Below are 54869 nucleotides of genomic sequence, written 5' to 3' on the forward strand. Positions count from 1 at the left end.
GCATCTACACCCCATATGGCCACAAACCCTCTTGGTCGGATCAGGATCGATATGGAGGAAGCCTACCGCGCCTCGTCGGTTCGCACCATTATTCTGAGGGCCGGAGACTTCATCGACACCACAGCATCGGGAAACTGGTTCGATCAGGTCACGATCAAGCAGCTTGCACGTGGCCGGTTTGTGTATCCCGGTAACCCCGAAATCCCTCATGCCTGGGCCTACCTGCCTGATCTTGCACGTGCGGCTGTTGTGCTGGCTGAGATGAGGGCGGAACTGCCACGGTTCAGTGACGTTCCATTTGCGGGTTACACACTGACAGGGAACGACTTGATGCGTGGGCTTTCACGGGCAACCGGTAATGAGCTGACATTGAAGCGCATGCAATGGTGGCCGCTTCGGCTTGCCCGCCCATTCTGGCGACTAGCTCCGCATCTGCTTGAGATGCGCTATCTTTGGGATGTTCCGAATCGACTGGACGGGAGTTTTTTCGACGAGCTGGTTGGCGATTTTCAATCAACGGATCTGGAGGTCGCTTTGTCGACCTCAATCCCCCCAATGCTGCAACCAGCAGATGGTTTGTCACCGGACAGGCCCCTGAAAGCCGGGGTGGTGACGCAGGCGCACTAGTTTTGTCGGATTGATAGGTCGACCCAGATCAGGCGATGTCTGCTTGCGGTGGCGGCAGCCTCGACCTGTTTCCCTGTCTCATCAGTCCAGTAGATCCCCGAACGCTCCACCTGCCAATCGGCTGAAGGCAGTACATAGTCAACGCGCATTTCGCCCACGCCTTTCCAGGCCACCGTTGTCGCGGATCCGGTTGAATCTCGGGGTTCTGGATCCTGCAGTTGTGGATCGGCCAAGAGATTCCGGATTGCGCCTTTGTGACCATCACCTTGGTTGGGGTCGAGATTCGCATCCCCGGCGATCACAAACCGGCCGGTTGGGGCCGTACCAATATCGCCATCAAGCAAAAGCGACCAAAACCGGATCTCATCCCGGTTGCGCAAGCCGTTTCTATCCTCAGGTCCGTCAAAGACCGGTGGGCTGGCGTGAAAGGTCATCAAGTCAAACCTGCCCCCGGGCGCATCAATTGGTATTACCCAATGCGCTGTTGATGAGAGCCGTTGGATTGATTGCGCCTGTTCAGATGGAAACGGCAAATCGTCTGAGACCGGCAGTCGGGCGCCAGGCACATCCCTCCAAAGGGTCGTTGAATAATCAGCGATATCGTCTGTCAGGATTGGGAAGCGCGAGAGTACAGCCAAACCGCCTTGGCCGGTAAACCGTCCCCAACCCTGCGCGTCACCTGGACCCTCGGATTTGCTATCACCATCCAGATCAACGCCTGTGACTGATCCCGAATTTGGCTGCGCTGAAAAGCTGTAGGCATAATCCAGTCCCGCAGCTTTGAGTTTTGCAGTTAGTGCTGCGAGGGCGAGATTGTTGTAGTCCCAGTCCATACCCTGCAACGCGACTACATCCGGCTGCATTGCTGCAAGGACACCGATAACAGCTATGACCTGCGGATCATCACGTTCAATATCGCGCAGTAGTACACCAGGCCCATTGCGGCTGAGTTCAGTGTTAAAGCTTGCTACGCGCAGGGGGTCCGCCTGTGCCGCCAGGGGCAGCAGCAACAGGATCAGGTACCGGATCATGCAGTCTGAGTTGTCTCGGCAGTAGAATAGGCGCGGCGTTTTTCGACGATCAAACCCGCAATACGGAGCGTTGCCATTCCGCGCATGATCATGCTGGCGGGCAGAAAGGCCCAGGCGCTTAATGTCCAGATCAGTGTTTGTGGATTACTGAGCGACAGGGGGTCTACATAGTCGGTTGTAATCTTGATCAGCGCCGGAATCAGGAAAGGCAGCAGAACGCCAAGCGAAATGTTCAGTTTTCCATCCCTGCGCAGACGCGTGACAACGTCTCCACCTTTGGTTGGGTCGAAAAGCGGCAGATTGGTCCAGACATTGAACGCGCCATTTCCAACCGGCCATCCGCGCATTTTTACCGCGTATGCAAAGCTGGCGATCGTCACCAAAGCAGCCACATAAGCGACGCTGGCAGAAATCCGGACCAATTCAATCAACGGCTGACTTGCACCTGCGGGCAACATCAATACCACCAATCGAACGGGTGAATACGGAAAGTCGACCACGGCAGCGACGGCCAGGCCAACGGAATAAATCGAACTGGTCAATTCTGTCGGAGCGTAGGCGTTTTTACAGATCAGTGTCAGGAACGACACCATCGACATCAGTCCGACAAAACGCAGGCGATTCACCGGGGGCGCATCACGGAATTCAATAAAGCTGGGGAAGGCCGAATTGTATTCAGCAAAAGTCAGGATAAACGCGAGGATGGCGAGAAAGACAACAATCTCGGTCCCATTCGACGTCGATGTCGGGAGATACAACGCAGGGGTGAGCACAAGAAGTGCCACCAATAATCCGCGTATCGCCGCCCCCGTGGTGCGTGCAATCACTATCCGAACCCTTTCAAACTGGACTAGTCGATTCTTCGCCGACTTCGTTCCAACTTGTGCCCATCATTTCGACGGTTGCCAATTTAGCGCCAACACTGGCGGTTATCCGCTCAAACCTCAAGCCAAGCGGCAGGAAACACCTGATTTCGGGCAAAATGATGGCAAAACTGGTGCGGCTTTGCATCATTGATGACGCATAGATGACGTGTATTCAGAATGCACCGCTACATGTTGTGGTTGCTTAGATTTTACACCCAAGAATAAGAAAAGGGCCGCCTAAGCGACCCTCTTAAGTTGTATATGCCAAGAATCAAACCCAGGGGCGGGCCTGACTTGCATGATCTTCAAACTTGTCGATGTGGTGATCTTTTTCCATCGTCAGGCCGATATCATCCAGACCATTCAGCAGGCAATGTTTGCGATGGGGATCAATTTCAAACTCGATTACCACGCCGTCTGATGTAGTGATCTGCTGATCTTCCAGATGCACGGTCATGCGGGCGTTCTCGCCCTTGTGGGCGTCTTCCATCAGGATCACATGATGCTCTTCTTCGACCACGATGGGTAGGATGCCGTTCTTGAAGCAGTTGTTGAAGAAGATGTCAGCAAAGCTGGTCGAGATTACGACCTTGATGCCGAAATCCTTGATTGCCCAAGGGGCGTGTTCCCGTGACGAACCACACCCAAAATTGTCGCCGGCCACCAGAATCTCGGTATTGCGATAAGCGGGTTTGTTCAGAACAAACTCCTCATTTTCGCCGCCATGATCGTGATAGCGCATCTCGTCAAACAGCACGACACCAAGGCCGGACCGTTTGATCGTTTTCAGGTGTACTTTCGGAATGATCATATCTGTGTCGATATTGATCAGCGGCATTGGGGCGGCCACCCCGTGGACTTTGTCAAACTTTTCCATGTCTACACTCCTGCGGGAGAGGGCCGCGCCCATGCCCCGCGTTTAAGCTTCTTTCGCTTCTGTCGTTTCGTTAGGTGCGTTTTTGACGAAGAACGCCATGAAGACCAAACCGAACCCGTTGAACAGCATCTCGATGCCCAGCAAAATACCAAGAAGCTGGAACAGTACCGCAGGTTCTTCTGCGGCATAACTCCAGATGATACCTGCGAGGATGATCGACAAGATGCCCGAGATCAGTGTGGGCCAGAAAAAAGACGTTCCGCGCATCTGAAATGAGAGGAAGATCCGGGCAATACCGCCTGCCATGAACAGGATCAGAACCACCGTCGCCAGCGTCAGCGTGCCTTCCAACGGGTTATCGAGGAACGACCACCCGAGAAACAGCATTACGGCACCCATGATGAAGGACAGGATCTTATTTCCCGTACCTTCAACGGTGAAGCCGCCAACAACCTGCAGCACGCCTGATATCAGCAGCAGCACGCCGGTCACCACTGTTACTGCAATGGATGCAACAACAGGTGCGCCCAGCACAAAGATGCCAAACGCTATGGATAGTAGCCCCAGCAGGAGCCATTTGACCCAATCACTCATTTCAGTCTCTCCCTCAAATATCTAGATATGAGGGTAGCTTACGTTAGATTTGATGTTTCTGCCAACCATCCTTAACTCTCTCTTGTATCGTCTCGTGCCATCACGAGGGCTGCAATATCGATCGGAGTGACTTAGCACATCTTCACCTGAGCCAATTGCGCACTCGGGTCACAAATCCCGGAGGGTTCGGGTCGGGTTTTTGCACGACAAAAACATCCCGAAACTCCCCCAGTACGCCGATGCTGGCGTCGTTCAACCTGACCTGACGCACTGATGCACCCGGCGCCCAGTTCAGGATCAGGCTGGACAGGTCGTTGCCAAAGTGGAACGTCACCGCGGCGCCTTCATTGTCGATCGGATTGCCGTGGTACTCTGGCTCGAACAGATGCTCCACACCATCTTCCCTGATCCAGGCGCGCCTCTCTGTCGTGGCTTTGGTTTCATAAACCGGGGTGGTGAAAATGATGAACCCTCCTGGCTTCAGCGTTCGCATCATTTCGGTAAAACATGCACCGGGATCATTCACATGCTCCAAAACGTCCAAATGGCAGTGAATGTCGATCGAGTTGTCCTCAAACGTCAGTTGCTCAAGATTTTCCGACTGGTACGGACCATTCTTCTGACCGCGCGGCACATCCGAATAATAGTGCGAGCCGATATAGCCGGGGGCTTCTTTCATCATCCGAACTGAAATGCCTCGTTCGGCAGGTGAGCATTCATGGATCACCATGGAACGCCAGTCCGGAATGAAGTGGTGAAGGCACCAGGCCAGCGCACGTTCTCTCGGCAAGGATCCGCAATTCGAGCACAGAAGAAAATCGCGCAGCCAATCGTGTTCTGAGCGAAATTTTGACGGTTGCTCGCAGATCGGGCACGTCCCTGCAAACACGTGCGTCATATCAGAGTCCGTACGTCTGTCAGCCGTCCTGTGATTGCCGCAGCGGCAGCCATTGCGGGGCTCAGCAGATGGGTGCGTCCGCCCCGGCCCTGACGGCCTTCGAAGTTGCGGTTCGAGGTCGCGGCACAGCGCTCGCCCGGTTGCAACTGATCGGGGTTCATCGCCAGACACATCGAGCATCCCGCCAGACGCCATTCGAATCCGGCCTCTTTGAAGATTTCGGCAAGGCCTTCTTCTTCGGCCTGAGCGCGAACAAGACCCGAGCCCGGCACGACCATAGCGCGCAGACCGTCCTTGATCTTTTTGCCCTTAAGGATTTCAGCCGCGGCGCGCAGGTCTTCGATACGACCGTTGGTGCACGAGCCGATGAAGACGGTGTCGATTTCCACATCGCTCAGCTTCTGACCGGCTTCCAGACCCATGTATTCGATCGAACGGCGGGCCGCGTCGACCTTGCCGCCTTCGAAATCATCTGGATGAGGCACGGTTGCGGTGATCGGCAGTACGTCCTCGGGGCTGGTACCCCAGGTCACGACCGGCGCAATGTCTTCGCCGCGCAGGGTGATGACCTTGTCGAAATGCGCGTCTTCGTCGGTATAAAGCGTTTTCCACCAATCCATCGCCGCTTCCCACTGGGCACCTTTCGGTGCATGGGGACGGCCTTTGACATATTCAAAGGTGGTCTCGTCAGGGGCGATAAGGCCCGCGCGTGCGCCGCCTTCGATCGCCATGTTGCAGACGGTCATGCGGCCTTCCATCGACAGATCGCGGATCGCTTCGCCGCAATATTCGATGACGTAGCCGGTGCCGCCAGCAGTACCGGTCTCGCCGATAACGGCCAGAGTGATGTCCTTGGCGGTCACGCCCGGCTGCAGTTTGCCGGTGATTTCCACCTTCATGTTTTTGGACTTCTTCTGGATCAGAGTCTGCGTGGCCAGAACGTGTTCAACCTCGGACGTACCGATACCATGGGCCAGCGCACCAAACGCGCCGTGGGTGGCGGTGTGGCTGTCGCCGCACACAACGGTCATGCCGGGCAGGGTCCAGCCTTGCTCGGGGCCGACGATGTGGACGATGCCCTGACGCACATCATGCACAGGGTAGTAGTGAATGCCAAAATCCTTGGCGTTCTTGTCCAGCGCTTCGACCTGAATGCGCGATTCCGGGTTTTCGATCCCGTTCACCCGGTCAGGTGTGGTGGGCACGTTGTGATCTGGGACGGCGATGGTCTTTTCCGGTGCGCGTACCTTGCGGCCTGCCATGCGCAGGCCTTCGAACGCCTGCGGGCTGGTGACTTCGTGTACCAGGTGGCGGTCGATATAAAGCAGGCAGGTGCCATCATCGGCTTCGTGCGCGACATGGGCATCCCAGATCTTGTCATAGAGCGTTTTGGGGGACATAGGTCCTCTCCCGTATGTAATGAGAAATAGCTGGCGAGGTGGCTCAGGCCGCCGATAGGCGGGCCAGGACCGTGCGGGCAGCCCCAAAGAACCGTTCACGCAACCGCGCGCGGTCTTCCAGATTCTGGAGTTGGGCCACATTGAGTCTCATGCGCCTCAGATATATCGCAGCTTCGCGTCAATCAAGGATCAATCCCGCATACGTGTAGACCGGTAGCTTGGGCTTGCATCAGGGCGCATCGGTCTCCAAGCTAACCAGCAGGAGATGCGCATGAACCAGGATCTGTTGCCGGAATCGCTGTCTGATCTTTATGAAAACATGGCTTTGGCCTTTTCCTCGCAGTTTGAGAACCTGATTGAACTGGTCGTGACACCGGGGTGGCGACAGTACCAGTTGATCATCATCCTGTTCCTATGGGCGCTGGCCTTTGTCCTGCGACTGCTGACGCAAAAGCGCTGGGAGGCGTGGGCGCGCGCACGCACGGGCTGGCCGAAATGGCGGTTGCGGACACTGGTCCAACTGATGCGTCGCCTGACACTTGTCTATTTCGTGATCCTGTCCTGGGGGCTGTATCTGGTGATGCAGCAAGTCACCTGGCCGTCACGCAGCTATCTGATCGGCGTGTTCGCGACCTTGGCGGTGGCCTGGCTTGTCATTGCAATGGTGGCCCGGCTGGTGCGCAACCGAACACTCAGACGGATATTCAAGTGGTCGATGTGGATCTATGCAACGCTGGTTGCGTTGAATCTGACGGACGATGTGGCCGACTTTTTGGATGGAGTGGCGATTTCGGTTGGCGACCTGCACATTTCAGCGCTCGGCATCATCAAGGCAGTACTGCTGATCGGAATACTGCTGACGCTTGCCCGGCTGGGCACGCGCGCTGCAGAACGTGGATTGAAGGGCAATGACGACATCACCCCATCCATGCAGGTTTTGCTGGCCAAGGGCATTCAGGTGCTTCTGTATGGCGCGGTTTTTCTGGCGGCGATCCGCACCCTTGGGTTTGACCTGACCGGTATTGCGTTGTTGTCCGGCGCGATCGGTGTGGGCATCGGTTTTGGCTTGCAAAAAGTGGTGTCGAACCTGATTTCCGGGATCATCATCCTGATGGACCGGTCGATCAAACCGGGCGACGTGATCTCGCTGGGCGACACGTTTGGCTGGATAAATGCGCTGGGCGCGCGTTATGTCTCAGTGGTGACGCGGGACGGGCGGGAGTATCTGATCCCGAACGAGGATCTGATTACAAATCAGGTTGTGAACTGGTCGCATTCGGACCGTTTTGTGCGGCTCGATCTGGATTTCGGGACCAGCTATGACGACGATCCGCATCAGGTGCGTGCTACTGCGATCCGGTCGGTAAAAGCCGTCACGCGCGTGCTGAGCGGTGGAACGCATGAGCCGGTCTGCCACATCACTGGATTTGGCGACAGCAGCGTGGACTATGTTTTGCGGTTCTGGATCAGCGATCCAACCAAAGGGCTGACCAATATCCGCGGCAATGTCTATCTCGCCCTCTGGGACGCTTTCAAAGAAGAAGGTATCTCTATCCCCTTCCCGCAGCGAGAGGTTCGGCTGTTGTCGGACGACGCAGTCGCGCAACAGATCGCCAAAGAGTGACTGCGCGTGCGGACCCAGAAGCGTCCGTTCATTGAAATGTTGCATTCCCCTTGTTACCTTATTAGTACCCCGGCGCCGGGGTTTCATGGCGCGCAGCAAAGGAGGACTATGTCCTGTCTCTACATACACAGGCGGGTTTGCCCGCCGAAGATGGGGCCGGTGTAATGGCCCACTCTCAGTCAATCAGCGACAAGCTGCTTGAACGCATCCTTTCCTCACTTTCCGATGACAAGGCCGAAGACGTCGTGCAGATCAACCTGCAAGGTAAGTCTTCTGTTGCGGATCACATGGTGATTGCCTCGGGTCGGTCGACCCGTCAGGTCTCGGCCATGGCGGAAAAGCTGACGGATCGCATCAAGCAGGAATTCGGTTTCACCTCGAAGGTCGAAGGCAAGGATGCCGGCGACTGGGTGTTGATCGATACGGGCGACGTGATCGTCCATATCTTCCGCCCCGAAGTGCGTGAATTCTACCAGCTGGAAAAGATGTGGCTGCCTCAGGGCGGCAGCGCCTCGGCGAACTGAGGCGTCATCCCGGCCTGAATTAACAGGCCGGCGGCGAGAGAAATATGCGTATCAGCATTTGTGCGGTCGGGCGATTGCGTGCCGGACCGGAGAAGACCCTGCTTGATGATTATCTGACCCGATTTGACCGGACCGGCCGTGCGCTGGGCCTTGGTCCTGCGCGGGTGATCGAGGTTGAAGACAAGAAAAATGCAGGTATGGGTGCCGAGGCCGCGTTGCTGCGCAAGGCGCTGCCCAAGGGTGCAGTGATTTGTACGTTGGATGAACGGGGGCGGGTGATGTCCTCGCCGGATTTTGCCAAGAAACTGGGTGGCTGGCGTGATGCCGGGCGTCAGGATTTGGCGCTGATCATCGGTGGCGCGGACGGAATAGACCCTAGTCTACGGGCCGAGGCTGATTTTTCCATCTCATTTGGGTCCATGGTCTGGCCCCACATGTTGGTCCGTGTGATGCTGGCCGAGCAACTTTACCGGGCCGCAACCATCCTTTCCGGCGGTCCCTACCACCGGGTCTGACATGCCGCAGCTTTTGATTGTTTATCACTCACGTACGGGCGGCAGTCGGCAAATGGCCGAAGCAGCGGCCAAAGCTGCGCAAGAAGAAGCGGATACTGTTCTAAAGCCTGCGGATCAGGCCGGACCAGAAGATTTGCTGTTGGCGGATGGGTACATCTTTTGTGCACCCGAAAATCTTGCTGCCATTTCCGGTTTGATGAAGGAATTCTTTGACCGCAGCTACTATCCAGTGTTGGGCAAGATCGAAGGCAAACCCTACGCGCAAATGGTCTGCGCAGGTTCTGACGGCGAGAATGCGGCCAGTCAGATTGCGCGGATTGCGACAGGCTGGCGGTTGAAAGAAGTACAGCCACCGCTGATCATTTGCACACATGCGCAAACGCCCGAGGCGATTCTGGCGGAAAAGAAAATCCGGGACGACGAGCTTGAGAAATGCGCAGAGATCGGAGCAGCCTTGGCCGCTGGTCTCAGTCTGGGCGTGTTTTGAAGATCAGTTCAGCTGCACCAGCGTTGTTTCGGTATCCCATCCGTCGACACTGCAACGAGCCTGAATCTGTACCTGAGTTATGCCGTCCGGAATGGTGACCCCACCCAACGAACGTGTAAAGGGCTGCTCATTCTCATGCGGATGATGCAGGACACGCATGCCCAGTTCGTTCCCATCCATGTCCAGAACCCGCCAGCCGTCGGCATAGTGATCCCAGCCCGTATCGGGATGGCGGATCGTGACATCGAAACGCCAGGTGTCTCCACTACGGCTGGCTGAGACGTTTTCGATCACGGAAGGATCGGCAAAGGCGGGAGTCGCAAGCAAGGCGCTGAGAATCAGATATCGCATAGTCTGCAACCTACGGATTCAGGTGCGAAATGGCGATCACGTGTCTGTGTTCGGAGGCATGCTCATCAGAATACCGCGGGAATGAGAGGCAAATTCGCGCCGATAAAGCACACCAAGTGTGATGAGTGTCGTGAGTATCAAAGCCAGGGGCCCCAAAATCCAAGCGATGGCGGCAAGGGCAAAATAAGTGACGCGCAGGGCGCGGTTAAAGCTGCGGGCAGCTGTCACACAGATTTCGGCTGCCTGTGCTGCACGGGGATAGGCCTGCGGATCTTCGGGATCATTTGGAACAGCAGCCATAATTACTGCGCAATAGCCGAACAGCCGGTGCGCCCATACGTATTTGAGAAATGCGTTGGACAGAAACAGCACCACAATCAGGATCTTTATTTCCCAGACCATTGCCGGGGCACTGCCAATTGCAAGATCTTGTGCAACCCCGGCGAGGCGCTCGGTATTGCCCAGCAGGGCGAGGCCACCACCAATCGCAATCATAGTGGTTGAAGCAAAGAACGTGCTACCCTGACGCATTGCCGCAACAACCTGGGCATCAAACATCCGCGGTTGCCGGGTGACCATCTCTTGCATCCAGCCCCTGCGGAAGTCGTCCATCATCATGGAAACCGAGGGTTTTTGCGCGGACGGGTTCTCGATACGCCAGCCAATTCCCTGCCATGCCAGCAAAAGCAGCAGGATGGCCAGATAATCGAGTGGTGAAAACAACAGGGCGCGGTCGATCCAGGTCATGAGCGCGACAGTACGTCCTGATGTGAGAACTTGCCAGATGAAGAAATTGGTAATATTATTTTACCAAATGGAGGATCAGCCATGGAAATGCCGCAGCCAAATCCTGACGTGATCTCGCGTAAAAGCGGGGTGATCGCGCGTCTGCAACAGGTTTTACCAGTTGGTGCGGTGATCCATGACGAGGCCGAGACGCGGGCTTATGAATGTGATGCGCTGACAGCTTACAAATGCGCGCCAATGATCGCGGTTTTGCCTTCGACCACGCAGGAAGTCTCGGATGTGCTGCGCATTTGCCACGAAGAGGGGGTGCCAGTCGTACCGCGAGGTGCGGGTACTTCTTTGGCCGGCGGTGCTTTGCCAACGGCAGATTGCGTGATTTTGGGCGTCGCTCGCATGAATGACGTGCTGGAAGTGGACTATGACAATCGCTTCATCCGGGTTCAAACAGGGCGCACCAACCTCAGCGTGACCGGGGCGGTCGAAGAAGAAGATTTCTTTTATGCGCCTGATCCGTCATCGCAGCTTGCCTGCGCGATTGCGGGGAACATCGCCATGAACTCAGGTGGAGCGCATTGCCTGAAGTATGGTGTGACGACCAACAACCTGATGGGTGTCACCATGGTCATGATGGATGGCAGTGTAGTCGAAATCGGCGGCGCACATCTGGAAGCGGGTGGGTTGGATCTGCTGGGGGTGATTTGCGGGTCTGAAGGACAGTTGGGCGTGGTTACCGAAGCAACGCTGCGCATTCTGCGTAAACCCGAAGGGGCCAGACCTGTCCTGATGGGTTTCGATGACAATGAGGTGGCAGGGCAATGTGTCTCCGACATCATCAAATCGGGTATCCTGCCTGTGGCAATCGAGTTTATGGACCGTTTGTGTATCCAGTCCTGCGAGAATTTTGCGCATGCCGGCTATCCGGATTGCGAGGCATTGCTGATTGTAGAGGTCGAAGGGTCAGAGGCTGAGATTGACAGCCAGCTGGCAAAAATCGTCGAGATCGCTAGGCGGCACAATCCTGTCGAGCTGCGGGAAAGCCAATCGGCCGAGGAAAGTGCACGCATCTGGTTAGGCCGGAAGTCCGCCTTTGGCGCGATGGGGCAGATCAATGATTACATGTGCCTCGACGGCACGATCCCGGTGTCCTCGTTGCCAGCAGTCCTGCGCCGTATCGGTGAGTTGAGCAAAGAGTATGGCCTTGCAGTGGGTAACGTGTTCCACGCAGGTGACGGCAATATGCATCCACTGATCCTGTTTGATGCCAACAAGCCTGGCGATCTGGAAAAATGCGAAGCCTTTGGCGCCGAAATCCTCAAGCTTTGCGTTGATGAGGGCGGATGCCTCACGGGTGAGCATGGCGTCGGCATCGAAAAGCGGGATCTGATGTCCCACCAGTACACTCAGCAGGACCTTGAGGCTCAAATGGCAGTCAAGGACGTGTTTGATCCGAAGTGGTTGTTGAACCCGGCCAAGGTGTTTCCGCTGGATGCATCTGAGACGCGCCGCGTTACGCGGATCGCTGCGGAATAGTCTCTCCCTCTCCCAGAGCGTTTTGGAAAAGATGAACAGATATGAGACCTGATACTGAGGCCGAATTGGCCGAGCTGGTGGCCGGGCAGAACGAACCGGTGCGGATTGTCGGGGGTGGAACGCGTGGTATTGGCGGTCCCGAAACAGCAATCAACACCACAGGCCTGAGCGGCATCACTCTCTACGAACCCGGCGCGCTAACGCTTGTTGCAAAGGCAGGCACTCCGGTGGTCGAGATTGAAGGCGCGCTTGCGGCTGAAGGTCAGCAGCTAGCCTTTGAACCGATGGATCATCGCGGGCTGCTGGGTGTAACAGGTGAGCCGACTATTGGTGGTGTCGTTGCAGCGAATATCTCTGGCCCACGCAGGATACAGGCCGGGGCCTGCCGGGACTTCCTGCTGGGCGTTCGGTATGTCGACGGAACGGGACAGGTGATCAAGAATGGTGGCCGGGTGATGAAAAACGTCACCGGCTATGATCTGGTCAAGCTCATGGCGGGGTCTTGGGGTACGCTAGGTGTATTGTCCGAAGTTTCACTGAAGGTTTTGCCGAAACCTGAGGCGATGGCGACTATTGCGATCCGGGTCACCGATGCCATGACCGCTGTGCGCGCTTTATCAACCGCCCTGAAATCCCCGTACGAAGTGAACGGCGCAGTCTATGATCCGAAAGCCGGGTTCGCCTACTTGCGGGCCGAGGGATTCTCGGACTCGGTCGCCTATAGGGTCGGGCAATTGCAGGCGGAGCTATCCGATGTTGGTGAAGTGGCACCAGTTGATGCGTCCGATGATCTCTGGCGTGCATTTCGGAATGTTGAGTCTTTTCAGGGTGCTGATGGAGACGTCTGGCGAATTTCAGTCAAGCCCGGTGACGCCCCTGAAATTGCTGCCCGGATTGAGGCTGAGAAAACACTGTTTGATTGGGGTGGCGGGCTGATTTGGGTTCTGGTGCCGAAAGGCACTGATCTGCGTAGCCGACTGGGGGCGTTCGACGGGCATGCAACGATTGTACGGGCCGATGATGAAACCATTGAAAGGCTTGGGCGCTTTCAACCAGAGACTGCCGGAGTTGCGGCTTTGTCAAAAGGATTGCGGCAACGCTTTGATCCGCGTGGTCTCTTTAATCCGGGGCTGATGGGATAGGGCAATGCAGACGACCTTTACCAAAGAGCAATTGCAAGATCCCGCCATCCAGCGGTCCAACGAGATATTGCGCAGTTGTGTGCATTGTGGGTTTTGCACAGCCACCTGTCCCACCTATCAGGTGCTGGGAGATGAATTAGACAGCCCACGTGGCCGCATCTATCTGATCAAGGATATGCTGGAAAACGAGCGTGTGCCGGATGAAAAGACAGTCAAGCATATCGATCGTTGCCTGTCTTGCCTGTCTTGTATGACGACATGCCCATCCGGCGTGCACTATATGCACCTGGTCGATCACGCGCGCGAGTACATTGAGGCGAACTATAAACGCCCGTTTACGGATCGCGTACTGCGTTGGGTTCTGGCGCAGATCCTACCTTATCCGATGCGGTTTCGATGGGCGCTGATCGGAGCCAAACTGGGGCGCCCCTTCCGGTTTCTGATGCCGGATGCGCGCTTGCGGGCAATGCTGGATATGGCGCCAAAGACCATCCCTCCGGTAAGTCGAAACGACGATCCGCAGAGTTTTGCAGCTGATGGACAGCGCATCAAACGCGTTGCTCTGATGACCGGATGTGCACAAAAGGCGCTAAACACTGACATCAATGATTCAACGATCCGATTGCTGACCCGACTGGGGTGCGAAGTAGTGGTCGCCGAAGGAGCCGGGTGTTGTGGGGCGCTGACACACCACATGGGTAAAACCGACGACAGTCATGCGGCAGCCGCGGCCAATATCAAGGCCTGGGCGCGGGAAATGGATAGTTCCGGATTGGATGCGATTGTTATTAATACCTCGGGCTGCGGAACCACGGTCAAGGATTACGGCCACATGTTCCGGAACGATCCCCTCGCCAATGACGCCGCACGGGTTTCCGCTATTGCGATGGATGTCAGCGAGTTGTTGATGCAGCTGGAAATGCCACAAAGTAGCGACAAGAACATGACCGTCGCATATCACGCGGCCTGTTCGCTGCAACATGGTCAAAAGATCAAATCCCACCCCAAAGATCTCCTGAAACGTGCGGGTTTCAAGGTAGTAGAGCCTGCGGATAGCCATCTCTGCTGTGGCAGTGCAGGCACCTACAATCTGATGCAGCCAGAGATTTCATCGAAGCTCAAACAGCGAAAGGTAAAGACGCTGGTGGCCAAAAGTCCGGATGTCATAGCGGCAGGCAACATCGGGTGCATGATGCAGATCGGCTCGGGCACCGATGTGCCGATCCTGCACACTGTTGAATTGCTGGACTGGGCATCCGGCGGGCCCATGCCAAGTGCCTTACGGCAAGGAAATGACAGCGCATCAGAGGTGCCAATCCTGCGCTGACATAGCTGATGCAGTCGCGCATCAGTTGTTTGCCAAAACAGCCCATGTTTCCTTCGCCCTATTTTCGCCCAACGCAGCGCATATGAAAAATGGCTTGCAATGATCGGCCGGAGAACCGCGTGCGTAACTGGATCAGGGCCTTTGCGTTGAGTATGCTGCCCATGGCGGCGATGGCGCAGGATACGGGGCTGAAAAGCCTTGAAACCACCGATTCCGGGCGGGCGTGGATGGCTGTCGGACGGCTTGAGATCGATGGAGTCGGATTTTGTACCGGAGCATTGATTTCGCCAACGCTGGTTCTGACTGCAGCACATTGTTTGTTCGACAAATCTACCCGCCAACGGATCGATCCGGAACAGATCGAATTTCGGGCAGGTTGGCGCTTCGGTCGTGCCTCGGCTTACAGGGCCGCGCGTCAGGCCGTTATTCACCCGGAGTATCACTACGATCAGGAAACCTCGACCATGCGCGTTCGCAACGACATTGCATTGATCGAGCTCTGGCAACCGATCCGCAATACGACGGTTATTCCGTTTGAAACGGGGGACTGGCCCCGTCGGGGTGAAGAGGTTGGCGTCGTCTCTTATGCTGAAGACCGGGCCGAAGCGCCGTCTCTGCAAGAGGTATGTTCGGTTGTGACACGGCAGGCGGGTGTTCTGGTGATGTCCTGCAACGTGAACTTTGGCTCCTCCGGCGCTCCGGTTTTTTCGCTGTCTGGTGAGCGTCCGCGCATAGTGTCAGTCGTTGCAGCGATGGCGCGGATGGAAGGGCAGCGCGTGTCCCTTGGTACCGCACTGGAGGATTCGCTGCAGTTACTCAAGTCAGAATTGTCCGCAGGACGAGGTTTTGGAGCGTCTTCAAGCTCAGGCGAGCCACGCAAGAATATAGGGGCGAGATTTATCAAACCATGATCCGTTTTGTTTTTAGCTTTTTTCTTTGTATTTCATTGCTGGCCACTGCGTCCCTAGCCCAAACCGGTAACAAACGCAGGCTGACCGACCGGGATGATCTGTATGGCTGGGAAGCGATTGGCCGCCTTGATATCGGCAAGCAATCCTTTTGTACTGGCACATTGATTGCACAGGATCTGGTGCTGACCGCCGCGCATTGCGCGTTGGATAAGAAAACCGGTAAGCCCTATGTCCCCGGTGAGGTGACTTTCCGGGCCGGTCTCAGTGACGGAGAGGCGCTGGCAGAGCGCAAGGTCGTGCAAATAGCAGCTCATCCGGATTATGCAGCTAACGCGCCGCTGTCGCCCGAGAGTATTCGGGCAGATGTGGCGTTGATGCGGTTGGAACAACCGATTCCATATTCAATCGCCGACCCGTTTGCGTTGCACAATGGCCGGGTTGCCGGAAACGAAATCAGCATTGCCTCATATGGGCGTGGACGGTCCGAGGCGATCACCCGCCAACGGTCCTGTCGAATTCTGGAAAGGCGACAGGGACTGATCACTTTCGATTGCGACATCACCTTTGGATCCTCGGGGTCGGCTATTCTGGCCAAGAGCGGACCTCGCTGGCAGATTCTGTCGGTTGTTTCGGCGGTCTATTCGGATGGGCGTCGCAAGGTTGGTTTTGGTATGGAGTTGGCCGACATCGTTTCCGGCCTCAAGGCGGATATGCGTCGTGATGCGCCAAAACCCAAAGCCTCGATCCGCCGGCTGCAGGTGGGATCGGGCAAGTCCAGTTCCGGGGCAAAATTCATCAGTTCCGGCGGGTCTTGAACTCAATCAGATTGCTACCCATGTGAATTGTACCGGATCGCCACAAACGGGGTCCGGTATTCATCACCGCCCGTCCGAATGGAGGGCAAGACATCGTTAATCGCTCAAGAATGAGGATACGAAACATGCGTAGTTTTGATTTTGCACCGCTGCACCGCGCCACTATCGGTTTTGACCAGATCGCCGACATGATGGACCGTGTTCTGACCAATGACGTGGCTCAGCCCAGCTATCCCCCGTATAACATCGAAAAAACCGATGCTGACACCTACCGTATCTCGGTGGCAGTCGCCGGTTTTTCGGAATCCGATCTGTCGGTCGAAGTGAAGGAAAACTCCCTCGTCGTTTCAGGTAAGAAAGCCGCCGAAGACAAAGAGCGCAGCTATCTGCACCGTGGCATCGCCACCCGCGCGTTCGAGCGTCGTTTCGCACTGGCCGATCATGTGCGCGTCACCGGCGCCAGCCATGAGAATGGCATGCTGCACATCGATCTGAAGCGTGAAGTGCCCGAAGCACTAAAGCCGCGCCGGATCGAGATTTCTTCGGAAAAGGCGATTGAAAAGGACGTCGTCGACGCCAAAGCCGTCAACTAATTCGGCAAACGCAGAAGCTGCGGTAATCGCTTCCTCCCAAGGTTACCGCAACGCCCCGTGCTCCTCCAGGCGCGGGGCGAAATTCGTTTCGGCTGCTAGCGGTTGGCCGCGATGGACAATCCATCCGTCACAGCAGTGAACACTTCAGAAAATGTATGCTGTGCCTCGGGAAAAACGGCCTTGAGCGTTCCTGCGACAGTCGACATCAGGCTGGATCCGCCGACATAGACGATACGATCGACCTGTGCAGCGTTCACGCCAGCAAGCCGCAGGGTTTCTGAAACACCTTCGGTCAGCTTCTTTGAATGTGTTTCGAGTATTTGGTCCAGTGCTTCAGGTGCTACGGGTACGGTCAGATTTCGCTCAACCTGGTCCAGTTCAATCAACGGGCTGGAGTCGTGGTTGTTGGCCGCGATCTTTCCGTGTTCGACAGCAAAGGCAAGCTCGTGACCCAATTCGTCCCTGAGGACGGTGGACAGGCGCGCCAGCTTCCCGGGTTCTTCGGCCAGCCGAGCCATCTCATCCGCCATGCGCTGGTTCTGCGGCGTGTAGAGAAATGGAATCTTCTCCCAGGTGGCAAGATCACCAAAAATCGCGGCAGGGGCAGGTGTTGTACCCGGGCCGATCACCTTGCGCAGAAGCGTTCCTTTGCCCAGTAGGGGCATGACCAGATCAACGCTGATTGACCGGTCGAAATCCGTGCCACCGATGCGAACACCGTGATTGGCAAGAATTTCAATGCCCTCGGGGCGCGAGCGAAACAGGGAGAAGTCGGATGTACCACCTCCGATATCTGCGATTAGTCCGATCTGGTCCGGGTGATCTAATGCGCCGCTGGAAATGGCTGCAGCAACGGGTTCGGGCATGAAGTCGATATGCTTGAATCCTGCCGCAAGATAACACGCCCGCAAATCTGCTTCGGCCTGATCTTCGCGGGGATCGCCGGTGCCATGAAAAACAACCGGGCGTCCCGATAGCACGGCGTCGATTGGGCGGCCGGCCTGGGTTTCAGCGCGGGTTTTGATCTGCTTCAGAAAGCGCGAAATGATATCGACGAATGTCACCCGCTCATTCAGTATCTGGCGCTTTTCATGCATCAGACTGGTGCCCAAAACGCGTTTGAGCGCACGCATGAAACGTCCTTCGGCCCCGTCAAGCAGTGCCGCGTTTGCTGGCTCTCCAATCAGCGTTTTCCGGGTTTCAAAATCAAAGAAGAACGTCGTCGGCAGAGTGAATTGCCCGGCTTCCATTTCAACAAGTTGCGGTTTTCCATCGACCAGATAACCCGCTGCCGAGTTGGAGGTTCCAAAATCAATGCCCAATACGGGGTCATGATGTGCCATGCCCGAATCCTCCCGATGAATTTTGCGAAAGGCGCCTGTTTATGGGCATGTAAAAAAGGCGTCAAGCGGGAACACTCGACGCCCTTCAGATGTGTTGTGGATCAGTTTCCGGCGGTCACAGACCCGATGGACCAGAACATCGTCTCGCCCGACGCGTCATCGACGCCGTCATTATCGGTCATAACGAATGCCTCGCCCGAAGGCAGGATCGCCAGGCCTTCGATCTTGTCCAGAACGTAGCCGCCGGTCGAGGTCAGGTCGGGCAGCAGGTCGCGGACCTCTTCCTTGGTGACCACTGGCAACTCACTACCCAGCGGGGCTGGGGTCATTTCAGACAGAGGGATGCGGTAGATCTTTTTGGTCACGGCGCGGTGGTCGTGCTGATTGTCGCGCTCGATGACATAGACATGGTCACCGAAGGCCACGATTTCCGACAGGCCGACCCAGCCTTTTTCGGGATCTGCCTTGGGGTAGTGCACAGCACCCCATTCCTTGGTGCCCAAATTGTACGCGACCAGTTTCACGTGGTTTTCCGGGTCGTCCTTCCATTCGCGTTGAACGGCCATCCACAGGGTGTCGCCGACCTTGGTGATGCCCTCGAAACCGAAACGCTTCTCGACCGCCATCAGTTCCGGCGGCAGGCCGATTTCACCCTTGCGATCCTTGATCTTGCCTTCGGCTGAGACGTGGTAGATCGCGTGCGGGATAACACGGCCGGTCCGGCCTTCGGAGGCAACGTAGAAGCCACCCTTGCCGTCCAGTGTGATGCCTTCCAGATCCAGCTTCTGCGCCGGGTTTCCATCCTGACGGTGAATGCGGATCACGTCCACGATGCGGGCCGGTTGCTGGCTGGGGTCGATCTTGAAGATCGACGGCTGGAAGCCATAAAAGCTGTCGTTGACCGCATAGATCATGCCGTCCTCATCAGCGACCAGACCTGACAGAGCACCCCAACCGATCAGCTCATCCGCGCCTTCTGAGGTCAGATGCGGATAGCTGGCGGCGGCGTCCTGATACTCAAAAATCGAGACATGCGCACGCGGGCCGCCATCTTCGATCAGGTCCTTTTCGTTTGCCGAGACCAGCAGATTGCGCTCGGGGATGGCAACATAACCTTCCGGCCCAACGCCTGAAGGCAGCAGCTGTTTCAGAACCGGGTTGGCAGGATCGGTGGCGTCATACACACCCACGACCGAAGCGCGTTCGGCGCCCACAAAGATCATCGGCGTACCCCCAAAGGTGGCAGCGGTCACGCTTTCAGGCTCTACGCCCTTAGCGTCCGAGCGTTTGTCGGGGTAGTGGCCGATCTGGATTATTGCTTTCTCGAAATCGGTGCCGTTTTCGTAAACAACGGTGCCGTCCTTGTGGAAGATCGTCCAGCCGCGCGAGCCGCCTTTGTAGTCGCCTTCGTTGGCGGTGGCGAAGTGGTTGTCGTCGATCCATTTCACCGCATCCGGCTCACGCAGGCGGCCCTTTTGGCTTTCGGTGAAGATCAGCGCGCCGCGTTCATCTGTGGCGTCGATACCTTCCAGATCCACGCTACCCGCCGAGAAATGGCTGACCACGTTGCCGTCCTTGTCGACCACCGCGATGTGGTTGTTTTCCTGCAGAGTGACGACGGTTTCGCCCAGAGCGTTGATGTCCACGAATTCCGGTTCTGGGTCAGTAGGTGCAACTTCGGCCAGACCGGTCAGCGACGCCATTGTCATGCCCGCGCAATCCAGCGCGCCATCTTTCAGCGGCACCAGCGCCAACGATCCGGCAGGCATTTGCGGGATAACACCGTCGTTCAGGTCTTCGTCTCGCTCGTTCTCGATTGCCGCGGCAATAAAGCTGCCATCCGGGGCGATGGCGACGCTATCGGGCTGACCGCCCAGATCACAAGCTCCGGTTTCGGCCTTGCCTGCGATATCGACCGAGATCAATTTGCCCGACGGGGCGGTGTAACTTTCCGAAGTGTTCACGCCCACAAAAGCCGTCGCACCAACAATCCCGACCGATGTTGGTTCGCCGCCCACATCCATCGCGCCCAGAGGCGACGGGTTTGCGGGGTCGGAGATGTCGACCATGCCGATCACACCCAGCGGGCTGTCGGTGTAGACCAGCGTCATGCCGTCCGCCGTCGCTGCGATGATCTCGGGCGAGGTCTCACGTTCGGTATCAGCTCCCTCGGCCATGTTCTTGACAACGGGGAAAGACGCAATTCGGTTGAAATTCATTTCTGCCGCAGCCTGACCGGCGGTCAGGGCAAGGGCAGATGTCAGGCAGACAAAGCGCAATGACATCGGTTGGTATCCTCTCTCACTTGGATGAGAGGGGGATGAACGCGGGTCATTTCAGGGATGTGACGGTTTGTCTGCAGTTTTGTGACAAACCGAATGGCCCCGGCACGTTTGCGCCAGGGCCTTGTTGGATCAGACCGACAGGCAGACGTATTTCATCTCAAGATAGTCTTCCATGCCGTGATGGCTGCCTTCGCGACCCAGGCCGGACTGTTTGACGCCGCCAAACGGGCCAAGCTCGGTTGAGATGATGCCTGTGTTCACGCCTACGATGCCGTACTCCAGCGCCTCGGCTACTTTGTAGACCCGGCTGAGGTCCTTGGCGTAGAAATATGAAGCCAGACCAAAAATGGTGTCATTGGCCATGGCGATCACGTCGTCTTCGTCCTCAAACTTGAACAGCGGTGCCAGCGGGCCAAAGGTCTCGTCCTGCGCAACCATCATGTCCTGCGTTACACCGGTCACGATGGTGGGCTGGAAGAAAGTACCACCCAGATCATGTGGCAGACCGCCGGTCAGAACTGCGCCGCCCTTGTCGGTCACGTCCTTGATGTGTTCCTCGACCTTAGCAACTGCTTCTTCGTTGATCAGCGGGCCGGTGGTTGTGCCCTCGGCCAAACCGTCGCCGATTTTCAACGCTTCAACAGCGGCTTTCAGCTTGGCTGCGAATTCATCGTAAACGCCCGCCTGTACATAGATCCGGTTGGCGCAGACGCAGGTCTGGCCGTTATTGCGGAACTTGCACAGCATCGCGCCTTCGACGGCTGCATCCAGATCGGCATCGTCGAACACGATGAACGGCGCGTTGCCGCCCAGCTCCATCGAGCATTTCATGACCTGATCGGCGGCCTGTTTCAGCAGGATGCGGCCCACTTCGGTCGAGCCGGTAAAGGTCAGTTTACGCACGCCGGGGTTTTCGCAGAATTCCTTGCCGATCTCGCTGGCGCTGGAGGATGGCAGAACGTTGAACACGCCGGCTGGGATGCCGGCCTGTTCCGCAAGAACACCCATAACGAGCGCCGACAGCGGGGTCTCTTTGGCCGGACGGGCGACAAATGCACACCCGGCAGCCAGTGCCGGAGCCGCCTTGCGGGTTATCATCGCGTTGGGGAAGTTCCAGGGCGTGATCGAAGCCGCAACGCCGATTGGCTGTTTCAGCACCATGATCCGTTTGTCGCGCTGATGGCCGGGGATTGTCTCACCGTAGACGCGCTTTGCCTCTTCGCCGAAGAATTCGATGAAGGACGCGCCATAGCCGATCTCACCAACGGCTTCGGCCATCGGCTTGCCCTGCTCGGCGGTCAGGATTTTCCCCAGATCTTCGGCGTTCTCCATCATCAGGTCGTACCAGCGGCGCAGGATCACGGCGCGTTCCTTGCCGGTCAGCTTGGCCCATTCTTTTTGCGCCGCTTCGGCCTGTGCGATTGCGCCGGCAACCTGCGCGCGGCTCAAGTCTGCGACTTCGGCCACGACATCCCCGCGTGCCGGGTTGGTTACGGCAAAAGTGCCGTTATCGCCATCCACCCACTGACCGCCAATATAGGCCTTGGTCACCAGCAGATCGGGGTTTTTTAGGATCGATTTCAGATCGGTTGTCGCGTCCAGCATGGGTCAGCCTCCGGCAGTATGGAATTGTTAGCACTCAAACAGATGCCCTTTGGATTGTCTATGGCCACCCGTGCGGTCAGATCAATCCAGTTTTCGTATGGTAAACGTGACGATGTTTTGCCTACCGCGCGCATTCACGCGATCTGAGGCCAAAGTGTCAACCCGCCTATCTTTTTTCTCCGGAGTTTGCCAAAGTCCTGTTCGTATTTGATGCCCAAGGGGATGTAAATCCACGTAACATTCCCTATCTTATTGGGTACATAAATAAAAAAAGGGATAGGACAGATGTCGAACCAACAGTTTGACGCGTTGATTCAGGAAACGCAGCAAAAAGTGCGCGAAAGCCAGTCGCAGATCGAGGGGCTGACATCCCGGATTGAGGCCGCGCGCTCCAAGATCGGCACCGCCGAGGCCGATATCGACATCGAAAACGCTACGCTGGAAGACATGCATGCCCATACTGATGTGATGAATGCCAATATCGCCGAACTGATCATGGGTTTGGACGACGTCACCAGCGCCTTTTCCAAGGATTTTGACGAGATGCGTTCGAAATCGGGTTGGGAGACGTTTGTCGGCATTTTCTCGAAAGGCAAATCCGAGTCGATGCGGCAGGAACGTATGCGCACGGCCAATATCGACGACAAGCTTCAGGACCTGATCGCCAAATCCGATGTGATCGTGAAGCTGCTCGAAGGACAGTTGGCGGTTCTGGAGGAGCAACGCGTGAAGGTTGAGGAAAACCTGACCGTCACGCTGGACGACCGTGAGGCGACCGTGGCCGAACTTGAGGCTCTGCGGGCCGAGATTCAGGGTATGGATCCGACGATCATCACTTTGGAGAACAAGATCAGCGTGGAACAGGACGCCGCCGCACGCACCCAGCTGGAAACCGAACTTGCCGAGCTGAACAAGCAATACAACGCCAAGGTTCAGGAAGAGCAGGTCAAGCTGGCCAAGTCGCAGACGCTGGAGCGATACATCGAAAAGGGCAAGACCTGGGTCGATTCACTGCAAAATCAGGCGGCGACGCAGATGGTTCTGATCAATAAGCTGCAGACAGACACGCAACAGCGCGTCGTGCTGTATGACGCCCTGACCAAATCGCTGAAAACCGCGCAGCAGCAGGACGTGGCCCACCGCATCAACGAGATCGGCGTGCAGACTGACCAAGAGGCGCAGACGGCAATGGCCGCCATCGGCACCGCGACCAACCAGAAGATGGCCGACATGCTCGAGGCGCATGAGGACCACATGGTCTTTGCCCGCGACGTGCTGGAGAAAAAGGCCAAGGCGGATGAACGCTTTGCCCGCCGGTTCGCTTCGATTGTCGAGAAGCATGATAAGAACCTGTATGGTGGGTAGAAGAGTATCGCTTGTCTTTGGGTTTGTAGGCCTTGTTTTCATTGCCCTGATCGCAGCTTGCACTTCGGACTTGTTCAATTGCCAAAGCGAAACCTGTGAACCCGCCACCAGATCACTTTGCCAGGGAACTTATCGTGCAATCGGAAAAGCTATTGGGGGCATTCTGAAAGGACTATGACTGACCCAACTCAAGACCATGTTGGCCTGACCGACACCTTTGCCTCGCGCCGCTATTTCCGTAAATTCGAGTTGATCTCGGTCCACCTCCTGCGCGTGGCCGCAACGATGGAGGCCGAGGGAGCGATCAGCAAGCAAGAGGTGCGGATCGTGTCGCGCTACCTCTCGGGGCTGCTCTACACCTTCCGCGCGCTCAGCATGAAGTACCTGCTGGTCGGGCGCGATACGGGGCGGTTCTTTGGCAGCCTTGCGATGGACAAGCGCGACAGCGGATTTCCGGTGGCGGCTGAGTTGCTGACCATGGCCAATGACGCACAGCAGGCGCAAGTGCATCTGGCGAACATGCCCTCGGAAGACGACCTGAAAACCGACATGGTGCGCACCATCATTAGCGACCGGGAAATCCCCACCAAGCTGCAATTTGCGCTGTCTCAGCGGCTCTATTACGAGGAATTGCTAAAGGGTGAGTTGTTTTGGGCCCGCAACGATCCTGAATGCCATTGGATCGGCAATGAGGGAGACCGGCGCAAGTTTCTGATCCACTGGGCGGTCTATGACAGCCAGATCAACCTGCCGGTCATTTACCTGATGCAGCTTGAGGACAGCGGTAAAACCGCTCTGCCCAAGGACCAACGTCGCTGGCCCGAGGTGCAGGCGCATCTGATGGCGCAGTCGCTGGGCGGGTTGAAACTGGTGACCATCGCCAAAGGCTTCGATCAGGATTTTGACGACCTGCACCCCAAGCACCTGCGCCGCATCCATGTGGGTCCGATGTATTCCTCGGCCTACACTGAGCAATCCGGCCCCCTGCGGCAGGTGTTGGAAGACGCGCAAGCGCCCGAGGGGCAGGACTGGGCGCTGGCCTGGACCACCGAAGAGCTGGAAAGCGAAGAGGTGATCGAAGAGCGCGCCGGGTGGTTCTCGACCGTTGAGCGCGAGGTGTTTGCGTTGGACCCGTTCGGCGGGCAGGGGGCCGAAACCGGCGCCACCCGTACCCAGCGGTCGATCATCCTGCCCCAGCGCCCGTTTCAGGTGCTGGCCGAACGCAACCCGCCGGGTTTTGCCGACGTACGCAAGTTCGTCGTCAGCAAGACCGGACAGGTGTTGAGATATTGAAGACAGCAAAGGCGATTTTGAAATGAGTTTGACGTCAGATCAGATGGAATTGCGCGAAGACGACATTCGCAAGCATTATCCCGCAGCGACCGCCTTGCTGAATGGGTTCGAACACGCACCGCGGATTGCCAAGGCGGTTGAGGTCGCCGTTGAACGTTCTCCGGGTGTGTCGACCGGGCGACGGTTTCGATCCACCACGCCGGGGTTGGTGACACGCCGTACCGCGCGGGCGGATGGGGTGCATCTGGTTGAGAGGATCGAGGCCTCGGACGATGGCGATGCGCTGGTCTCGCCGCCGCAGGCCACGACGCAGCAGGCTATTCGGCGGGCTATAGCCATTGCTCTGGCCGTAGCCGAGGCATATGCGGAGCAAACCCCACTGGCCGATCTGAAACGTGCGAATCTTGCAGGTGATCTACCTGCTGCGCGCAAGACCGAGTTCTCGGAATTGCTAACGGCTGAGGCTCTGATCACCTCTCACACGTTCGGCAACGCACTGGCCTATCTGATGTCTTCGCATCTTGGTGAGACGACCGCCGATATCGGTGAGATCGAAGAAGTTCTGACCGACAATGGCCAACTCGCCCTGCATGGCGCGCTATGGGAGCTGGACCAAACGCTGGCCAAACACGCGCCCGACGATGCGCATCTCATTGCGGCCACCAGCGCCTATGCTGAACAGCTGATGGAAAAGGCGGCCCTGCGCGCGCAGTCTGCTGGCCACCTGGGCCCGTTCCAGAACGCCGCCTGGCATATCGAGGCCGACGACCTGACGATCCGAGGTTTTGAGCCGGCCTCAAAGGCCAAATCCACCACGCTAACCATGACATTCAAGAAACCGAACGAGGTGGTGGGCAACCATATCGCCAAGTATCAGGCGATGAAGCTAGCCAAGATGGTGATGGCCTATGACTTCGACCGCCGCCTGAACCCGTTCGCGGAACTCGGCGGGTTCATCTTCACCTTCATGGGCGACGGCAAACCGGGTACCGGCAAAACCACCCTGATCCAGATGATGGCCGGGCTGATCAACGACTACTGCCAGAATGCGGGCTATCCGTTTCGCTATCAGAACCTGAGCACCGACAATATCGACAGCTATCAGGGCAAGTCCGGCCAGAACGCCAAGGCCTTCATCAACACGATTATCGACCCCTCGGTCATCGGCTTCGGCACTATCGATGACATCGACCAGCTGGCAGGCAAGCGCGGCGACCGACAATCGTCAGCCGGGCAACTGGAAATCACCGCCGTGCTGATGGAGAGCTTTGCGGGTGCCAACACCGTCGTGCGCGGCAACTGCACCTTTGGCATGTTCTCGAACTACCCCGAGAACGTGGACGACGCCCTGCGTCAGCGCGCAGGTGCGCGGTTCCTGGTGGACGGGCCGCAAACGCGCGAGGACTACATCGACATCCTGCACCTGCTGATGGGCCGTAACCACGACATCCCGCTGGGAGAACACGAAGCCTATGCTGCGCAGGAAATCAAAAAGGCCGTCGCCGCCAGTTTCGAAAGCCACGCCCGCCCGCATGAGGACGCTCTGCTGCAGGTCTATGACCGAGTGTCCGGCGAGATCGGCCAGATGGACACCATCGCCAAGCTGGGCACCTACCTCAAGGCGATCCAGCAGGCTGATGAGCGTTTCACCGGCCGCGCGATCAAGAACATCACCGACGCGGTCAAGGTTCGCGCGATGGATTTCGAACTGCCCGACGAATGGATGGAGAACCCCGACCTGTTCCTGTTCCGCGACTACGACACCAAGAAGGCGATGATCGAGGACCTGCGCCAGCCGATCACGGTCGAGATGGTGATCCAAGAGATCAACCGCTACGCCGACAGCGAGTTCCGCTATGCCGACAAGAGCGACGAGGTCGCCATCGAAAACGCCGTCCGCGAGATGGGCCGGATGGAAGAGGCCAAGCGGCGGTATTTGGAGGGGAAGGGGTAAATGGACGCTGTAGAGCGACCCAACTTCTGGCGTTTTGGCAATCCCATCATGTGGGCCTGCATTACTACGATGGGTTTCGTTGCATTGATCGTTTGGTTTGGGTTGGCTCCGACTTGCAATGGCGACCTGTTTCCGAAAGGCGATTGCCCTCCGAAATGGCGACACCTCTACGCTGCCCCACCAAATGAGGTGGGAGATACGCTTGCAGGTTTAGCGGGAGTACTTGCGTTCATTTGGTTGATTGCGACTGTATTGCTGCAATCCGTTGAGCTTGGCGAGCAAAGGCGCGTACTCGCGTTGCAAAAAGAAGAAATGGAGGAGCAGCGAAAAGCTACCCAAGATATGGCTGCGGCGATGGGTGTGCAGTCGCAGATTTTTGAAGACGAAAAGCTTTATAGAAATGAAGCTCGAAGTCATCAGCTTTTGTTAGCTAAAGTCGACGCGCTGCGTAGGATTTCACGTAGCATAGTAGATTGGAACAGTCTCGAAATTGAGTTTAGCGAAGATAATGACATCTATGATCTATGCAGAGAGTTAGATAGTGCGAAAGAACTGGCCGACGTATCTGAAGGTCTGCTCAATTTTTTCTCATTTCTGCCCGACAGGATTTCACTACTTTCAATCGATGATTGGATGGAAACAAAAACATATTTTTACGAGCAAGCTGAAAGCGTAACAAAAGTTGCTTCAGAAATTCTTTTGTTAGATCAAAGTCTCTCATTGGCAGATCGTCAGCTTGTCACAAATATGAACTTAGGGACTCTAATAAAATGCACTCAAAATGTGACACTCAAATATAGCCGTTTCAAGGAAGAACACGTGAGGCCAAAACTATGATCCGCCTCATCGAAAAAGGCCTGATGTTTGGCAACCTCGTCCACATCTCCAGCCCGGCTCTGGTCGAGCGTTATAACCGCGCGTTGCAACATCTGGCGGGCAAGACCACGGCGCTGACGGATTTTCATGTCGATATCTCGGGCTATTCGCCAGAGGTGGGGATTGAGTTGGAGGATGAGCTCTACCTCAACCCCAACGGGATCAACCGGCAGTTTATCCTGCTGACGACCGAGCAGAAACGCGCGCCTTTGCTGAACGTCAAATTCTCGACCTCGCGCGATATCCTGCGCGAATTCATTGAGATGAACGAGGCGCAGCTGTTTGCCCTGACCGCCACCGATGCGGTGGCCGGAGAGCTGGTGAACTCGGTTTTCAAACTCACTACGCCGCGCGACCTGCTGAACCTGCGCAAGATTGAGATCGAGGCTGACACTGCAGGCGGCACCCTGCGCAAGGCCGAGCAACTCGCGGGCATGGTCGAACGGTTCAAGACAAAAGAGGACGCCTGGTTCGACGATGTGCTGATCGCGAAAATGATCGAGACAGCCAAGGAAACCGGTGACGTCACACGAAACCCTGTTCGCCTGCGTCACACCGCATTCGAGCAGCGCAACTTTTGGACGGCGCATTTCGGTGGCTTGTACCTGTTCCCGGATCTGGATCACCCGGCGGCGATTTGCATGGGCGAAAAGCCCGATGATATGCCGATCAAATATGTATTTGACCCGTCGCAGCGAAACCAGATAGCCAAATTCCTCAATTACAACGATCTTGTCGAACCCATCGTCAAGGCGCGCGGCGTGGATGCCGCCGCGATCCTGCAACAGAAGATGGATTTCCTGACGATCGATGCTGCAGCAAACGCGGACGTGGATCTGACCGGACTTGACCGCAGTGATATGCGACGGTTAGCCCGCAATCACGCGGATCGCCTGCCAGAAGCCTATCACGGATTGGCGCAAATGTTGCGCTGGGCAACGGATGGTGGGCCATGGCCGCGCATTACATCCGATCACCCGGCCTATTTTTATACCTTGCGCGCCGCCAATACCCCACACCGCGATCTGGTAAACATGCTGCTGGCCGAGTTGGCCCCGTTGGACCCCCGCCAGTTGTTCATCTGCCACAAGCCCTTGTTCTACAGTACTTACGCCACGTGGCCCGAAACCAAAAAAGCCTTTGTTGCTGACTTCCTTGCGCGCGAGTATCAGGTGGACAAAACTGGTGCACGCGCTGCGCTGTTCGGGCATGAGCCGGATATGAGTGGGGAGGACTACATCGCAGAGGATATAATTGCGCGGGTAGGGCCCTGGGGTGCTGTTGGGAGGAACTGAATGATCGTTGCAATCCGTTTCCTGATCCCACTGTTGATCATTCTGACCGTGATTTACTTTGGGCTTTCGATCTACTCCCGTCTAGTGCGACGTCGCAAGTTGATCGCGCATTGGGAAAGGAAGGGAATGACCGGTGACCGGGATGCATTTGTCGCACGCGGGCTGAAGAAATATGACAACTCCTTTCGCCGGAAACTCTTGCTGGGCGTTTACGTCGTCCCGCTTGGGGCAATCGCCCTGCTTATCTACATAACCAATTTCAAATGAGGACCGGATAGATGGTCTATGTCAAATGGGCGTTCATCATAGTTTTCTGGGGTTTGATCGCCTCGGTGCTGGAATATACCTTGCCGCAACAGGATGTGGTGCGGATCGTCAAAACCGAAGTGCGGCGGGTTGATTTCGGCGAGAACTCGATTTTCTGGGCGCAACAGGACACCGGTCAGGAGACTGCGCAGTCGATAAACCGCGATGTGCGTTTCGTCGAAACCTTCCGTCCCAACGGAAAGCCGCGCGTTTATCGGAATGAGGATACTGGTTGGGGCTGGCCGCCCTATTTCAAGCTCGACAGTTCGAACCTGCAGGCCGAATTGACCAATCTTGTGTCGACCGCGGATAACCCGCAATGGGTGGTGTTGCGCCATTATGGCTGGCGCAATCAGCTGATGTCGATTTTCCCCAATGTGGTATCGGTGCGCCCGGTAGACAGTCCGGACGTTCGGCTAATCCCATGGTTCAACATCATTTTCCTGACTGTATTCTTTGCCATCGTCTGGGCACTTTGGGTGCGCTGGCGCCGTTTCCGGCAGCGCCGCATTGACCCGATGTTGGAAAGCGTCGAGGACGGTTTTTATGCTGCGGGCGATGCCATCGAAGAAAAGCGGGGCAGATTCCGCCGTTGGCTGGATAGTTGGAAGTCGAAATAAACCGGCTAAACAGATCATTCCGAGTGATGTCAGTGGGGCGCTGCGACCCGGAGTTTCACCGAGTTCATCTAACGATGAACTCGGCATGAAGAGCTCCTGCGGCCTTGATCGTTTTGAGTATGTCGATCATGTCCCGAGGTGAAACGCCCAGAGCGTTCAGGCCCGCGACAACTTCTGACAGGGTCGTCGCCTCCGGAATTTCCGCAAGGCCAGTCCCTTCATCTTCTTCTATGTCGGCGAATGTTCTGGGGACCACGACGGTTTCGCCTCTGGCAAAGGGATTAGGCTGGACTGCGATTGGCGCTTCTTCGACTCTCAGGGTCAGGTTGCCCTGAGAGACAGCAACGCGCGAAATACGGACTTCCTGCCCCATAACAATGGTGCCGGATCTCTGATCGACCACAACCCGAGCTTTGGATTCAGGCTGGACGAGGATATTCTCGATGCGCCCGATAGCATGCGCTGTCGATAGGGCCTGGGTGGCGGCGATGTTCAACTCAACTGTGCCGGAATCCCGCATGATGGCCACCGCGCGATTGAACTCGGTATTGATTGCGGTCTCGATGCGCCCGGCCGTTGTGAAATCAGGCTCCCGAAGGGCCAGCCGCAACTGGGTCAGTGCGGACAATTCAAAGTCGATTTCCCGTTCAACCCGTGCACCAGAAGGAATGACCCCGGATGTCGGGACACCGCGCACAACTGTGGCTGCTTCACCCTCGGCCACAGCTCCGCCTGCCAGAACTGTACCCTGGGCCACCGCATAAATTTGCCCGTCCGCCGCGTTGAGTGGGGTCATGATGAGCGTGCCACCGAGCAAACTTTTGGAGTCTCCGATCGCTGAAACCGTCACATCAATCTGGCCGCCGACCCGCGAAAAAGGCGGCAGGCTGGCTGTCACCAAAACGGCGGCGACATTTTTGGGGCGAAAATCCTCACCGTTCACATTGACGCCCAAACGCTCAAGAATGTTGGACATGATCTCTTCGGTAAATGGCGAATTGCGCAAGCCATCACCGGTTCCGTTCAGCCCGACGACAAGGCCGTAACCCACCAGATCGTTGCCGCGAACACCATCGAACTCCACAAGATCCTTGAGCCGGATCGCGCCAGCGCTGGCGATGCCCGGGATCATAACCAGAAGAAAAACAAGGATTCTCATCTCAGGAAGTTCACCAGTGACAGGTTCGCATTGCGAACAGTTACGGAATACAGGCTCTCCAGTTGGAACTGCACGGTTTTCAGTTTGGATGCAGTTTCGTAGGGGTCCGCCGCGATCAAAGCGTTTCGCGCGTATTCCATGCTGGTTTTTGCGGCTGAATTGCGTGTTGCAGCCTGTTCTATTCGCGCCTCGGATGCTCCGACTTGCGCACGTAGCTTGATGGTCTCATCTTTGGTGTTGGCCAGCTCGACGCCCAGTTCCTTAAATAGCACCGTCCTTTGATCAGGCGTCAGGCCAAGGGCGCTGTCCGTTGCCAATGCGGCAACCGCGACATCACGCAGCGCAGATCGAAGCGCAGGGTCATTTGCGGTTATTGGGACCGAGATATTTTCATTCTCGGCAATTTCCATTGGCGCGAGTGTTTTGTCCGATCCCTGATAGATCACGGCCTCGAACCCGGTTGGATCATTGAACCAATCTCTGGCTGCGTTACGGATATCTGTTGGGGTGGTCAGACCGGTCAATTCGGCCTTCAATGCCGTCAGCAAAGTTTCAGCGGATGCCAGAGGTGAAACATCGGTCGCCGTTCCCGAATACAGGCTACGCCCGCCCGCCCGCGTGTTCAGAGCGGAAATCATCGTGTCCAGCTCATTGCGTGCTTGAACAGAAGCCTGATCATGTGTGACGGCCTGATTTGCGGTTCCAAAGGAAAGCAGTGACGAGGATAAATTGCTGATCGAACTGTTGAAGGTTTCGAGACTCAACTGCATCGCATCCGTAAACAAACGCGCCTCGCTCGTGACAACTGAATAGGCGTTTAGCTGCGACAGCTTGTGATCCAGATCCAGCAGGTGAGAATAATCTCCGTCGAGCCGACCAGAGACATCCTGCACCTTGCCGGTGGACATCTCATACGACAGCGTTTCAATCTGTGATTTGATTTCGGTGCTCCGCGTCCGCAGGGTCAGACCGCGTGCGAGGTCACCAATAGAAGTCAGGGTCATGATCAAAGCCTCAGCAAAGTGTCCATCAGTTCGTCAACAACCGAAATAATCCGGGCATTTGCGGCATAGACTTTTTCGATCTGCATCATCCGCTGCAGTTCCGCATCGCTGTCCACGCCCTGCTCGGCAACGAGCTTCTCCATCTCTAGCTGTGCACTGGCGGCAAATACCTTTCGCTCATCTGCGGTATGCGCATTTGCCCCTGCTTTCGACAGCAGTGCCTCGGTGATTTCTGCCGCGCGCATGTCACCGGTCCCGAAAACTGATCCTGAGACCGGGCGAGCATTGGTGAGAGCCGCGCGAAAGGCTTTGATTTGGGCTGCGTCACCCGGTTCTCCAGGTGCTGCTGCACCCAATCCAGTGCGAAGTTTCCAGCTATCGCCGCCCGCATCCGGATCCACAACAGCGTTCAAACCGATACGAGAGGCCAGGCCGGCTGGAGCGGTTGGATCGAACCGGTTGCCTTCATCCGTGAAAATACCGGGATCTGTTGCGGTGGCCGTCGGATCCAGGCCCGCGGTTTCATACCGCTCGATAAGGTCACGCGCGACGATGTCGAGGTTTGTCTGAGCTTCAACAGCAAGCTCATCCCGGATATCAAACTGAGCCATCAAGGCGCCACCACGTATCTGGGCAGAACCCCCACTGGTTCTGACAGGTTGCCCATTGGCCTCAAGGCCGGACAACAGACCGTTCCCGATGGTCATGTGGGGTTTTGTTTCACCGGTGGTCGAAAAGGAAAACTCTACCGCCTGCCCTTCGAGCAGGATCAACCCGCCATCGGCATAAAGTGAGACGCGATCGTTTTCTCGTTCAACAACGTTGACCGGTACAAGATCGTTGACCTGACTGATGAGTTCCTGCCTCTGATCCAGCAGGGCACCTATGTCACCTCCTGAATTGCGTATCGATGGGATACGTGCATTCAGCGCCTCGATGTCTTCTAAGGTGGTGTTCAGTGTTTGAACCTGTTTGCCGATCGTTCTGTCTGCATCTGACCGCATCTGCCGCAACCCTTCGGAGGCAGAATTCAGTTTGTCAGCCAGATCTCGAGCACTGCGCGCTGCCTGATCAAGCCGCTCAACCGAATCCGGAAGACTGGCGGCTGTGGTCAGGCTGCTTTCGAATTTGGCAAGGCGGGAGGCGAGAGATGCGGCATCATCAGCGGTTCCAACGAGTTTATCAAAGCGATTGTGAAAATCCGAGGTCGCAGAATTGGCAGCCAGTTCTGCATCAGCGGTTCGGAGATTGGCCATCAAAACCGGATTCTGATGTCGGGTCACGCCAACGACCCTTACCCCATTTCCGGAAATCGGGCTGGTTGCCAGTTCCAGCGATCTGCGGGCGTATCCCGGTGTCAGTGCATTGGCGATGTTTCCGGAAACGACTGCCGCGCCCCGGCTGGCCGCAGTCAGACCACCTAACGCGTTGTTCAGGGCCGTTGACATGCTCATGGAACAATTCCTTTCGGTTGATCGCTAAGCTGATCAGCGTTTGATGTTGGTGGTTTCCTGCAGCATTTCATCGACGGTCTGTATGACTTTGGCGCTTGAGGAATAGGCGCGCTGTGTCTGGATCATCGATGTCAGCTCAGTTGCTACGTCGGTCGTCGATTCCTCGCGTGCAAATGAAACAAGGTCTCCGGTCGGGCCTTTGCCAGCGTCCCACAGGAAGAATTTGCCGCTGTCACGAGATGGGGAATACGTCTGACTGTCCAGAGCGTTCAGGCCGTTGGGATTGGGCACGTCCGCAAGCGGGATCTGGAACATACGCCGGCTTTCGCCTGTGTCATAAAGCGCATAAACATAGCCGCTTTCGTCGACCTTCACGCTTGTCATCGTTCCCACGGCAGAACCGTCACGGGTGATGGATACTGGGGCAAAAGTGTCCGACAGTTGGGTGATGCCGTTGGAATCACCGATCTGACCAATATTGATCTCCATCGGCCCGCCATCCACATTCACGACGAGACTGCCGGTGGCAGGATCATATGCACCACCGGACACCGTGGTAACGCTTGCCAGGGTTCCCCCTGCCGTTCGGCTGTCGGTGAAGGTCAGCGTGTATTCTCCGATGATCGTTCCGCCCGATGCCGAGTCGCGCAGGATCATCGTCCATTCGTTGCTTGACCCGGTCGCAGGGACTGTTGGGCTCAGTTCAATGTTTACACTTTCCGACTTACCAAGATTGTCAAAATACTCGACTGACAAAGGTTGGTTGTCACCTGGTGCACCCGCATCAGTTGCTGTTGCGGGCAGGTTGAAGCGCAGATCCATCTTGGTCGTCGGAGAGCCTGAGAGTTTGTTGCGGCTGAACTGAACGGGCTCCAACGCGGCCGGAGTGTCACGCGGGACACTTGGGAACGATCCGTCTGGGGCCGCAGGCCAGCCAAGCAGCACCAGCCCGGATTCAGTCACCAGATACCCTTCGGAATTGGCGCGGAACGAGCCTGTGGTCGTCAGCAACATCTCCTTGGAACTTGAACCGATCTGAGAGCTGGACATAACCGGGAGCATCCCGCGCCCGCGTACGGCCAGATCCGTTGAATTGTTGGTGGTAATCAGCGAGCCACGTTGATCTATCAGACGTTGGCTGGTGGCCCGAACTCCCCCGGCCGAATAGGCGCCGCCCTGACCGGAGTTGACCATCGAGTGGAAATCCGTCTCGACCCGCTTGTAGCCAAATGTCGATGAGTTGGCGATGTTGTCGGAAATGGTGGCCAACCTGTTGGCGTTGGCTTTCAGAGCCGCCACACCAGCATTCAGCGAAGAGGAAATTGTCATCGGCACGCCCTTCTGTTGCGTCAATCGTCGCAGCAACAGGTAACGTGCCAGCCCTTAACACCGCGCTAACATGTAAAATGCGTCCTATCCTGATCGACTAAATGTTCCTCAGGAAGATGATTTCGATCCTGTTGTTTCGGGTTGCCATGGGATTCTCAGCCACGAGTTCTCGATCCGCATGGCCCGTGACGCGGTTTAATCGTTCTGTATCAACGCCTTTGTCCTGCAACAGCTGACGCACGACCTGTGCCCGTGATGTGGACAGATCCCATACCGGATTACGCGCCAAAACGATCGGGGATGAACGAACATGCCCATCCACGGCGACCGCGTTGGTCACAAGATCCGAGGACCGGGCAACCAATAGAGCCAGCGCTCGCATCATGTCGGTAGGATCATCCGTTCCCGATTCGAACAGCGGTTGATCGTCGGTATCGAATAACTCCACGACCAGCCCTTCATCAGTGACACGCGTAACTATGTGTTTGAGTACCTTATCTGACACCAAGCTTTCGCCTGTACGACCCAGCAATTGCGCCTCGAGCGAAGAAAAATCTTCGAATGCGCCTTTGCCGCCCCCTTTGGCATCAACGCCAGTAGACCCGCGTGCCTGTTTGGCCTCGGTCGGATTGCGATTGCTCGCGCCCGAGCCATCCATGACCATAGTTTTCTCAGAGAACATGTTGTTGCCGCCAAAGGCCCCGTCACCTCCACCCGAAACCGGATTGACCGGGATCGTCGGCGAGAAATAGTCCGCCAGCCCCTTGCGTTGTTTTTCAGTCGTTGCATTCAGCAGCCACATCAACATGAAGAACGCCATCATGGCCGTGACAAAGTCGGCATATGCGACTTTCCACGCGCCACCATGGTGGCCATCGCCACCGGACACACGTTTCTTCTTGATGATGATTGGCGCCGCATTGGATTGCGCACCCATCTCCACCACCTTTTTATCACCCGCTTCCGGGGTAGCAGCGCAGGTCTTAAGGTGGACTTAACACTTAAAACTGTCTGGATTTGAGCCGACCCCTATCTGGGGAGTCCTGCTGTGGCGCGCCGCAGGATCAGAGCCAGCCGATTAAAGCTGTTATCGATACCATCCGGATCGGTCTTTGCGAAAAAACTGTCCAGTTCTTCATGAACCCGAACAGCCTGGTCCAACAGCGGGTCGGCGCCTTCGGCATAAAGACCTGCCTTGATCATAACCTCGGACTGTTCGTAGCTGCCGACAAGCTTCCGCGTTTCCGAGATGAGTTGGTTCTCCTCATCAGTCGCTGCTCTTGGCAGACTGCGCGAGACTGACCGACTGAGATCGATTGCGGGGAATCGGCCACGCTCCGCAATTTCGCGGCTGAGGACGACATGCCCATCCAGCACGCCGCGCAAAATATCCGCAACTGGTTCATCCATGTCCGACCCGGCGACCAGAACACTGAAGACAGCTGTGATATCACCCTGGTCCGACGTTCCGGGTCCGGCGCGCTCACACAGGTTGGCGATCAGAGGGGTTACGGATGGAGGGTATCCGCGCAGAGAAGGGGATTCGCCCATTGCGACCGCGATTTCACGGTGGGCTTCAGCGAATCGGGTAACCGAGTCTGCCAGGAACAGGACATTCAGCCCCTGATCGCGAAGAAACTCCGCTACAGACATCGCCGACCAGGCACAACGCCTGCGCGCCAAGGCCGACTGATCGGATGTGGCCGCGACGACAACTGACCGCTTCATCGCATCAGGCCCCAGAGCAGAACCTACAAATTCGTTGATTTCGCGCCCGCGCTCGCCCACCAGCGCGATAACCACTGCATCTGCTTGCATCGAGCGGGCCAGCGTTGCCAGTAACGAAGATTTTCCAACACCCGATCCCGCAAACAATCCGACTCGCTGACCCTGAACAATTGGAAGAACCGTGTTGAGTATCGCCAGACCGGTTGCCATCCGTTCACCAAGCGGTTTACGTGCGACGGCAGGTGGTGGTGATTGCATGATGTCGCGACTGTGCACCCCAGCCAGCAGCGGTTTTCCGTCCAGTGGTTTACCAAACGGGTCGATCACCCGGCCCAGCCAGTGCAGTCCCGGGGCAAAGGCAGGTGATTGCTCCAGACATACCCGATCTCCGAGGCTGACCCCATCGGGTGCGGCGCCCGGCAGCATATGAATATGGTCGGAATCGACGTGGAGAACTTCGCCAGAAAGATCTGGCCCCTCACGCCGCTGCAATGTCAGGCGATCTCCTGTCCGGGCCTGCTTGTTCAGGCCAGCGACCTCGATCACTCCGTTCGCCACGCCTGAAACGAGCCCGACATGCCGGACAGCTGTCATTCTGTCGAGCTCATGTTTCAGAAGTATCGGGTCGAGATCGGTCATCGTGGATTCTCCAACGTTTGTTGAAAACGGTTTCTAAAGGAATCGGAGTTAAGCCTTGGTTGAAATCGATCGAGGGAGAAGCCCCGATGTTCTATGACCTGAACGTCTTTAAGACAGCGTACGCTATGGCAACCCATGCAGGGCAACGGCAGGCTGTCATCTCACGCAACATGGCCAATGCGGACACGCCGGGCTACCAGCCACGCGATATCGAGGCCTTTCAGACAGCTTTTGAAAACTCCGTTCGCGAAAGCGCAATGGCCGCAACCCGGCCCAGCCATCTGCACGGTGGTGGCCTGGTCGGACAAACATGGGCCGAACACACGGCGAAGGCATCGTCTGATCCCAACGGCAACGGCGTTTCGTTGGAGGCAGAGATGCTGAAGGCGGTCGAGGTCAAACGGCAACATGATCGCGCCCTGGCCATATACCGTTCATCCATCGGCGTTCTGCGCACCAGTCTTGGCCGGGCCTGAGGGGTAGATCATGAGTGATTTTTCGCATTCCCTCAGTGCTTCGGCCAGTGCCTTGCGTGCACAAGCTGCAAGGTTGCGGCACGTGTCCGAAAACATCTCTAACGCCGATACGCCCGGATACCGCCGCAAGACGGTCCCCTTCGAAGCGATTGATCAGGATGGCAAGCAGTTGGTGCAGGCTGGGCGCGTCAAACTCGATCGCCGGGACCTGAGCCGCATCTATGACCCCAGCCATCCGATGGCAGATGATACCGGCCATTATCGTGGCTCGAATGTCGATCTGATGATCGAGATCGCGGACGCACGCGAGGCGCAGCGCAGCTACGAAGCCAATCTCAAGATGTTCGACCAGACCCGTCAGATGTCGGCGAGTCTGATGGATCTGTTACGTAAATAAAGGAAAGCCAGAATGGATATCCGATCACTGAATGCCGCGCAAAGTTATGCATTTGCGCGCCCTGCTACACAGGCCGACCCCGATCACGGCGGCATCGCGCAGGGACTGCGATCCACGTTTCAGGATTTTGCAGCAACATTGCAGCACAGCGAACAAGTCGCACAGTCTTCGATGGTGGGTCAGGCAGATCCGCATGCGCTGGTGCAGGCATTGGCGCAGACGGAACTGGCAGTCGAAACAGCCGTCATCGTCCGCAACAAAGTGGTCGAGGCCTATCAGGAAATCCTGAGGATGCCGGTCTGATCAATGCTGAGCGAGGGTCTGTTTTATGACATCGTGCGCCAGGCACTGTGGGTTGCGGTTATAACGTCTGTCCCGATCCTGGCGGTCGCACTGGTCTCGGGTTTGGTTGTGGGTTTGTTTCAGGCTCTGACTTCAGTTCAGGAAATGACACTGACCTTCGTGCCAAAGCTGATCGCCATCGTGATCGTGTTCTGGATTTCGATGGGCTTCATGACCCAGACCCTCGTCACTTTCTTCACATCGACAATCATCCCACTCATCGCAGGAGGGCGCTGATGGACACCGCCTATGTCACCTTGTCCCGACAATCGGGTCTCATGAATGAAATGCGGCTGGTGGCGAACAACATCGCCAACGCAAATACGACCGGTTACCGGCAGCAGGGGCTGGTCTTCTCGGAATTCATCCGGGACATGCCCGATAACCCCTCACTGTCCATGAGCCGAGCAGAGGCGCGCAATACTTCGTTTCAGCAGGGCGTTTTGACCGAGACCGGCGGACAATTCGATTTCGCGATCGAAGGAGATGGTTTCTTCATGATCGAAACGCCCTCTGGGAACCGCCTGTCGCGGGCCGGCAGCTTTTCCCAGAACGCCGAAGGCGATCTGGTGACAATGGACGGTCACCGTGTGCTGGACAGCAATGGAGCCCCGGTTTTCATTCCACCTGATGCGGCATCAATCGATGTCGGCAGCGATGGAACGTTGAGTGTGGACGGCCAGTTGTTGGGCCAGATCGGTGTGTACCAGGTGGCTGATCTCAACGAACTGGTGCGCGAAGGCAGCACCCAGTTTCGGCCTCAGGGTGATGTGGAGCCTGTCGAGCAGCCGGTCGTTCTTCACCGGTTCCTCGAAGGATCGAATGTCAACGCCATCAAGCAAGTGACCCGCCTCGTCGAAATACAGCGCGCCTACGAGCTGGGGCAGAGCTTTCTGAAATCCGAAGACGACCGGGTTCGGGGAGCATTCAAGGCCCTGATGCGCTGATCAGAAAACACAGGAGTACACCATATGCGTGCCTTGAAAATTGCCGCGACCGGCATGACCGCACAGCAGATGCGGGTTGAAACCATCTCGAACAACCTCGCGAATATGAGTACCACGGGTTACAACGCCCGGCGCGCTGAATTTGCAGATCTGCATTACCAGCAGATGTCCCGAGCCGGAACTGTCAACGCCAACGACGGGACGGTTTTGCCGACGGGCATTCAATTGGGGCTTGGCGTCCGGCCTGCTGCAGTAACGGTACAGCTGGCTCAGGGTGCGCTGACTGCGACCGGGAGCGATCTGGACATAGCGATCGAAGGCCGTGGATATCTGGAGGTCAGTATGCCCAATGGGCAGCCCGGCTATACCCGCGATGGCAGTCTGAAGCGATCAGCTGAGGGGTTGATCGTGACGTCAGATGGATATGCTGTTGCACCGGAAATCACGATTCCGGATGACGCCCGATCCATCTCGATCAATGCCTCGGGTGAGGTCTACGCATATTTCGCCGACGCCGCTGAAGGACAGCTGTTGGGCGAGCTGACACTGGCCAGTTTCTCGAACGCCAAGGGTCTGGAGGCGGTCGGCAGCAATCTGTTCAAAGAGACCGAGGCATCCGGTGCGCCGGTGGTCGGTACTCCGGGTGAGGACGGGCTGGGTACGTTGCGTCAGGGTTACCTGGAGGGCAGTTCCGTTGATGCCGTGCGCGAATTGACAGAGCTGATCGAAGCGCAGCGAGGTTACGAAATGAACTCAAAGATCATTTCAGCCGTCGATCAGATGATGGGTGCCACAACGCAGTTAAGATGATGCAAATTCTGTTCCTGATAGCTCTGCTTCTTGTACCGATGATGGTTCACGCTGACATAGTCGTCTCGGTCCGTACCATTCGCGCCAAGGAAGTGATTTTGGCGTCTGATCTGGAAATCAAATCAATAGCTGTAGAGGGGGCGGTGGCGGATCCGGGCATCTTGGTAGGGAAGGAGGCCCGGGTTGCTTTGTATCCCGGTCGGCCCATTCGGGCAGCGGATGTCGGTCCGCCGGCAATCGTAGATCGCAACGATCTGGTCACTCTGGTTTTTGGCCGGGCTACGCTATCGATTACGGCCGAAGGCCGCGCCCTTGGTCGAGGTGCAGTGGGCGAGCGCATCCGGGTCATGAATCTTTCATCCCGAACCACAATCACAGGTCGCATTCGGCCTGACGGGCAAATTGAGGTTAACTGAAAATGAGATTTACCAAACTTACGATATGCGCCGTGCTTGCTGTCTCTGCTTGTGGTCGCCTGGATCACCTTGGCAAACCCCCCAGCCTGACGCCGAACACGGATTCACCCGAACATGTTGCAATGCTCTGGCCCGGGCTGCCATTGCACACGCAACCTCAGCGTACAGTCGACCGATCATCGCTATGGAGTGGGGGTCAACACTCGCTCCTTGGTGATCAGAGGGCAATCAAAAAAGGGGATATCATGACGGTCGTGATCGAGTTGGACGAAAAGGCTGAGATCACGAATGATACAAACCGGTCTCGTACCGGGTCAGAAAGCCTCGCTGTGCCTGAGCTGTTTGGGTTGCCGCAACGTGCGGCTGATCAGCTACCAAACGGGGCATCACTGGACGAGGCAGTTTCGATCGATTCTGCTTCGGTCAGCAAGGGCAAGGGATCAGTCAAACGCAAAGAAAAGCTGACGCTCAGAGTGGCAGCCACGGTGATCGATGTACTGCCCAATGGGGTCCTGTCGATCGCCGGATCGCAGGAGTTGCGAGTGAATTTCGAGCTTAGGGAGTTGTTGGTCTCGGGTTACGTCCGGCCCGAGGACATCTCGCGTCAAAATGAAATCACCTATGACAAGATCGCGTCTGCCCGGGTGTCCTATGGCGGTCGTGGACAGATCACAGATGTCCAGCAACCGCGATATGGGCAGCAGATACTTGATACAGTGTTGCCGTTCTGAGGTGCCGATGTGATCAAGAAACTAGTTCCCGTAGCTTTCCTTCTGGTTGGTTTGGCCGTTGGTGTTGGGGTCGGAGTGTTTTTAACGCCTGCCCAGAAAGCCGATGCTGAAAAAGGGTCACAAGATTCAGAGTACAAAGAGGCCAAGGGCGAAGATAAGTCCAACGCCAAAAAGCTAGATTCCGACCCCAAAAAATCGATGGAAAAGTCAAAGACTGAGGATTTTGAGTATCTGAAGCTTACCAAGCAGTTTGTTGTCCCGGTGGTGAACAGCGAAGAGATATCGGCTCTTGTGACAATGTCGGTCAGCCTGGAAACTCGTCCGGGTATTTCCGAAGCGTTTTATGCCGTGGAACCAAAATTGCGGGACAGCTTTCTTCAGGTGCTGTTTGATCATGCAAATACAGGCGGGTTTGACGGCAATTTTACCCATTCGGACAATCTGTCTGTTCTGAGAAAATCCCTGCTGGAAGTCGCGCAAAAGGATCTGGGCGATGACGTGTCACGTGTTCTGATCATGAGTGTTAGTCGGCAGGACACATGAAACTTTAGTCGGCGGATTATCATAATGCGCCGACTGGAGATTTCAGAAGTACAGTTGCTCCAATAGAGCCCTCTGTTGCAGGCTCTGGTGTTTCTTTCGAAGCCGCTGGGAAAGGCTGGCAACCGCCTGCTTCTTACCAAACGCCAGTTTCAGCGCATCCATTGCTGTAATTTTTTGGGAACGGTTTCGGGCCAATTCCATATTGAGCTGCCGCCGTGTGGCGGACTCCCAACTGCCCCAAAGAACATCTGTTCCTGTGACTCGGTAACCATCAGTGTCAGAGCAGCCTGCGCGCACCTCTGCTACCTGAGCGTCTAGATTCGAGAGCTGTTTCTGTATGTGGGCTTCGGCTTCCAAAAGCGGCCGAAGCTTCTGGTATTCTCTCTGAAAAGCAGCGTCTGTCACGGCTGCAAGATTTGTGATGTTCACCTTCGTCATCTGATTTGACCTTTGGCACGTTTACGCATCGCTTCGGCAAACCGAATGGCGGCAGCGACCGGGCGATAGTGCTCCTCCGCGATCTCTTGCCCGATCTCGACGGTCGCGTGTATCGCCCGCGCGGTAGGGGGATCGGAATGGATCGGAACACCCGCTTCTCCGGCCACAGCACGTATCGATGCCGCGACTTCGTCAACGCCCTTGGCGACACAAACAGGCGCAGACCCAGTTGCTCGTGACCATTTCAGCGCAACCGCGTAGTGAGTTGGATTGACGATAATCACATCGGCCTTTGGCACATCGGCCATCATCTGGTTCGTCGCGATGTCCTGGGCTCGTTGGCGTCGTTGTTGCTTCATATGCGGATCACCTTCGGCATCCTTGGATTCATCCTGAAGCTCTTTTCGGGACATACGGTTCTTCCGCATGTGTTCCGAGTATTGCCAGAGATAATCTACCACACCGATAATCAGAGCGACTGCAATCACAATGAATAAGAACCGGAACAGCAGGTTCATCATCAGCAGGATCGAGGATTTTGCCGGGGCGGCAGAGGCAGACAATATGTCCGTAAGGTTGGATCGAAGAAAAAGCGTCAGGCAGGTGCCGTAGATGAGCAATTTGACGAAACTCTTGGCGAATTCGAAAAGACCGCCGCGTCCAAATTTGTTTTTGGCATTCGAGGTGATTGATATGCGGGACAGACGTGGTTTGAGTTTGCTCGGCGCGAAGATCAGGGCGCGCTGTGCGATCAGGCTTAGTAAAACTGCGGAGGCCGGTAGGGCGAACAACACCGAAACCGGAAGCAGAGCTGCCGACAACAATCCGCCGACGGGCCCTGCTGCGGGACCAGTCGTGATGAGCGATGATATTTGATGTGATTGGTCAATTAAGACCACAAACACCGCGCCCAATTCCTGGGCTGCATATGATCCGGCGGTTAGCAGGGCAATCAGCAATCCAGCATAGCTGGCAACAACAGACAGGTCATTGGATTTGGCAACCTCACCCTTTTCGCGGGCTTTCTGCAGCTTTTGCGGGGTGGGTTCAAATGACTTGTCGCTCTCGTCGTCTGCACCGCTCATGGAACACCTATTGGGTTGCCAAAAAAGTCGAACAAGGCATCGGACCAGACTGAAAGGATCAGCGGTGTTCCGGCAAACAGCAAAAACAGTCCTGCGAACGTAATTGCTGGAGCACCGACAAAGGCGACCATGAGTTGTGGCATGGCCCGGTTAATCACGCCGAGCGCAAGATTGTAGATCAGCGAAGCAATCACAAATGGTGTTGCCAGAGCAAAGGCCAGTCCGAAGCTGCGCGAAACTTGCATCACTCCCCAACCAGACAGATCGGGTGCAGGTAGCACTGTGCCCATCGGAAACAGCGTATAGCTATGGATCAGGAACTGGGCTGCGCGAATGTGTATGCCCAGCAAAGCTGCCAGCGCCAGTCCCGCGATCGTCAACAGATATCCCATGGCTGGTACGGGTTCGACTGCCGCCCCACCAAGGATCTGGGACAGAGATGTTGCCTGTGCTGCAATGGAGCCGGCGGTTTGCAGGGCCAGAACGAACAGCCGCAAACCCATGCCCAATGCCAGACCGGTCAATATCTCGCTTCCGATCAAAGTGATCATGGACCAAAATGCGGGCGTGATCTCTGGGGTCTGCAGAGCAGGCGCAACGATAATGGTAAAAGCAGCAGCGATGCCGAGTTTGACGCGCACAGGGATGCTTCGTTCGCCAAATGTTGGGAGGAGCGAAACCAGAGCTGAGACGCGCAGAAAAACAGCAAACATCTGCCATAAACCTTCGCCCAAATGCGCAAGCAACTCAGGTGGTATGGCGATCATGCAGGAACGGTTCCAACCAGGGCGGGTCGCGCTTCGAGTCCGATCTCTTCAAATGAGAGAACCGGGTTTGAAACACCCCGTGCGTGCATGATTGTGCGCAGTAACCTGCGGCGTCGGGTCGATGTCACCAGCGCAGGAAACAGCCCGTTGTCAGCCGAATGAGCGACGCTGCTGACAACGCCATCTGCGAGTTTGTTAAACAGGTTCGGCGGCAGGGCTACGTCCAGCCCGGCATTTGGCGCATCGATCTGATAACTGGCAAATGTATCCTCCCATTCCGGGGCCAGCTGGATCAGGGGGATCGATCCATCTTCGCGCTTCATGTCAGACACCAGTTGAAAGCCCAGCCGTTGCCTTACCAATTCACAGATTGCTTCGGGCTGCGTTGCTGTCAGACGGGCTTCGGCTATGCTTTCCAGAATCAGCGCCATGTTTCGTATGGACACCCTCTCCTCAAGCAGCAGTCGCAGAACCGCGTGCAGGGTATCGATTGGAACCTTGTCCGGGATAAGTTCATCCAGAAGTTTGCGATTGGCCTCGGCGCGGATCGGGTCACTGAGACGTGTCATTTCCGACAAAAGCTTGCGCAGTGATTTCAGGGTTAGCAGACGCGGGAAATTCTGTTTGATGATCTCAAGCAGGTGGGTGGCCAATATCTCGGGCGGGGTGACAATGGTTGCACCGCTCATTGCTGCCGCCTCTTGGTCTTTGGGCAGAATCCAGCGGGCGGGGGCGCCGTAGACCGGTTCAGTTACATCATTTCCTTCCGGCAACAGATCCAGATCATCCTGAACCAGCGCCAACACAAGATCAGGATTCAGAACTCCTCGTGCCTGTTCAACTCCCTGCACCCGGACCACATAAGTGCCCATTGGCAGATCCGCGCGATCCGTCAGGCGTATCTCGGGCAGGATCAGGCCAAAGCTCGAGGCAACATAGGTGCGCATGTTGGCGATACGTGCGTCCAGACCGGTGCCGGGATTCAGAACCATGCTGACCAGATCCGGTGCGAATTCCAGATGCACATCATCCAGATCCAGAATGTCACCTATCGCCTGAGAGACCGGCGCGTCCGCTTCCGACGAGGGGGTCTCGGCCACAGCCTGAGCGGTTCTCTGTTTCTGATAGACGTTATAGGCAGCGTATCCCAATACGCTTGCGCCAAGGATGAATGGCAGAAACGGCAAACCGGGTACCAGCGCAAACAGCACCATCAGGACCGCGACAGTCCCTAGCGCAGCGGGATGTTTGCCCAGTTGCGAAAAGATGGCATTGTCTGTTGCCCCCTGGGTGCCACCCCGCGCCAGCAGCAATGCGGATGCGATTGATATAATCACCGCCGGAATTTGAGAAACCAGACCGTCACCCACGGTTAGAATAGCGTAGGTTTCAAAGGCTGAAGTGACCGGCATTCCGTGCACGATCACGCCCATCACCAGCCCCATCACCAGATTGAGCAGCGTGATCAACAGTCCCGCGATTGCATCACCTTTGACAAATTTCGATGCGCCATCCAATGAACCGAAGAACGTGGTTTCCTGCTGCTCGCGTTCCCGACGTTCCTTGGCCTGTTGATGGTCAATGGCCCCCGCAGACATATCGCTGTCGATGGCCAGCTGTTTGCCGGGCATACCATCCAGCGCAAAACGGGCACCAACCTCGGCCATACGGGCCGCGCCCTTGGTTATGACCATGAAATTCACGATCAGCAGCACGCCGAATACAACCAGCCCCAGAAAGATGCTGCCGCTCATGACAAACTGAGCAAAACCTTCGATGACGTCGCCAGCAGCATTTGGTCCGGTATGCCCCTGACCGATGATCAGTTTGGTAGAAGAAACATTCAACGACAGACGCAGCATCAGAGACGCCAACAGGATCGTCGGAAAGGAGGAAAAATCCAGTGGCCGTTCAATGAACAAGGTCAGCGTAAAGATCAGGATCGCCAGCGCGAATGAGGCCGCAAGGCCAACGTCCAGAACCCAGGCGGGCATCGGCAGAATCATCATGACGATGATCGTCATCAATGCCAGTGCCAATAAAACAGTGGGCGAGAACAGGGAACGGGCGTCGATGCGAGGCACGTAAAGCTCCTAGTTGAAAGCGATAAAGGCGGAGGCCGATCCGGCGGTCGGAACCAAAGACCCAAGCGGGCGCTGCTGTGATTGAGGCTGCGCTGGGTGAAGAGGGATCAGGGGTGCAGCAGCAGCCGTGAACGGATCGCGACTGCTGCCCCTAACGTGCGTTGGCAACGTGCCATCCAATTGCGCCAGAATAGTCTGAAAACGGGCCGAATATGCATCGGCAAGTTCTGGTGTTCGGGAGTGATAGGCTCCTGCAGCGGCCGGCCAAGATCCAAGCTCGATATAAAGCTGCTTGAGGAACCGCGCCGCATAAGTTGCATTCTTATCCGGATCGAACATCGCATCAATCGAACGGAATGCTTTGCCATGCCAGCGGTAGTTGATCTGGAAGCAACCAACATCGAAACTGCGCGCACCGGATTTGAAGACTTCAAAGAGATAGGACTTGGCTTCGATCTCGGTGTTGAACCAGAAGCCCCTGCCGTTCAGATTGACTGTCCATGGCCAGGGTTGCAGATGATCATCCCGCATACGCCCGGTTTCGACCCGGGTGATCGCCTGCAGGATTTCGAGTGGTACACCTTCTGAGCGTGCAGCGCGCTGGGCGGCCTGATCACAGATCCCGCCAGTTCGGGCATCTGGCATGGCAAAGGCCACATGTGCCACCAACGCTTGCGAGAAAATCAGGAGAAGTGGGAATTTGATATCTGGCATTCTGCCGGTCCGGGATTCTGATCGATCCCGGACAAACTAGCCAGCTATCGGTTTACAGACGGTTATCGCGTCTCAGCTTCGATCGATGCGACGACCGAATACGACGCTGGTATTCGTGCGCAGGACGCCTGGGATTTTGGCTAGGTCGTCAACCAGAATGTCCAGATCTTCGATCCGAGGCGCCTCTGCCGACAGCAGCAGGTCAAACTCGCCATTGATCGAGAGGCACAGCTTGACCTCCGGGTAGGCCTCAAGCCGTTTGATGATGCGAGTGGTTTCTTTCTGCTGGACTTCCAGCAAAACGATGACCTGAACCTTTGGTGTATCCTCGGCCTGACGCAGCTTTACTGAATAGCCCGCGATCACGCCGCGCTCTTCCATACGGCTGATGCGCTCATGAACGGTTGTTCGGGCAACCCCAAGCGTCGCGGCGATGCGGGTGGTCGAGTCGCGCGCGTTATGTTGCAGGGCGGCAATGATGCGACGGTCTAGCTGATCCATGAAAGCTCCGAGTCGGGCAGGGCGTAACCCGGTTTATGGCAGTTTGGCGCCTATGCTCAAGATTTGCGCGGATAGCTGGGGTGCAGATCATCGATAATAATAGGGTGTTCGTGGGTGGCTGAACCGGCCACATGTGGGTGATCCTTTGGAAGATCGGGGTGGTCATGCTGGACCGGACCATGATCAGTGCGCGGCCACGCGATCAGCGCGCCAAGAACCCCAAAGACTGCGGCGGTCGCCATCCAGGCCAAAGCAACAGTTGCACCATAACTGGTCATGAGCCACCCGGCCAGCGGATAGAGCACCAGCCAGCAGGCGTGAGACAGGGTGAACTGCGCGGCAAACACCGCCGGACGATCTTCTGCATGGGCCGAGCGGGTGAGCAAACGCCCGGATGGTGTCAGGGTTGTAGAGTATCCGAAGCCCACAAAGGCCCAGATCAACGTTAGCAGCATCAAAGAAACAGGAATTGCAGCCGCAAGCAGGGCCGCAATTGCCATAGCCGCAGTTCCCAGAGCTGCACCGGTCAGCATAACTTTGCGATCTTCTATTTTTTGCAGCAGTGGAGGCAGTGCAAAGGCCGCCAACATGGAACCTCCACCAAATCCGGCAAGTGCGACGGCGACGGCGCTTTCGGAGAGGCCCAGATCAGTGCGCACGATCACGACCGTGTTGACGATGACCATCGAACTCAGCGCTGCAGCACTCCAACTGAGGGCCAGCAAACCGCGCAGCCGAGGCGTTTTCAGATAAATGCGAATGCCGCGCGTCGTGCGGTCGTATATCCCGCGACGCTCTTTTGGTTTTGGCGAGGGGAATGTGACCGATACAACAAGCAGCGCCGAGGCGACAAAACCAATGCTGGTGCCCCAGAACAGGCTGTCAAAGCTGACCAGCAAGAGCAGCACCGCGGCCAGCATTGGGCTGAGCAGGCTTTCCATATCAACGGCCAGGCGGGACAGGGACAGCGCTTTGGTATAATCCTGCTCATCCGGCAGAACATCGGGGATCGTCGCCTGAAACGCAGGGGTAAATCCTGCAGAAGCGGATTGCAGTACAAAAATCAGAACATAGACCTGCCAGACCTCCGTGACGAACGGCAGGCAGACAGCAACCGCGGCACGCACAAGATCCAGCGCGACCAACACCTTACGTCGATCCAGTTGTTCTGCGAAAGCCGCCGCTAAAGGGGCGATTGTGACATAGGCCACCATTTTGATGGTCAAAGCTGTCCCCAGAACCATACCCGCAGCATATCCGGCCAGATCATAAGCCAGCAGGCCCAGCGCAATCGTGGCCAGTCCGGTTCCTGTCAGGGCGACAATCTGTGCCGCGAACAGATGACGATAGGTGCGATTTCTGAGAATGCTCAGCATTGGTTACAGGTACTTTGTGATGGTTTTGAAGTCGTCGATGCCGGAGCGGTCACTGTTGGTCTCGGGCGAGAGGCAGTGATCGATATGATCATGGATCAGAACACGCTTGGCATTGGTTATGGCTTTTTCGACCGCAAACAGCTGTTGCGCAATGTCGGCACAGGGCGCGTGATCTTCGAGCATCGCAATAACCTTGGCCAAATGCCCATGTGCACGTTTCAGACGCGCCGTGATCTGTGGATGAGATTCGTGTGTGTGGTTCGTCATGGGTTATCCTTATCCCCCCCATAGGGATATTGTCAATTCAGGCACGCTCAGTCGGCGGGCTTGTACTGAGAGCGTTGAGTTTATGGGCCAAACCTCCTATCTCGGGGTCGATACCGCACAAAGGAATTTTTCGTGGCCAACCACCTGTACAAGAATGACCTGCCGGATGGGCTGGATCTGGGTCCCGTCGTAGCCATCGATTGTGAAACCATGGGGCTGAACCCGCATCGGGATCGCCTGTGTGTGATCCAGATGTCGGGCGGTGATGGCAACAGCCACATCGTGCAGATCGAAAAGGGGCAAGCTGCAGCACCAAACCTGTGTGCCATGCTTGAAAATTCCAACGTGTTGAAATTGTTTCATTTCGGCCGTTTCGACATCGCCGCAATGTATCATGCGTTCGGCGCGTTGGCGGCCCCGGTTTATTGCACCAAGATCGCAAGCCGGCTTGTACGCACCTATACCGACCGTCACGGTTTGAAGAACCTGTGTCAGGAATTGCTGGGTATCGACATCTCGAAACAACAGCAGATGAGCGACTGGGGAGCTGAAACTCTGACAGATGCCCAGCTGGAATATGCCGCATCCGACGTTCTTTATTTGCACCGCCTGCGGGACGAGCTGAACAAACGTCTGGATCGTGAAGATCGGGCTGAGATGGCCCAAGCCTGTTTTGATTTTCTGCCGATGCGTGCGAAACTTGATCTCGCTGGCTGGCCCGAAACGGATATTTTTGCGCACTCATGACCGACAACGAGTCTTTTCTGAAAACCGCAAAGCAAGTCGTCACTGACGAGGCCCGCGCGCTTGATGCTCTTGCGGGCAGCCTCGATCAGGATTTTGCCGAAGCGGTGCAGATGATCCTGCAGGCTACGGGCCGCATCATCGTCAGCGGTATCGGCAAGTCTGGCCACATTGGTCACAAGATTGCTGCAACGCTGGCCAGCACCGGCACGCCTGCCTATTTCGTGCATCCGGCCGAGGCCAGCCATGGCGATTTGGGCATGTTGTCCAAGGGCGATGTTGTCCTCGCGATTTCGAATTCGGGAGAAGCGCCTGAACTGGCAAATCTGCTGGCCTTTACACGGCGTTTCGGAATTCCGTTGATCGGATTGTCCAGCAAGCCCGAAAGCACATTGATGAAACAGGCGGATGTGCATCTGCTGATCCCATCGATGGGCGAGGCCTGTGGGTTTGGCATGGTGCCATCCATATCGACAACACTGACGCTGGCTATGGGAGACGCCTTGGCCATCGCGTTGATGAAGTATCGTGACTTCAAGCCCGAGAATTTCCGGGATTTTCATCCGGGCGGCAAACTGGGCGCACAGCTCAGCAAGGTACGTGATTTGATGCACACCGATATTCCGGTCGTTCCGTCTGGCACGCCAATGAGCGAAGCCCTGCTGGTCATGAGCCAGAAGGGGTTTGGTGTTGTTGGTGTGACCGGCGAGAATGACCGCCTGTTGGGCATCGTCACTGACGGGGACCTTCGCCGCCATATGCAGGGGCTTCTGGATTTGACTGTCGATGAGGTCATGACAACTGATCCCCGCACAATCGGTCCCGACGAGCTGGCCGAAGGTGCGGTGGCATTGATGACCATGCAAAAACCGAAAATCACATGTCTGTTTGTTGTTGATCTCGCGTCCGGTGGTCGGGCCGAGGGCATCCTGCACATCCACGACTGTCTGCGGGTCGGTTTGGGCTGACGGGAGGCTGAGGTGGACCGTTATTCACGTATGGTGCAACTCCTCAAGGTTTTGCTGCCTCTGGCTGCAATCCTGTTGCTGTCCACTGTTTTTCTGCTGTCCAGAAGTATTGAGACTAATGTCTCTGTGCCCTTCACACAGCAGGATATTGACGCGCGCCTCGCGGACCAGCTGGTGACACGCCCCCACTATCGGGGAACAACCCGTAAGGGCGAGGACATTCAGGTCGAGGCTATTCAGGCAACACAGGGCACCAACGGTGATGTTCCGACAGCCACTGAGTTCACCGGCCGCTTTGGGTTATTGAATGGTGGAGTGATCACTCTGGATTCCAATACCGGCTCGATCCGTCCGGACAAGGGGACCGCCACTTTTGTTGGGGATGTGGTCATCACCACAACCGACGGCATCCGGGTGACGACTGATTTGCTGAACACATCGCTTGATGAAATTCGCGGCGACACACCGGGTCAGGTCGATGGAACCGGTCCAATCGGCAATTTTACGGCAGGCCGCATGACCTTCGGGACAGAAAAAAAAGACGGTCCGGTCCATATTCTTTTTACAGATGGCGTTAAGTTGGTATATGAGCCGGAAAAAGCAGAAAGATAACCTGTGTTTGATTTACGTGTAGTCCCAGTTTGCATTGCCCTGGCCTTTGGCGCGGTATCAGCGACCGCCCAGGAAACGCAGGTTGCGTTCGGTTCGGCCAAGGCCGACCCTACACTGCCGGTCGAAGTCACCTCTGAGACGCTCAACGTAAACCAGGAAGACGGTTCAGCCGAATTCATCGGCGACGTCATCGTTATTCAGGGTGAAATGCGCCTGACGGCAGAGCGGGTGCTGGTGATCTACAACGAAGGCCGATCTGCGATCGAACGCATGGAGGCCACCGAAAATGTGGTTCTGGTCAGCCCACCAGATGCTGCTGAAGGTGACTGGGCCGAATACACCATCGATTCAGGTGTGATTGTGATGAAAGGCAACGTGTTGCTGACGCAAGGGCCGAGCGTAATCAGTGGCGATCAGATGGTTGCGAATCTGACGTCGGGAACCGCAACCATGTCTGGTCGCGTGAAGACAATTCTTCAACCGGGTGGGAATTGATGAACCAGCCGAAATTGTCTGTCGCCGAAGGATCGTCCGGTCTGCGCATTGAAAAGCTGCGCAAGTCCTATCGCAAAAAGACGGTAATCCGCGACGTGACCATGACTTTGGATCGGTCCGAAGTCGTCGCGCTACTTGGGCCGAATGGCTCCGGCAAGACAACGACCTTTTATTCCGTAGCCGGCCTGGTCTTTCCCGAAGCTGGCACCGTCACGATCGACGGACAGAATGTGACTACTCTGCCGATGTACCGCCGCGCCCGTATGGGAATCGGATATTTGCCGCAAGAAATGTCGATCTTTCGCGGCATGAGCGTCGAAGACAACATTGCAGCGGTTCTTGATATCACGGTCAATCATGCGCATCGGCGCAAAGAGCGCCTAGAAGAACTGCTTTCGGACTTTTCAATCGAACATCTGCGTCGTGCTCCGGCGCTGGCTTTGTCTGGTGGTGAACGCCGTCGCGTTGAAATTGCACGCTGTCTTGCTGCAGATCCTAAATATCTGCTTTTGGATGAACCTTTTGCCGGTGTTGATCCCATCAGTGTCGGCGACATCCGGCATCTGGTGGCTGATCTAAAAAAGCGCGGAATTGGTGTTCTGATTACGGATCATAACGTGCGGGAAACGCTGGAAATTGTGGATCGCGCCTACATTCTGCATGACGGTCAGGTTCTCATGTCCGGCACACCGGATGAGGTGGTCGAAAACGAGAATGTGCGCCGAGTTTATCTTGGTGAAAACTTCAGAATCTCATAGGCTTGCGCGGAATTGCGCCGGTTGCATGGCGGAAATCGCGTATATACACACCTGTTTTGATTGACTCTTCCCTCGCCTCTTGGCTCAATTGGTGCATGGCATTTTTTCGGTTCCAGTCTGGATCTCGATGTCCCTTCTTCGAAGGGCAGGTCCGGAGACTACCACAAAAAATGTCGCTACCCCCCACCCGATAAAAACAAGTTCGTCACGTAACGTGACGTCAGAATGGGTGTGAATTGTGAAGGAGATCACATGCGTTACCAAATCAGCGGAAAACAGATCGACATCGGCGCGGCCCTGCAGACCCACGTGCAGACCGAGCTGGGCGAGGTCGTAGGCAAGTATGCCCAGCGGCCAACGGACGCCAACGTCGTCTTTTCCCGTTCAGCGCATGAATATGTATGCGAAACCACAGTGCATCTTTCCACTGGCCTGACGGCTCAGGCCAAGGCTCACGCAACCGAAATCTACGCAGCTTTCGAAGGGTGCTGCGACAAGATGGAAACACAGCTACGGCGCTACAAACGTCGGCTGAAGGACCATCATAAGGATCGTTCTGAGCCTGTTGAACTCTTCGGGGCCTCGTCATATATCCTCGCCTCTGACGAATCAGAGACGGCCGACGAACCCGAATCCCTGCAGCCAATGATCGTGGCTGAGATGGAAACGAAGATTCCATCGCTGAGTGTGGGTGAGGCTGTCATGCAAATGGAACTTGCAGGTGCACCCGTACTTGTGTTCCGGAACGAGAATAAGGACGGATTGAATGTCGTGTACCGTCGGGAAGACGGAAACATCGGCTGGATCGATCCTTAAGAGGCAAGGATAGCGGCGAACCCCCGCATATCAGCGGGGGCGTCGCCATGGAGCGTTATCATGGAGCTTTCGAGCATTCTGAAGCCCGAGGCAGTGCGTGTTCTGTCGGCCGCTTCCAGCAAGAAGCGGTTGTTTCAGGAAATCGGCGATGTCGCAGCAGGCACGCTTGGGCTTGAGGCACAGGAAGTTGTGGACAATCTGCTTGAGCGCGAAAGCCTCGGCCCGACTGGTGTTGGGCATGGGGTTGCGCTGCCGCACGCCCGTTTGCCGGGTTTGGAGTCTGTTGCCGGTGTCTTTGTGATGCTGGAAAAGCCAATCGATTTCGGCTCGGTCGATCGCCAGCCTGTTGATCTGGCATTTTCCCTGTTTGCGCCCGAGGATGCGGGTGTGGACCATCTGAAGGCGCTTGCATTGGTATCACGCACACTCAGAGATACTGCAGTTTGTGCAAAACTCAGGGCCAATCCCGATCCGGTGAAGCTCTACGCGATTCTGACGGCCGCGCAGTCCATGCAAGCCGCTTAATCACTGCCAAATATAAAAAAAGACCCCCTGTTTTATGGGGGTCTTTTTTTGTTTTAGGATATGAATTCAGATCAGCCGCCGCTTCCCATTTCCAGCGTCCACCAGATTTTTCCGCCGCTTTCCTGATGCCAGGCAAAACCCATCTGCGTGGCCTTCGGGTCCATGATGACTGCACGCGGCCCGGGCTCCTGCATCCAGGCGGCCAGCGTTTCGGTTTCTGTCTCATAAGTCTCCGAAATCGCTTCACCCAGGAAGGTGCCATAATATCCGGCGCGGGCGGCGCGATCGATCGGGGATGAACCATCCGATCCAAAGTGCCAAGGCCGGTTTTGTCGTGACATATCTTTGGCATGGGTTGCTGCGGCGGCGTTCAGTTGTGAATTCAGCTGTACGGACTGCAGACCGGAGGCCTGACGTAGCGCGTTGACCGAATCGAGCATGCGGAACTGGATTTTGTCCGGGTTGCCGCGAATCTTGTAGACGGTGGGCAGAGGACGACCATCTGCCCCCAATGCGGTGGTTCCGGTGTCCGTACATGCCGCCAGCGCGACAAAGCAAATAAACAGTAAAGAAACGATACGCGTCATGATGGGCCTGATAATTGTTTCGACAAGGGGAATAGCCTGCCTTAACGTTCGGAGCAAACGCGCAGTGCCTGAATCGTGCGTGATTCTGCCGGTTTGATTTGCGACTGAAGCATTCTGGCAATAAAATACATCAGATTTTATAACAAAGGACCGCTTGCCATGGTCAAAAAGAATATTCGTTCGACAACCCGCCGTGGTTTTCTCGCTGGCGCGTCTGCCGCCCTGGCGACGCCTGCCGTAGCCCAATATATTCCCGGAGATCCTCTGCGACCCGCGCCGGAAGCAGAGCCAGCGGTTCGCCGTAATGTATCGGGGTTCAGGGCGCTGGATTGGCAGCCTTACTTCTCGAACACCAA

At 56.3% G+C, this 54869-nt stretch carries 62 protein-coding genes (2 of these 62 only partly in view); 35 read left to right on the top strand and 27 right to left on the bottom strand.

Translation table 11 applies throughout. From position 1 onward, the window contains the following. On the top strand, positions 1-627 hold the 3' portion of the coding sequence (locus GOX61_RS20010) for an epimerase (protein ID WP_170336585.1). Its footprint begins 300 nt before the window's first position; 627 of the gene's 927 nt are visible here — the last part of the coding sequence; its start codon lies beyond the left edge, outside the window; its stop codon occupies positions 625-627. Here GOX61_RS20010 and GOX61_RS20015 read toward each other — a convergent pair. The 7 genes from GOX61_RS20015 to GOX61_RS20045 form a co-directional block, all read right to left on the bottom strand. Then, complete coding sequence (locus tag GOX61_RS20015) at positions 624-1658, bottom strand: endonuclease/exonuclease/phosphatase family protein (RefSeq protein ID WP_170336587.1); 1035 nt, start codon at positions 1656-1658, stop codon at positions 624-626. The genes GOX61_RS20010 and GOX61_RS20015 overlap by 4 nt on opposite strands. Further along, positions 1655-2485, bottom strand: coding sequence for a hypothetical protein (locus tag GOX61_RS20020; RefSeq protein WP_170336588.1), 831 nt, complete (start codon positions 2483-2485; stop codon positions 1655-1657). Before GOX61_RS20020 ends, GOX61_RS20015 begins: the two co-directional genes overlap by 4 nt. A gap of 310 nt (positions 2486-2795) precedes the next feature. Then, positions 2796-3401 carry a 3-isopropylmalate dehydratase small subunit gene (leuD, locus tag GOX61_RS20025; protein ID WP_155146772.1) on the bottom strand — a complete coding sequence of 202 codons (606 nt, stop codon included), beginning with the start codon at positions 3399-3401 and terminating at the stop codon, positions 2796-2798. A 42-nt stretch (positions 3402-3443) separates the two neighbouring features. Then, entirely contained in the window at positions 3444-3995 is a 552-nt protein-coding gene (locus GOX61_RS20030; RefSeq protein ID WP_155146770.1) for an HdeD family acid-resistance protein, read from the bottom strand. 142 nt (positions 3996-4137) lie between these two features. Continuing rightward, positions 4138-4785 carry a class I SAM-dependent methyltransferase gene (locus GOX61_RS20035; protein ID WP_170336590.1) on the bottom strand — a complete coding sequence of 216 codons (648 nt, stop codon included), beginning with the start codon at positions 4783-4785 and terminating at the stop codon, positions 4138-4140. Between the two features lie 104 nt (positions 4786-4889). After that, on the bottom strand, positions 4890-6293 hold the full coding sequence (leuC, locus tag GOX61_RS20040; protein ID WP_170336592.1) for a 3-isopropylmalate dehydratase large subunit: 1404 nt from the start codon (positions 6291-6293) through the stop codon (positions 4890-4892). A gap of 43 nt (positions 6294-6336) precedes the next feature. Then, entirely contained in the window at positions 6337-6444 is a 108-nt protein-coding gene (locus tag GOX61_RS20045; protein ID WP_155146764.1) for an isopropylmalate isomerase, read from the bottom strand. A gap of 120 nt (positions 6445-6564) precedes the next feature. On the opposite strand from GOX61_RS20045, the gene GOX61_RS20050 reads away from it, so the two are divergent. The 4 genes from GOX61_RS20050 to GOX61_RS20065 all read left to right on the top strand — a co-directional run bounded on the left by GOX61_RS20050 (position 6565) and on the right by GOX61_RS20065 (position 9443). Further along, positions 6565-7917, top strand: coding sequence for a mechanosensitive ion channel family protein (locus GOX61_RS20050; RefSeq protein ID WP_170336594.1), 1353 nt, complete (start codon positions 6565-6567; stop codon positions 7915-7917). 164 nt (positions 7918-8081) lie between these two features. Then, positions 8082-8441 (top strand): ribosome silencing factor, encoded by a 360-nt coding sequence (gene rsfS, locus GOX61_RS20055; RefSeq protein WP_058276550.1) that lies wholly within the window; start codon positions 8082-8084, stop codon positions 8439-8441. 44 nt (positions 8442-8485) lie between these two features. Beyond that, positions 8486-8956, top strand: coding sequence for a 23S rRNA (pseudouridine(1915)-N(3))-methyltransferase RlmH (gene rlmH, locus GOX61_RS20060; RefSeq protein ID WP_170336596.1), 471 nt, complete (start codon positions 8486-8488; stop codon positions 8954-8956). A 1-nt stretch (position 8957) separates the two neighbouring features. Continuing rightward, entirely contained in the window at positions 8958-9443 is a 486-nt protein-coding gene (locus tag GOX61_RS20065) for a flavodoxin family protein (protein WP_170336598.1), read from the top strand. Between the two features lie 3 nt (positions 9444-9446). On the opposite strand, the gene GOX61_RS20070 is transcribed toward GOX61_RS20065, so the two are convergent. Together GOX61_RS20070 and GOX61_RS20075 are read right to left on the bottom strand one after the other, a co-directional pair. Then, positions 9447-9794, bottom strand: a complete 348-nt coding sequence (locus GOX61_RS20070; protein WP_170336600.1) for a hypothetical protein — start codon at positions 9792-9794, stop codon at positions 9447-9449. A gap of 36 nt (positions 9795-9830) precedes the next feature. Beyond that, positions 9831-10541 carry a DUF599 domain-containing protein gene (locus tag GOX61_RS20075; protein WP_170336602.1) on the bottom strand — a complete coding sequence of 237 codons (711 nt, stop codon included), beginning with the start codon at positions 10539-10541 and terminating at the stop codon, positions 9831-9833. A gap of 81 nt (positions 10542-10622) precedes the next feature. Between GOX61_RS20075 and GOX61_RS20080 the strand changes: the two genes are divergently transcribed. From GOX61_RS20080 to GOX61_RS20105, 6 genes are all read left to right on the top strand, one after another. After that, complete coding sequence (locus GOX61_RS20080; protein WP_170336604.1) at positions 10623-12071, top strand: FAD-linked oxidase C-terminal domain-containing protein; 1449 nt, start codon at positions 10623-10625, stop codon at positions 12069-12071. Between the two features lie 41 nt (positions 12072-12112). Then, positions 12113-13213, top strand: a complete 1101-nt coding sequence (locus tag GOX61_RS20085) for an FAD-binding protein (RefSeq protein ID WP_170336606.1) — start codon at positions 12113-12115, stop codon at positions 13211-13213. A gap of 4 nt (positions 13214-13217) precedes the next feature. Beyond that, positions 13218-14540 carry a glycolate oxidase subunit GlcF gene (glcF, locus tag GOX61_RS20090; protein ID WP_170336608.1) on the top strand — a complete coding sequence of 441 codons (1323 nt, stop codon included), beginning with the start codon at positions 13218-13220 and terminating at the stop codon, positions 14538-14540. A 119-nt stretch (positions 14541-14659) separates the two neighbouring features. Further along, positions 14660-15451: a trypsin-like serine peptidase gene (locus GOX61_RS20095; RefSeq protein ID WP_367646989.1), complete on the top strand. Its 792-nt coding sequence runs from the start codon at positions 14660-14662 to the stop codon at positions 15449-15451. Continuing rightward, positions 15448-16266 carry a trypsin-like serine peptidase gene (locus GOX61_RS20100; RefSeq protein WP_170336611.1) on the top strand — a complete coding sequence of 273 codons (819 nt, stop codon included), beginning with the start codon at positions 15448-15450 and terminating at the stop codon, positions 16264-16266. Before GOX61_RS20095 ends, GOX61_RS20100 begins: the two co-directional genes overlap by 4 nt. Positions 16267-16391: 125 nt before the next feature. Next, positions 16392-16859, top strand: a complete 468-nt coding sequence (locus GOX61_RS20105) for an Hsp20 family protein (RefSeq protein WP_170336612.1) — start codon at positions 16392-16394, stop codon at positions 16857-16859. A 95-nt stretch (positions 16860-16954) separates the two neighbouring features. Here the strand turns inward: GOX61_RS20105 and GOX61_RS20110 are convergent, their stop codons facing one another. The 3 genes from GOX61_RS20110 to GOX61_RS20120 form a co-directional block, all read right to left on the bottom strand. Beyond that, the gene (locus GOX61_RS20110; protein WP_170336614.1) at positions 16955-18202 is read right to left on the bottom strand and encodes an Hsp70 family protein; all 1248 of its coding nucleotides are present in this window, start codon (positions 18200-18202) and stop codon (positions 16955-16957) included. A 101-nt stretch (positions 18203-18303) separates the two neighbouring features. Beyond that, complete coding sequence (locus GOX61_RS20115) at positions 18304-20487, bottom strand: esterase-like activity of phytase family protein (protein WP_170336615.1); 2184 nt, start codon at positions 20485-20487, stop codon at positions 18304-18306. A 129-nt stretch (positions 20488-20616) separates the two neighbouring features. Next, positions 20617-22092 carry an NAD-dependent succinate-semialdehyde dehydrogenase gene (locus GOX61_RS20120; protein WP_170336616.1) on the bottom strand — a complete coding sequence of 492 codons (1476 nt, stop codon included), beginning with the start codon at positions 22090-22092 and terminating at the stop codon, positions 20617-20619. A 285-nt stretch (positions 22093-22377) separates the two neighbouring features. Here GOX61_RS20120 and GOX61_RS20125 point away from each other — a divergent pair, with 285 nt between their 5' ends. The 7 genes from GOX61_RS20125 to GOX61_RS20155 all read left to right on the top strand — a co-directional run bounded on the left by GOX61_RS20125 (position 22378) and on the right by GOX61_RS20155 (position 29801). Further along, on the top strand, positions 22378-23457 hold the full coding sequence (locus tag GOX61_RS20125) for a hypothetical protein (RefSeq protein WP_170336618.1): 1080 nt from the start codon (positions 22378-22380) through the stop codon (positions 23455-23457). Positions 23458-23631: 174 nt separating this feature from the next. Beyond that, on the top strand, positions 23632-24750 hold the full coding sequence (locus tag GOX61_RS20130) for a hypothetical protein (RefSeq protein ID WP_170336619.1): 1119 nt from the start codon (positions 23632-23634) through the stop codon (positions 24748-24750). Between the two features lie 22 nt (positions 24751-24772). Then, a complete protein-coding gene (locus tag GOX61_RS20135) occupies positions 24773-26704 on the top strand; it encodes an AAA family ATPase (RefSeq protein WP_170336621.1) in 1932 nt (643 codons plus the stop codon). Then, the gene (locus GOX61_RS20140) at positions 26705-27541 is read left to right on the top strand and encodes a hypothetical protein (protein ID WP_170336623.1); all 837 of its coding nucleotides are present in this window, start codon (positions 26705-26707) and stop codon (positions 27539-27541) included. Beyond that, entirely contained in the window at positions 27538-28875 is a 1338-nt protein-coding gene (locus GOX61_RS20145) for a DUF6638 family protein (RefSeq protein ID WP_170336625.1), read from the top strand. Before GOX61_RS20140 ends, GOX61_RS20145 begins: the two co-directional genes overlap by 4 nt. Then, on the top strand, positions 28876-29142 hold the full coding sequence (locus tag GOX61_RS20150; protein WP_170336626.1) for a hypothetical protein: 267 nt from the start codon (positions 28876-28878) through the stop codon (positions 29140-29142). An 11-nt stretch (positions 29143-29153) separates the two neighbouring features. After that, positions 29154-29801, top strand: a complete 648-nt coding sequence (locus GOX61_RS20155; RefSeq protein WP_170336628.1) for a DUF1523 family protein — start codon at positions 29154-29156, stop codon at positions 29799-29801. Positions 29802-29865: 64 nt separating this feature from the next. On the opposite strand, the gene GOX61_RS20160 is transcribed toward GOX61_RS20155, so the two are convergent. The 6 genes from GOX61_RS20160 to GOX61_RS20185 all read right to left on the bottom strand — a co-directional run bounded on the left by GOX61_RS20160 (position 29866) and on the right by GOX61_RS20185 (position 37114). After that, positions 29866-30960, bottom strand: coding sequence for a flagellar basal body P-ring protein FlgI (locus tag GOX61_RS20160; RefSeq protein WP_170336630.1), 1095 nt, complete (start codon positions 30958-30960; stop codon positions 29866-29868). Continuing rightward, on the bottom strand, positions 30957-31964 hold the full coding sequence (locus tag GOX61_RS20165; protein WP_170336633.1) for a flagellin: 1008 nt from the start codon (positions 31962-31964) through the stop codon (positions 30957-30959). Before GOX61_RS20165 ends, GOX61_RS20160 begins: the two co-directional genes overlap by 4 nt. 2 nt (positions 31965-31966) lie before the next feature. Beyond that, positions 31967-33418 carry a flagellar hook-associated protein FlgK gene (flgK, locus tag GOX61_RS20170; protein WP_170336634.1) on the bottom strand — a complete coding sequence of 484 codons (1452 nt, stop codon included), beginning with the start codon at positions 33416-33418 and terminating at the stop codon, positions 31967-31969. Between the two features lie 33 nt (positions 33419-33451). After that, on the bottom strand, positions 33452-34747 hold the full coding sequence (locus tag GOX61_RS20175; RefSeq protein ID WP_170336636.1) for a flagellar hook protein FlgE: 1296 nt from the start codon (positions 34745-34747) through the stop codon (positions 33452-33454). A 97-nt stretch (positions 34748-34844) separates the two neighbouring features. Then, positions 34845-35684 (bottom strand): flagellar motor protein MotB, encoded by an 840-nt coding sequence (locus GOX61_RS20180; protein ID WP_155146719.1) that lies wholly within the window; start codon positions 35682-35684, stop codon positions 34845-34847. Between the two features lie 92 nt (positions 35685-35776). Then, on the bottom strand, positions 35777-37114 hold the full coding sequence (locus GOX61_RS20185) for a FliI/YscN family ATPase (protein ID WP_170336638.1): 1338 nt from the start codon (positions 37112-37114) through the stop codon (positions 35777-35779). 86 nt (positions 37115-37200) lie between these two features. On the opposite strand from GOX61_RS20185, the gene GOX61_RS20190 reads away from it, so the two are divergent. Genes GOX61_RS20190 through GOX61_RS20230 form a run of 9 tightly spaced genes read left to right on the top strand, consistent with a single transcriptional unit; the run spans position 37201 to position 41776 of the window. Next, positions 37201-37590 (top strand): FlgB family protein, encoded by a 390-nt coding sequence (locus tag GOX61_RS20190; protein ID WP_170336640.1) that lies wholly within the window; start codon positions 37201-37203, stop codon positions 37588-37590. A gap of 10 nt (positions 37591-37600) precedes the next feature. After that, entirely contained in the window at positions 37601-37987 is a 387-nt protein-coding gene (gene flgC, locus GOX61_RS20195; protein ID WP_170336642.1) for a flagellar basal body rod protein FlgC, read from the top strand. Between the two features lie 12 nt (positions 37988-37999). Then, the gene (gene fliE, locus GOX61_RS20200) at positions 38000-38290 is read left to right on the top strand and encodes a flagellar hook-basal body complex protein FliE (RefSeq protein WP_170336643.1); all 291 of its coding nucleotides are present in this window, start codon (positions 38000-38002) and stop codon (positions 38288-38290) included. Positions 38291-38293: 3 nt separating this feature from the next. Next, the gene (locus GOX61_RS20205) at positions 38294-38566 is read left to right on the top strand and encodes a flagellar biosynthetic protein FliQ (RefSeq protein WP_155146712.1); all 273 of its coding nucleotides are present in this window, start codon (positions 38294-38296) and stop codon (positions 38564-38566) included. Next, positions 38566-39276, top strand: a complete 711-nt coding sequence (locus GOX61_RS20210; RefSeq protein ID WP_170336646.1) for a flagellar hook-basal body complex protein — start codon at positions 38566-38568, stop codon at positions 39274-39276. Before GOX61_RS20205 ends, GOX61_RS20210 begins: the two co-directional genes overlap by 1 nt. 24 nt (positions 39277-39300) lie before the next feature. Then, positions 39301-40086: a flagellar basal-body rod protein FlgG gene (gene flgG, locus GOX61_RS20215; RefSeq protein WP_170336648.1), complete on the top strand. Its 786-nt coding sequence runs from the start codon at positions 39301-39303 to the stop codon at positions 40084-40086. Continuing rightward, on the top strand, positions 40086-40502 hold the full coding sequence (gene flgA / locus GOX61_RS20220; RefSeq protein WP_170336753.1) for a flagellar basal body P-ring formation chaperone FlgA: 417 nt from the start codon (positions 40086-40088) through the stop codon (positions 40500-40502). Before flgG ends, flgA begins: the two co-directional genes overlap by 1 nt. Before the next feature lie 2 nt (positions 40503-40504). Beyond that, positions 40505-41233 (top strand): flagellar basal body L-ring protein FlgH, encoded by a 729-nt coding sequence (gene flgH / locus GOX61_RS20225; RefSeq protein WP_155146708.1) that lies wholly within the window; start codon positions 40505-40507, stop codon positions 41231-41233. Positions 41234-41242: 9 nt separating this feature from the next. Then, a complete protein-coding gene (locus GOX61_RS20230) occupies positions 41243-41776 on the top strand; it encodes a flagellar basal body-associated protein FliL (protein ID WP_170336650.1) in 534 nt (177 codons plus the stop codon). Positions 41777-41818: 42 nt separating this feature from the next. On the opposite strand, the gene GOX61_RS20235 is transcribed toward GOX61_RS20230, so the two are convergent. The 8 genes from GOX61_RS20235 to GOX61_RS20270 form a co-directional block, all read right to left on the bottom strand. Further along, a complete protein-coding gene (locus tag GOX61_RS20235; protein ID WP_170336652.1) occupies positions 41819-42214 on the bottom strand; it encodes a hypothetical protein in 396 nt (131 codons plus the stop codon). Further along, the gene (gene flhB, locus GOX61_RS20240; RefSeq protein ID WP_170336654.1) at positions 42211-43299 is read right to left on the bottom strand and encodes a flagellar type III secretion system protein FlhB; all 1089 of its coding nucleotides are present in this window, start codon (positions 43297-43299) and stop codon (positions 42211-42213) included. The genes GOX61_RS20235 and flhB overlap by 4 nt, the downstream gene beginning before the upstream one ends. Further along, positions 43296-44066 (bottom strand): flagellar biosynthetic protein FliR, encoded by a 771-nt coding sequence (locus GOX61_RS20245; protein WP_170336656.1) that lies wholly within the window; start codon positions 44064-44066, stop codon positions 43296-43298. Before GOX61_RS20245 ends, flhB begins: the two co-directional genes overlap by 4 nt. Then, positions 44063-46150, bottom strand: coding sequence for a flagellar biosynthesis protein FlhA (gene flhA / locus GOX61_RS20250; RefSeq protein WP_170336658.1), 2088 nt, complete (start codon positions 46148-46150; stop codon positions 44063-44065). The genes GOX61_RS20245 and flhA overlap by 4 nt, the downstream gene beginning before the upstream one ends. Positions 46151-46159: 9 nt before the next feature. Next, a complete protein-coding gene (locus GOX61_RS20255) occupies positions 46160-46864 on the bottom strand; it encodes a lytic transglycosylase domain-containing protein (RefSeq protein ID WP_367646990.1) in 705 nt (234 codons plus the stop codon). Between the two features lie 72 nt (positions 46865-46936). After that, positions 46937-47365 (bottom strand): Lrp/AsnC family transcriptional regulator, encoded by a 429-nt coding sequence (locus tag GOX61_RS20260; protein ID WP_155146700.1) that lies wholly within the window; start codon positions 47363-47365, stop codon positions 46937-46939. Positions 47366-47421: 56 nt separating this feature from the next. Continuing rightward, positions 47422-48741 carry an MFS transporter gene (locus GOX61_RS20265; RefSeq protein ID WP_170336660.1) on the bottom strand — a complete coding sequence of 440 codons (1320 nt, stop codon included), beginning with the start codon at positions 48739-48741 and terminating at the stop codon, positions 47422-47424. Positions 48742-48744: 3 nt separating this feature from the next. Continuing rightward, the gene (locus GOX61_RS20270) at positions 48745-49008 is read right to left on the bottom strand and encodes a metal-sensing transcriptional repressor (protein ID WP_155146697.1); all 264 of its coding nucleotides are present in this window, start codon (positions 49006-49008) and stop codon (positions 48745-48747) included. Positions 49009-49140: 132 nt separating this feature from the next. On the opposite strand from GOX61_RS20270, the gene GOX61_RS20275 reads away from it, so the two are divergent. The 7 genes from GOX61_RS20275 (at position 49141) to GOX61_RS20305 (ending at position 53926) form a co-directional block, all read left to right on the top strand. Next, the gene (locus tag GOX61_RS20275) at positions 49141-49755 is read left to right on the top strand and encodes a ribonuclease D (protein ID WP_170336662.1); all 615 of its coding nucleotides are present in this window, start codon (positions 49141-49143) and stop codon (positions 49753-49755) included. Then, positions 49752-50720, top strand: a complete 969-nt coding sequence (locus GOX61_RS20280; RefSeq protein WP_170336664.1) for a KpsF/GutQ family sugar-phosphate isomerase — start codon at positions 49752-49754, stop codon at positions 50718-50720. The genes GOX61_RS20275 and GOX61_RS20280 overlap by 4 nt, the downstream gene beginning before the upstream one ends. A 12-nt stretch (positions 50721-50732) precedes the next feature. After that, positions 50733-51332 (top strand): LPS export ABC transporter periplasmic protein LptC, encoded by a 600-nt coding sequence (lptC, locus tag GOX61_RS20285; RefSeq protein WP_170336666.1) that lies wholly within the window; start codon positions 50733-50735, stop codon positions 51330-51332. Between the two features lie 3 nt (positions 51333-51335). After that, on the top strand, positions 51336-51827 hold the full coding sequence (locus GOX61_RS20290) for an LptA/OstA family protein (RefSeq protein WP_170336667.1): 492 nt from the start codon (positions 51336-51338) through the stop codon (positions 51825-51827). Next, positions 51827-52585: an LPS export ABC transporter ATP-binding protein gene (gene lptB / locus GOX61_RS20295; RefSeq protein WP_155146694.1), complete on the top strand. Its 759-nt coding sequence runs from the start codon at positions 51827-51829 to the stop codon at positions 52583-52585. The genes GOX61_RS20290 and lptB overlap by 1 nt, the downstream gene beginning before the upstream one ends. A gap of 252 nt (positions 52586-52837) precedes the next feature. Further along, positions 52838-53401 carry a ribosome hibernation-promoting factor, HPF/YfiA family gene (hpf, locus tag GOX61_RS20300; protein WP_039541074.1) on the top strand — a complete coding sequence of 188 codons (564 nt, stop codon included), beginning with the start codon at positions 52838-52840 and terminating at the stop codon, positions 53399-53401. Between the two features lie 60 nt (positions 53402-53461). Beyond that, positions 53462-53926: a PTS sugar transporter subunit IIA gene (locus GOX61_RS20305; protein WP_170336670.1), complete on the top strand. Its 465-nt coding sequence runs from the start codon at positions 53462-53464 to the stop codon at positions 53924-53926. A 71-nt stretch (positions 53927-53997) separates the two neighbouring features. On the opposite strand, the gene GOX61_RS20310 is transcribed toward GOX61_RS20305, so the two are convergent. Continuing rightward, a complete protein-coding gene (locus tag GOX61_RS20310; protein ID WP_155146690.1) occupies positions 53998-54513 on the bottom strand; it encodes a CAP domain-containing protein in 516 nt (171 codons plus the stop codon). Between the two features lie 159 nt (positions 54514-54672). Between GOX61_RS20310 and GOX61_RS20315 the strand changes: the two genes are divergently transcribed. Then, positions 54673-54869: the 5' end (the start) of a L,D-transpeptidase gene (locus tag GOX61_RS20315; RefSeq protein ID WP_155146689.1), read on the top strand. Its footprint extends 403 nt past the window's final position; only the first 197 of its 600 coding nucleotides appear in the window; the start codon lies at positions 54673-54675; its stop codon lies off the right edge, out of view.

The sequence above is a fragment of the Ruegeria arenilitoris genome (assembly GCF_013030265.1).
GTDB classification, from domain to species: domain Bacteria; phylum Pseudomonadota; class Alphaproteobacteria; order Rhodobacterales; family Rhodobacteraceae; genus Ruegeria; species Ruegeria arenilitoris_E.

What these genes read in the sequence shown, in the direction of transcription:
- leuC (WP_170336592.1), bottom strand. Translation starts at nt 6,293, where the DNA reads ATGTCCCCCAAAACGCTCTATGACAAGATCTGGGATGCCCATGTCGCG.
- GOX61_RS20115 (WP_170336615.1), bottom strand. Translation starts at nt 20,487, where the DNA reads ATGTCATTGCGCTTTGTCTGCCTGACATCTGCCCTTGCCCTGACCGCC.
- GOX61_RS20235 (WP_170336652.1), bottom strand. Translation starts at nt 42,214, where the DNA reads ATGACGAAGGTGAACATCACAAATCTTGCAGCCGTGACAGACGCTGCT.
- GOX61_RS20190 (WP_170336640.1), top strand. Translation starts at nt 37,201, where the DNA reads ATGTTCTATGACCTGAACGTCTTTAAGACAGCGTACGCTATGGCAACC.
- fliE (WP_170336643.1), top strand. Translation starts at nt 38,000, where the DNA reads ATGGATATCCGATCACTGAATGCCGCGCAAAGTTATGCATTTGCGCGC.
- flgK (WP_170336634.1), bottom strand. Translation starts at nt 33,418, where the DNA reads ATGAGCATGTCAACGGCCCTGAACAACGCGTTAGGTGGTCTGACTGCG.
- GOX61_RS20160 (WP_170336630.1), bottom strand. Translation starts at nt 30,960, where the DNA reads ATGAGAATCCTTGTTTTTCTTCTGGTTATGATCCCGGGCATCGCCAGC.
- GOX61_RS20030 (WP_155146770.1), bottom strand. Translation starts at nt 3,995, where the DNA reads ATGAGTGATTGGGTCAAATGGCTCCTGCTGGGGCTACTATCCATAGCG.
- GOX61_RS20120 (WP_170336616.1), bottom strand. Translation starts at nt 22,092, where the DNA reads ATGCTGGACGCGACAACCGATCTGAAATCGATCCTAAAAAACCCCGAT.
- flhB (WP_170336654.1), bottom strand. Translation starts at nt 43,299, where the DNA reads ATGAGCGGTGCAGACGACGAGAGCGACAAGTCATTTGAACCCACCCCG.
- GOX61_RS20100 (WP_170336611.1), top strand. Translation starts at nt 15,448, where the DNA reads ATGATCCGTTTTGTTTTTAGCTTTTTTCTTTGTATTTCATTGCTGGCC.
- lptB (WP_155146694.1), top strand. Translation starts at nt 51,827, where the DNA reads ATGAACCAGCCGAAATTGTCTGTCGCCGAAGGATCGTCCGGTCTGCGC.
- GOX61_RS20205 (WP_155146712.1), top strand. Translation starts at nt 38,294, where the DNA reads ATGCTGAGCGAGGGTCTGTTTTATGACATCGTGCGCCAGGCACTGTGG.
- GOX61_RS20015 (WP_170336587.1), bottom strand. Translation starts at nt 1,658, where the DNA reads ATGATCCGGTACCTGATCCTGTTGCTGCTGCCCCTGGCGGCACAGGCG.
- GOX61_RS20310 (WP_155146690.1), bottom strand. Translation starts at nt 54,513, where the DNA reads ATGACGCGTATCGTTTCTTTACTGTTTATTTGCTTTGTCGCGCTGGCG.
- GOX61_RS20255 (WP_367646990.1), bottom strand. Translation starts at nt 46,864, where the DNA reads ATGCCAGATATCAAATTCCCACTTCTCCTGATTTTCTCGCAAGCGTTG.
- GOX61_RS20245 (WP_170336656.1), bottom strand. Translation starts at nt 44,066, where the DNA reads ATGATCGCCATACCACCTGAGTTGCTTGCGCATTTGGGCGAAGGTTTA.
- GOX61_RS20265 (WP_170336660.1), bottom strand. Translation starts at nt 48,741, where the DNA reads ATGCTGAGCATTCTCAGAAATCGCACCTATCGTCATCTGTTCGCGGCA.
- GOX61_RS20110 (WP_170336614.1), bottom strand. Translation starts at nt 18,202, where the DNA reads ATGGCACATCATGACCCCGTATTGGGCATTGATTTTGGAACCTCCAAC.
- GOX61_RS20140 (WP_170336623.1), top strand. Translation starts at nt 26,705, where the DNA reads ATGGACGCTGTAGAGCGACCCAACTTCTGGCGTTTTGGCAATCCCATC.
- GOX61_RS20165 (WP_170336633.1), bottom strand. Translation starts at nt 31,964, where the DNA reads ATGACCCTGACTTCTATTGGTGACCTCGCACGCGGTCTGACCCTGCGG.
- rlmH (WP_170336596.1), top strand. Translation starts at nt 8,486, where the DNA reads ATGCGTATCAGCATTTGTGCGGTCGGGCGATTGCGTGCCGGACCGGAG.
- hpf (WP_039541074.1), top strand. Translation starts at nt 52,838, where the DNA reads ATGCGTTACCAAATCAGCGGAAAACAGATCGACATCGGCGCGGCCCTG.
- flgH (WP_155146708.1), top strand. Translation starts at nt 40,505, where the DNA reads ATGAGATTTACCAAACTTACGATATGCGCCGTGCTTGCTGTCTCTGCT.
- GOX61_RS20065 (WP_170336598.1), top strand. Translation starts at nt 8,958, where the DNA reads ATGCCGCAGCTTTTGATTGTTTATCACTCACGTACGGGCGGCAGTCGG.
- GOX61_RS20080 (WP_170336604.1), top strand. Translation starts at nt 10,623, where the DNA reads ATGGAAATGCCGCAGCCAAATCCTGACGTGATCTCGCGTAAAAGCGGG.
- GOX61_RS20270 (WP_155146697.1), bottom strand. Translation starts at nt 49,008, where the DNA reads ATGACGAACCACACACACGAATCTCATCCACAGATCACGGCGCGTCTG.
- GOX61_RS20045 (WP_155146764.1), bottom strand. Translation starts at nt 6,444, where the DNA reads ATGAGACTCAATGTGGCCCAACTCCAGAATCTGGAAGACCGCGCGCGG.
- GOX61_RS20145 (WP_170336625.1), top strand. Translation starts at nt 27,538, where the DNA reads ATGATCCGCCTCATCGAAAAAGGCCTGATGTTTGGCAACCTCGTCCAC.
- GOX61_RS20075 (WP_170336602.1), bottom strand. Translation starts at nt 10,541, where the DNA reads ATGACCTGGATCGACCGCGCCCTGTTGTTTTCACCACTCGATTATCTG.
- GOX61_RS20150 (WP_170336626.1), top strand. Translation starts at nt 28,876, where the DNA reads ATGATCGTTGCAATCCGTTTCCTGATCCCACTGTTGATCATTCTGACC.
- GOX61_RS20070 (WP_170336600.1), bottom strand. Translation starts at nt 9,794, where the DNA reads ATGCGATATCTGATTCTCAGCGCCTTGCTTGCGACTCCCGCCTTTGCC.
- GOX61_RS20130 (WP_170336619.1), top strand. Translation starts at nt 23,632, where the DNA reads ATGACTGACCCAACTCAAGACCATGTTGGCCTGACCGACACCTTTGCC.
- GOX61_RS20280 (WP_170336664.1), top strand. Translation starts at nt 49,752, where the DNA reads ATGACCGACAACGAGTCTTTTCTGAAAACCGCAAAGCAAGTCGTCACT.
- flgC (WP_170336642.1), top strand. Translation starts at nt 37,601, where the DNA reads ATGAGTGATTTTTCGCATTCCCTCAGTGCTTCGGCCAGTGCCTTGCGT.
- leuD (WP_155146772.1), bottom strand. Translation starts at nt 3,401, where the DNA reads ATGGAAAAGTTTGACAAAGTCCACGGGGTGGCCGCCCCAATGCCGCTG.
- GOX61_RS20155 (WP_170336628.1), top strand. Translation starts at nt 29,154, where the DNA reads ATGGTCTATGTCAAATGGGCGTTCATCATAGTTTTCTGGGGTTTGATC.
- flgA (WP_170336753.1), top strand. Translation starts at nt 40,086, where the DNA reads ATGCAAATTCTGTTCCTGATAGCTCTGCTTCTTGTACCGATGATGGTT.
- GOX61_RS20260 (WP_155146700.1), bottom strand. Translation starts at nt 47,365, where the DNA reads ATGGATCAGCTAGACCGTCGCATCATTGCCGCCCTGCAACATAACGCG.
- GOX61_RS20125 (WP_170336618.1), top strand. Translation starts at nt 22,378, where the DNA reads ATGTCGAACCAACAGTTTGACGCGTTGATTCAGGAAACGCAGCAAAAA.
- GOX61_RS20210 (WP_170336646.1), top strand. Translation starts at nt 38,566, where the DNA reads ATGGACACCGCCTATGTCACCTTGTCCCGACAATCGGGTCTCATGAAT.
- GOX61_RS20305 (WP_170336670.1), top strand. Translation starts at nt 53,462, where the DNA reads ATGGAGCTTTCGAGCATTCTGAAGCCCGAGGCAGTGCGTGTTCTGTCG.
- GOX61_RS20185 (WP_170336638.1), bottom strand. Translation starts at nt 37,114, where the DNA reads ATGACCGATCTCGACCCGATACTTCTGAAACATGAGCTCGACAGAATG.
- GOX61_RS20105 (WP_170336612.1), top strand. Translation starts at nt 16,392, where the DNA reads ATGCGTAGTTTTGATTTTGCACCGCTGCACCGCGCCACTATCGGTTTT.
- glcF (WP_170336608.1), top strand. Translation starts at nt 13,218, where the DNA reads ATGCAGACGACCTTTACCAAAGAGCAATTGCAAGATCCCGCCATCCAG.
- GOX61_RS20085 (WP_170336606.1), top strand. Translation starts at nt 12,113, where the DNA reads ATGAGACCTGATACTGAGGCCGAATTGGCCGAGCTGGTGGCCGGGCAG.
- rsfS (WP_058276550.1), top strand. Translation starts at nt 8,082, where the DNA reads ATGGCCCACTCTCAGTCAATCAGCGACAAGCTGCTTGAACGCATCCTT.
- GOX61_RS20135 (WP_170336621.1), top strand. Translation starts at nt 24,773, where the DNA reads ATGAGTTTGACGTCAGATCAGATGGAATTGCGCGAAGACGACATTCGC.
- flgG (WP_170336648.1), top strand. Translation starts at nt 39,301, where the DNA reads ATGCGTGCCTTGAAAATTGCCGCGACCGGCATGACCGCACAGCAGATG.
- GOX61_RS20050 (WP_170336594.1), top strand. Translation starts at nt 6,565, where the DNA reads ATGAACCAGGATCTGTTGCCGGAATCGCTGTCTGATCTTTATGAAAAC.
- GOX61_RS20180 (WP_155146719.1), bottom strand. Translation starts at nt 35,684, where the DNA reads ATGGGTGCGCAATCCAATGCGGCGCCAATCATCATCAAGAAGAAACGT.
- GOX61_RS20175 (WP_170336636.1), bottom strand. Translation starts at nt 34,747, where the DNA reads ATGACAATTTCCTCTTCGCTGAATGCTGGTGTGGCGGCTCTGAAAGCC.